This is a genomic window from Desulfobacula sp. (assembly GCF_014237455.1).
Lineage (GTDB): Bacteria > Desulfobacterota > Desulfobacteria > Desulfobacterales > Desulfobacteraceae > Desulfobacula.
In genome coordinates this window covers 56945-101722 of sequence record NZ_JABZFL010000074.1, presented here as the reverse complement: position 1 = coordinate 101722, position 44778 = coordinate 56945, and the positions used below count along the sequence as shown (strand labels likewise).

Genomic DNA, 44778 nt, shown 5'->3' with positions numbered 1-44778 from the left:
TACAGAATATTTTTGGCATGAAAAGTTAAATTCTGTTAAAATCGACCCCTGATTTTAAAAAAATCCCCCCGATTTTAGCTTGGAGCAGTATAAAAAAATTTAGGCGGTGGATTTGGGCCCAATCCCTTTATTGACTTCAAGCCCAGACAAAGATAAAGTGTGTTTTTTTATGATAAAAAATTTTTCAAGCGGATAAAATGAAAAATAATCAATCTATCAAACAGATAGCACTGACTGATCCGAAAACTGTCGTGGAAATAAAAAAACATCCCTCCATGGGATTTGTTTTTCTCAAAGCATTTTTGATTTCCCCCTTTCGCTCCAATACGATTAAAGATGACGCCATTGTCAATAAAACACAGATTATTTTAAAAAACTATTTACCGGATAAAAAACTGATTAAAAATTACAGAGCCGTCTGCGGCTTTTCAAAAGACCGGCCCGGCATCATTCCCATATCCTATTTGCAAACACTCTTTATTGGCCTTCTAGGCAGATTTATTACATCTTCTTTTTTCCCCATAAACCCCTTGGGACTGATCCAGATATTTCAGTCTTTTGAGCAGAAACGGTCTGTGAAAACCGATGAAACACTTGATCTTGCCTGCACACTTGACAGCATTAAAAAAACCGAGAAAGGGATTGAAACCGATTTTACTCTGGAGGTCATATCCGAAGGCAAACTTGTCTGGCAGGGGATCTCTACCTTTTTTACCCGAAGCCAGGTAAAAAAGGAAAAGACATCAAAAAAAAAAGACGACATATTTCTGGAAAAAAAAAAGACTATCCTTGTACCACCTGATACGGGCAGAAAATATGCAAGCGTGTCCGGTGATTATAACCCTCATCATCTTTACACGGTTCTGGCAAAGCTTTTCGGATTCAAAAGATCCATTGCCCACGGTATGTGGAGCCTTGCAAGGGTTATTGGAACCCTTGACAAGAAATTTGACCTTTACGATTCAGCCTTTATTGAAGCCTCTTTTAAACTGCCGATTTTCATGCCTGCCACAACGACGCTGGGGTATGAATGCCAAAATGATACAGAAAACCAACAGACCATTGTCATTTTTGAACTTCGTGATAAACAAAAAGAGTTTCCCCATCTAAAGGGAAGGGTTTTGAACAACCATCAAGGGTAATCACTATGCTGGGTTCCGTATTATCACTTTTGTCGGCCTTTTTCTGGGCCAGTGCTGTGATCCTGTTCAAAAAAAGCGGTGAAGTCTTTTCTCCTATTTCTCTGAATATCTATAAAAGTTTTGTGGCATTGATCCTGGTCTCCCTGACCATGGTAATTTTAAATATCCCGTTTTTCCCGGACAAGCCCATCAACGACTGGCTGCTGCTGGCAGCATCAGGGTTTATCGGGATTACGCTGGCAGATCTTTTCTTTTTCATCGCTTTAAACAGGCTGGGTGCAGGCCTTGTTGCCATTGTGGAATGCCTCTATCTTCCCAGTGTAATCTTTTTTTCTTTTATCCTGCTGGGAGAAAATTTAAGTGTCGGTGCCATTATCGGCGGTCTCCTGGTACTTACAGCCGTTTTTGTGGGCTCAATAAAAAGAAAAAAGGATCTGGATAAAACCTTGAAACAAAGACGGGAAAACAAAAATCCTTTGCCCGGCATTATTATTGGCTGCCTTTCCATGATTTTCCTGGCTGCCGGTATTGTGATGATAAAAAACTTGCTGGAACGAACCGATGTCTTCTGGGCAACCCTTGTCAGAGTAACGGCAGCAACAGTATCCCTGTTGGTCCTTATCTTATTCCACCCCAAACGGAAACAATACTTCAGGGAGCTCAAATTTTCAAAGGGCTGGCTTATTGCCCTTCCCGCCTCTTTTACGGGAAATTATCTGGCACTGCTCTGCTGGGTGGCAGGAATGAAATATACAACAGCATCCCGGGCCGCTATTTTGAACCAGATGTCCACCATATTTATCTTTATCCTGGCCGCTATTTTCCTGAAAGAAAAAATAACCGTGAACAAAAGCATTGCCATACTTCTGGCATTGACTGGCGCCTGTCTTGCAATTTTCATCTGACAGTTTCTATTATAATTGACAAAATAAAATTCCAAGAAATATAACCTCTTTTCAGGCATAACGTCATAAGAACATTAACCGGGTCTGTCAGTGTCCATCCTCACCAGGTTGAAATCCGACAGGATGGTATAAAGACAGGGTACCACCACCAGAACCAGCAGGGTGGACATCATCAGCCCAAACACAATGGAGCAGGCCAGGGGAATCAGGACCTGGGCCTGCATGGATTTTTCTGCCAGAAGGGGCAAAAGGCCTGCGATAGTGGTTACCGTGGTCAGCAGAACTGCCCGAAACCGCTCCCTTGAAGCCAGTTTTCCGGCATCGTCCACGGCCATACCCATTGCCGTGTGCTGCCTGACAAAACCGACCAGAAGAATGGAGTCATTCACCACAATGCCGGCCAGGGAAACAAATCCCAGGATACTGGGCATGGAGAGGTCAAGTCCCATAAGCAGATGACCCCAGACAACACCGATGAGTGCAAAGGGAATGGTCACCATAATCACAAAGGGTTCCCGATAGGCTCTAAACTGAAAACTCAAAAGACAGAACACACCAAAAATACCTATGCCAAGGGCCTTTAGCATACCCCCCATGGAAGTCTTCGTTTCTTTGGCCTGACCTTCCAGTCCGATGGAAATATCGGGAAATTGTTTTTTCAATTCCGGCATAAACCTGACTTTTATATCGGTGATAATATCCGCTGCATTGGCAACCCGGGTATCCACATCCCCGGTAACCGTGACGGTCCGTTGACCATCCACCCGTCTGATTCCGGTATATCCCCTGCTGTAGGTGATGGATGCCACGGTATTCAAAGGAATCCGCCCTCCTTTGCCGTTCATGAGATAAAAATTTTCAAGATCAAAAATGCTGCGCCTGTCAGAAGCAGCCATCCTGAGATTCACCTCATAGGATTCATCCCTGACAATTATCTCGCTGGCAGTACTGCCATAAAAGGCGGCTCTCAGCTGTTTTGAAACACTTCCGGCATCAAATCCCCTAGCTGTTGCCCCTTTTTTAAGTTTGACCAGAATTTCCGGCTTGCCCGGCCGCAAATCATCATAAAGGTCTGCCACTCCCTCATAGGTGTATAGCCAGTTGATCAGCTTTGTGGAGGCTGATTTTAAATCATCAAGGTTTTTCCCCTTAAGCCGGATTTCAATGGGAAGCCCGCCCGGGCCCATGGTGGGCTCTTTATAGGCAATGGCATCAGGGATATTCCCCTGCCAGGGATCTCCATTTATTGATGATATCATCCATGGACCCGGATCTGTTTTCAGCGTTTAAAAGGTCCAGGGAAACCGTGGCCACATGGGGACCGCTTTCTCCGGCATCTGCATTGGTGTTGTAAAGCACACTGATATGTTCCACCAGGTTCGCTTTACCCGGCTGTAAAGGAGATAAGGCAGTATTCATTTTGTCTGCCGCCTTTACAATTTTGTCCACGTAGTCTTCGGTTCTTTCCAGGGGAGTTCCCTGGGGGAATAGAATCCGGGCCTGGAGCACTTCTCCTTCCGTTTCAGGGAAAGCCCGAATTTTCAAATACCCACCGGCGATCATGGAGATGGAGGCAATAAAGGCAAAGATAACCAGCCCGACAAATAAATACCTGAAATTGACAGCCGCATCCACAAACCGGCCAAGGATCTGTTCCCGCATCCAGGCAAGGCCTGCCTCAGTTTTCTGGCGGAACCTGCCCTTACGTCTGCCTGAGGAATGCCCGGCCAGAGAATGGGACAGATGATTGGGAAGAATGAAAAAGGCTTCCACCAGACTCACGGAAAGGGTCAGGATCAGAATCACGGGAATCACGTAAAGTACTTTTCCGATATCCCCTTTCATGCTCAAGGCCAGTGCCCCAAAAATAAAAAAAGTGGTTAGAAATGAAGAAAACACGCCCGCTGCTACTTCGGATATGCCGTCTACAACAGCCTTGAAAGAATCTTTTCCCTTTTCAAGGTGGGCGGCAATATTTTCGGCAATCACAATGGCATCATCCATGAGCAGGCCAAGCCCGATCAAAAGACCGACCATGGACAGCATGTTCAGAGACAATCCCAGATGTTTCATAAAGAAAAAAGTCAGTAGAAAAGTAACCGGCAGGCCCATGGCCACCCAGAAGGAAAAGGAAAAAGGGAAAAACAGCAGCATGGCAAAAAACACCAGGACCAGCCCCTGTATCCCGTTCACGGCCAGCATTTGAAGCCGGTCCCGAACCACCTTGGACACATTCTGGGTAATGGTAAAGGAGATGCCTGAAGGGGCTCTTGTCTGCTCCTCTGCCAGAAAGGCTGTCACCGCATCCAGAACTCTCAAGGCATCCTCGGACTTGGTTTTACTGATCTGGAGCAGCCCGGCCCGTTTTCCGTCAAACAGGATTTTGTCTTCATCCTCCGTGAATCGGTCCGAAATTTTGGCAATATCCCCCAGCTGGATTTCTGCGCCCGTTTCCCCGGATATCACAATGAGGTCCTCCAAGGCATATAGGGTTTTTCTTTCTTCGGAAAACCGGATCAGAATGTCCGAATCCCTTGTTTCCAGGCTTCCGACTGGCAAATCCAGATTTTGAACCCCCACTGCCCCTTCGATATCAGACACGGAAAGGCCCAGGCGCATCATAGTGTAAAACGGAATCTCAATTAAAAATTCATGATCGGAAAACCCCAATATTTCCACTTGGGAAACCATACCCAGAGCCTTGAGCCTGTCTTTGAGATCCTCGCAGTAAAACTTTAAATGCACTGGACTCATGGGTCCTGTTACTGCTACAGACACTACCGGGTCGGTCCTGTTGATCCGTTTGACGATCACATCCTCCACCTGGGCCGGGAAATCATTAATGGCTTCCACCTCGGTTTTGATGTCATTGAAAAACTCGATGATATTACCTTCATCCACCATTTCCACTACAACCAAAGCCCTGTTTTCCATGGCCGTACTCCGGACCTCGGCGATATTGGTCACACTGTCAATGACGTCTTCGATACGCCGACACACAGATGATTCTATATCTTCGGCAGTGGCCCCAGGATACGTCACCGTGACTTCAACGGCATTGACAGAAAAATCGGGAAAGGTTTCCCGTTTCAGGCCGGTAACCGAAATCAGACCCAGGGTGATAAACAGTAGCATGAGAAGATTTGCAGCCGTGGGATGGGCACACATGAACGAAATCATCTTTTTAAATGAATTCATGCTACAATGCCTCCCCAGTGGCCTGACGCTTCAGTTGTTCTGCAATGTCGCTGTCCTGAAAGGGTTTCAGCAGCATCCCCTCCACGGCCGGCACAAGATCGGTTAACACCAGAGTCTCACCTTGTTCAAGCCCTGTGGATAGCACGGCCAAATTTTCCACCTGGAATTCAACTTTTACCGGCTTAATTACAAGCCGGTTTTCCGGGGAACAGATATAAATTTTTTCTTCATGCACGGAACTTCTGGGGATTACAAACCGATCCGGAACCGCTTTCCCCCGCAGTTCCACCTCCACATACATATTGGTAAGCAGAGGTGGCCGCTTTCCAGGAAGCATATTTATCCACTGTGATATAGATTGTAATAGCCCCTGTCTTAAGATCCATGGACTCACTGGTCCGGGAAAACCGACCATCCCATTCAATTTGATTCACCTCATCTAAGGGAAGTATCACCTTGGCAGTAATTCCAATTGCCTGGCGAAGAATCTCCATATTTGGTACTTCCGGAATCATGGGACCATCTTCCCTGGGCATGAGATTTAAAAAATTTTTGGGTGCCAACTGTATCGAAATCTCGGCACTCTCAATGCTTTCTGCTTTAACCAGCACGCTTCCGGCAGTCGCATACTGGTGAAGTTCAATATTCACTACAGACAGCCGGCAGTTAAAGGGGGCATAGATTTCTGTTTTGGCCACATCCAGGCGCCGTTCAGTCACTGTGGATTCCCCTGATTTTTTCTGAGCCAAAAGGGCTTTTTTCTGTGACGGGATCAGGGCTAAGGTATTTTGAAGATTATTCACTGTGGTCTGATGGGTCAAAAAAATTCTTTCTTCTCTTTCCAGATCGGAAGCAGAGATATAGCCTTTGTCAAACAATTCCCGCTTGCGCTTAAGCTCCTGAGCGGCACTGGTCAGGGATTTTTTTTCAATGGACAGGACACGCTGGGTATTTTTTTGGGACTGGGCAAGCTCCTTGAGCCGGGCATCAACATTCATAAGCTCTGCCACTCCCCGGGTTTCGGCAAGCCCGTATGGAGTGGTATCAATTTTGAACAAAAGCTCACCTTTGCGAATAAAATACCCTTTTCTCAAATTTTTATTCATGTAAACGATTTTACCACTGACCTCGGAAATAGCTTCCCAGGTACGTTCTGCCTCAACATATCCATAGCTGATGGCCCTGGGCACAACCCGGGTTTTTTCCAGAGAAATCACCCGGACGGTCTGAACCCGCTCTTTGTGGTCAAGACGGGCGGGCGGCTGTTTGGTGCTTTTCATCCAAACGAAGAGAACAATCCCGCAGATGACAGGAATAATGATCAATAATTTTTTTAAACTTTTCATATGCTTTCCTTCGGTTCCTTTCACACTGCTCTTTGCCATTATTTTGTCCCTCCGATGGTGATCATAAAATAAACCATTACCCTGGAACTATCCCCCAGGAAAAGAGTTCTTCCCTGGCAAGAATGCCGGAAGTCCTGGCTGCCCTTACGGTCTCATGGTTCAATATATCCAGCAGGGCATAATCCAGACCTGCCGCTGCCAGCATGGCAAGATAGCTTTGCTCCACAAGCCTCTTTTTGACTTTATCCCCTGCCCCTGTGGTCAAATTGGAAAGCCCTGCAATGGTCCTCACGGGAGAACCCAATAAATCCGGCAACGTCCTTATAACATCCAAAACCGCCCTTGCCTGGACAATCCCGTCTTCCCATGCCAGCGGTGGAACAACCGGATCAATAATGATCCGCTCTTTGGCAACACCCATCGCTTCAGCCTGTTCAAATAACTCAAGGGCAATCTCAAATCTTTCAGCCTTATCCTTTGGAATCCGACTGTCAGGATACAGCAGAAACCCGACAATATCCGCATCATACACTTCTGCAAGGGGTAAAATCTGCTCAAGCTTACGGGGTTCAAGGGAAAATCCGTTAATTATAGCCTTGTTATTTGCAGCTTCAAGCCCTGCCTTCATAGCAACGGGATTGGAGGTATCAATGAGTAATGGCAGGTCTGTCACACTCTGTATCGCCTCAATAAAAAATGCCATGCCCTTTTCAGAAGACCTGGTCAACGGCCCGGTATTTACATCAATGGCCCATGCCCCTTTTTCCACACACTGCTTCACAAGCTCCTGTATGGGTTTGGGGTCACAGGCCTTAAGCGCATTCTGAATATTTTTTTTTGTAATTCGAAGATTATCAGCGATCAGTTTCATATGAGTCAATGCTTGCCTTGTCTTCCGATGCCGACCGGATATGCACATCTCGCTGGGGGAATGGTATTTCAATGCCGTCCTGCCCAAAGCGTTTATAAACAGCAGTGTTAAGCAAATGCAGTAGTTTGCCTCGCAATACCGGTTTGTTTACCCAGCATAATAATTCATGATCAAGGCTTGAGTCTCCAAAGGTGCGAAATCGTATGCGCGGCTCAGGATTTTTACAGACATCCGGGAAGTTTGTTGCCACGTCAAGCAAAGCTTTATGAACCTTATCAATATCCGATCCATAAGCGACTCCCACCTTGACACGAATGCGAAATTTTTCATGCCTGCCGCCGGCTTCATTGGTAATCTTGGTATTTCCCATGATTGAATTGGGCACAGTAATTTCCACATCATCACGGGTTAAAAGACGTGTGCTGCGAATACCGATGTTCGTCACCGCTCCCCGCTCGCCTGAATCAAGAACAATGAAATCCCCGAGTTTATAGGGTGCGTCCGCCATGATAAATACACCTGAAAACAAATTGGCCAACGTGTCTTTTGCGGCAAAGGAAATTGCAAGACCTATTATCCCGGCAGAGGCTACCCAGGCTGTCAGATCAATATTCCAGACCAGAAAAATAATATAAATTGACAGGCCTGTTACCAGAATAATCAACAGATTGTTGAACAACGGCAGGGTCTGGTCCTGTATTAACTTGAACCGACTTTTGTCATGACTCACCAGTTTGATTAGAAGCTTAAGGAATCGTGCTGCAGCAGCTGCCCACAAAAATATGGCCACGGTTTTCAGCCCGCCCAGGGTTATGAAGTTTATGGTCTCTTTAAACTCCAGTCTTTCCGTAGCCAGGGCAAGACCAAAGAGTATGATGCTGAGAAAGACGGGCTTGTGAAAAATGTCAAGTACCTGATCGTCTATTTTGAGTCGGGTCTTTTCTATCCATCTTTTAATTACACGGGTGGTGATCACATCCATGAGCTTTGCCAGGCCAAAAAACAAAAGGACAATCAACACCGCCTGAAGATAACGGTTGGGCGCGATTTGCGCCAGCAACTCCAGTAATTGTTCTTTATTAATATTCATTCCGTTTCCTGTTGTAAATCACATTTGTATTTCTATTCTTAACTCTATAGTCTGGTACAAAGCTGTAGTCAACAAGTATCGAACCCAATCTGATCCGAAAAGGACCTCATCAAAGCCATTTTTTGTTGACTATTTCAATGTTTTTCTTCATTAATAAGCCATGACATTTAAAACCAATTGGAATTTAAAAAAATAAAGGAGACCCAATGTCAAAAGGAAAAGTTGTTCTTGCCTATTCAGGAGGACTTGATACCTCTGTTATCTTGAAATGGCTTTTGGAACAGGGGTATGAAGTATTCGCCTATATGGCCAATATCGGCCAGAAAGAAGACTTTCAGGCGGCAGAACAAAAGGCATTAAAAATCGGTGCGTCCAAAGTATTTATCGAAGACATGAAAAAAGAATTTGTCACCGATTATATCTTTCCCGTGTATAAGGCCAACACAATATATGAAGGGCGATACCTTTTAGGAACAGCCATTGCCCGCCCCATCATTGCAAAAAAACAGATAGAAATTGCAAGACAGCTTGGTGCCGAGTATGTCTCCCATGGTGCAACAGGCAAAGGCAACGATCAGGTCCGGTTTGAATTGTCATACTATGCCCTGAATCCCAAAATCAAAGTCATCGCACCCTGGAAAAACGCTGATTTTTTAAGCACCTTCAAGGGGAGAACAGATCTTCTTGAGTATGCTGAAAAACACGGTATCCCAACCAAACAGTCTGCATCCAAACCCTATAGTGAAGATGATAACCTTCTGCATATTTCCCATGAAGCCGGCATCCTTGAAGACCCTGCTCATGAATGTGAAGACAGCATTTATTCCCATACCGTGTCCCCGGAAGATGCACCGGACAAGCCCACAAAGATTAAAGTTGAATTCAAGGACGGCATCCCGGTTAAAGTCACCCATCTTGAAAATAATATAATTAAAACTGACCCGCTTGAACTGTTTGAATACCTCAATGAGCTGGGCAGAGAAAATGGGATTGGCCGGCTTGACATGGTTGAAAACCGGTTTGTGGGAATCAAATCAAGGGGTGTGTATGAAACCCCGGGCGGCACCATTCTCCACGAAGCCCACAAAGATATTGAAGGTGTGGCCATGGACCGGGAAGTGATGCGGCTCAGAGACATGCTGTCTGCCAAGTTTGCAGAACTGGTTTACAATGGATTCTGGTTCAGTCCTGAAATGGAATTTCTCATGGTGGCCATTGATAAGAGCCAGGAAGTCATTGACGGTGAAGTCACCTTAAAGCTCTATAAAGGCACAGCTTATCCCGTTGCCCGGACAAGTCCTTCTTCCCTTTATGATCAGGATTTGTCTTCCATGGATATTGAAGGCGGGTACAATCAGGAAGATGCTGAAGGTTTTATTAAAATCAATGCCATCCGGCTGATGGCCCACAGAAATATCATCAATAAAAAAAAATGATCAAATCGTCTGCCCGGGAGGTTGGTTTAGACTCCCGGCAGATTCTATTTAGTTCCCGGCAATAGGTTCAACAAATTGAGACTCTGAATCCCATGGAAAAAGAATTCAGGTGTCCTGGCTGACTTCCGTCACATAGGCATCCACCAGAGGTTTGCCGGCGGGTTTGGCATATACCGTTGCAAAATAGGCGTTCGGCAGCATTTTCCTGACAACCCTGGCTGTTGAGCCCGTGTCCACAAGATCATCAATAATCAAAAATCCTTCCCCTGAATCATCAATATTTTTCAGGACCTTTGCCTCTCCTTGATTCTTCCAGTCATAGGCGGTGATGCAGACCGTATCAATATAGTGTATCCCAAGTTCCCGCGCAATAACTGCGGCAGGAACCATGCCGCCCCGCGTGATTGCAACAATCCCTTTCCATGGTCTTTCTATGTCATGAAGTCTCCATGACAGGGCTTTTGCATCCCGGTGAAGCTGGTCCCAGGAAATAGGATAGCTTCGTTTGTATCTCTCCATATTTCTACCCATATATTCAAGACTCCTGTTTTCTGGTACTTATTATTTTTGACTTTTATTATATTTGGCAGTATTTTATCTGCAGAATATTAAAAAATAAAGGATAAAAATTTTGAACACCATAAAAGGAAACTGTTTAAACTGCGGCGGAAAGCTTTACATTAAACGAACCTGAAAAAAAGTCTATCTTTGCTGCAGGGCCTGCACAACAAATTACCCCGAAGATAAATATAAAATTCTCATGGATGAATACCTTGAGGAAAAACTGGCCAATGTTCCTGTAAACAGGTTGTGATGGATTAAATCCTTTTAAAACGGTGTTTCACCTGGATGAACCAGCTGTCTGGGGCCTCCGGCACCACCGGGTGCCCAGTTTTTTGTTTCACTTATCTTTTCATAATTATCAAGTTTACCCAGTTCTTTGAGACGTTCTACAATTAAATGCCATGCACAGTCAACATCCCGGCCCAAAGAAATACTGATCTCGCATTTCCCCTTTGATGACCCGCCGCAGGGACCGTTGAGAAGCCGTTTGGCACATCTGGCAATGGGGCATATGCCGCCGGTCAATCCCAGAAGACAATCACCACATCCCACACATTTTTCATTGAGAACACCAGGCTCATCCAATGCACCGACAAAAGTTGTATTCAACCCTGGTAAAACAGGAATGCCTTTAAATACATCCGCCATGGTTTGAACCCCGGCACCACATGCAAGGGACAAGATGGCCTCCACTCCTTCGGGAAGATCAAAAAACGGTTCAATCCAATCTTTTTCGCATTGTCTTTCTATCATACTGTTTTCAAAAAGATGAAGGGTTTTACTATCTTTAAACGCATGTGTTAGCGCTTCCGTCATCGATCTTGCAGCCCTGTCACCACCGGTCAAGCTTACTGCCACACAGGTTTGACACCCTACTACCAGAACATTATTATATTCTTTTATTGATTCAATAATCTCTTCAATTGGTTTATGTTCGCCGACTATCATACATTATCTCCTATTGGGAAGCTCTTTTGGAGGCAAGTTTTTTCCATACATTTATAGGTTCTGACCCTTTATGATCAGGGCACAGGGGCTCAATCGTCTGAGTATTATTTGAAACCGTATCACCAAGGCTTGCAGTGTAAATGGGTTCTCCACAAACCTTGCAATGAACCAGATCCAAGGTTGTTACCAGGTCAAATCTGCCCGTAAGCAAAACCTTGAATTCAATGGCATCCTGTGGGCAGATCCTCCAGCAGTGGCCACACCTGGCACAAAGAGACATATTATGCAGTATTTTCCGGCTGTCTTCCTGATCAAAATAATTCAATGCGCCTGCCGGGCAATTCTGTACACAGGCCAGACATCCATTGCAGTTCTCATTTACTTTAAAAAAGGACATGTTAATATCTCCTTGATTTCTTCTTCAATCACTTTAAGGTTTTGCCAGGCGTGCCAGCTTTCCTGCCACATGAACCATATTGGGTATTTTAAGCATTTCAAACGTCTGATATTCAATGGCCATTGGCTCACAGACTTTCACACATTCGGGATCACCGCCGCACAGATCACATTTATAGGATTTAGCCTTTAGTTTATCCAGTTTCATTGCACCAAAGGGGCAGGCAGATACACACATGCCGCATCCCACACATTTTCGACGGTCAATCAAGACCAGGGCAAGTTCATCATCACGACAAATCGCCTCTTTGGGACAGGTTGCCATGCAGGGCGGATTTTCACACTGCTTGCAGGCGATGGGGAAAAAGAAATCTTCATTGTCTTTCAGGATTCGAATACAGGACAGGCCGGGGCTACTTAAACTTGTACGGATATTAATGCATGCTGTTTCACAGTCCCCGCAATTATTGCATTTCTCCGGATGGATTATGAGCGTTTTAACATCCATTGCTAAAGATCTCCATTCTTATCATCTCCACCTTTTCCTAAAGTATTGAATCAATTTGCATTTAAAGCACAGCCGTTCAGCATCATGAACACAATGGTAGTTATGATACACGATGTAGCCAAACGGGTCAACTTCTTTTTACGGGCCAATAAATTATAGGTTAATCATGCCTGTCGGGGGTTTCGTCTAATCAAAAAAATAGTATATCATTAATACAATTTGTTCATCATGATGAACTGTAACTTAATTATTATCAGATCCTTCCTGCATACTTTTTCTTAATACCCCGAAACTGATCATAGGAAAGCCCAAGTCTTTTAGCTGCTTTTTTCTGGTTAAATTGACACTCTTTTAAAGCCCTTGATAACAGATACCACTCCAACTCACCCACCGCCTCCTTGAACGATTTTTTCAAAATCCCATCCATGATATCAACAGAGTCACCGGCTTTTGATTCATCTGGAATCAGCGAACCTGTATGGACTTTAACCGCCCTGTTTTCCAGAGTATTTCCATAGGGATTATTAAACGGGTTAAAGGAAACCTCTTTAATTTTACCGAACGAAGATTTATAGACCGCCCGTTCAACGACATTTTTTAATTCCCTGATATTTCCCGGCCAGGGATACGCCTCAAGCGACTTTAATGCCTGAGAAGAAATCCTGGGTATTTCATCCCAGCCAAGCTCAAACGCCATCCTCCCTGCAAAATGGTTTGATAGGACCAGGATATCCCCTTTTCTCTCTCTTAACGGCGGCACATAAATCACTTCGAACGAAAGCCGATCAAGAAGATCCTGCTTAAACTCACCGGACTGCGCCATCAAAGAAAGATCCACATTTGTTGCCGCCACAATCCGCACATCAACATGGATGGACTCGGAGGAACCGACCCGTTCAAAATTACCATACTCCACTACCCTTAAAATTTTTTCCTGAACCTCTGTGGGGATTGTTCCAACTTCATCTAGGAGAAGTGTGCCCTCGGACGCTTTCTCAAATCGGCCTGGCCGCCGGAAGCCGGCACCAGTGAACGCTCCTTTTTCATACCCGAACAACTCAGACCCTATCAGGGTTGGTGTCAGTGCCGAACAATTCAATGTCACCAAAGGCTTTTGCCACCGTTTTGATAAAAAATGAATCCTTGACGCTGCAAGCTCTTTACCCGTTCCGCGTTCCCCGAGAATAAGAACCGGGCGCTCAATGGATGCCACCTTTGATATTTGCTCCTGAAACTCAAGAAAAGTCTCTGACTGACCCAAAGCTTCCGGTATTGAAAAGTGCTTGCTGCTCCCTTGGCTCTGACCGGATAAAACCATCCCTCCCCCTTTCCCCCTGAAACAATCGGCGTGTATGGCAAAATAATTCTATTATTAGTCTATATTACCATTTATTGGTAAATATTACCACACATAATACATAATAGTCAATAACCATAACTCACTAAAATTAAAGCGTATTTAAAATAAAAACCTAGCCTGGCACGCAAAATGCTATTTGTATCTATGAATTTTAGAAAAAATAATTTTTACATACAAGGAGAAAACAAAATGGGAATTTTTACACGGTTTAAAGACATTGTCGCATCAAACATGAGTGCCATGCTGGATAAAGCAGAAGATCCGGAAAAATTAATCAAGCTGATGATCAGAGAAATGGAAGACACATTGATTGAAATCAAATCTTCCTGCGCGAATGCCATTGCAAATCAAAAAAAAGTTCAAAGATTTCTGGACAACATTCAGGAAAAAGAAGATTTCTGGGCTCATAAAGCTGAACTTGCCGTGAATAAAGAAAAAGATTCGCTGGCCAGACAGGCACTTCAGGAAAAAAGGCGGTATACACAGAAATCCGAGGCTGTTGAGGTAGAATTAATCGAGCTGAGTGTGATCATTGAACAATATCGCGATGACATCCAGGAACTTGAAAACAAACTCAAATCTGCCAGGGAAAAGCAACGAATGCTGGTACAAAGACACATCCGGGCAAAACGCAAAAAAAGAGCCCAGGAAGAAATCCGGCGTGCGGACAGTGCCGATGTAATGCTAAAATTTGAAGAACTTGAAAATCACATCGAAAGAATGGAAGCAGAGGCAGACCTTGTCAACTATGGCAGGCCTGCAACACTTGAAGAGGAGTTCGATGCCCTGGAGGCAGATGACGACATTGAAGCAGAACTCGATAAATTAAAATCCTCCCAATCTTCAAAAAATAATGATACGAATAATGCATAAACCTTCAGACACTAATCAAATCGGAGTAATAGTATGATGACTGGCGCACTTATCGTAGGACTCTGCATTGGCGGTGCAATACTCTTAATCGCCACCCTTGGATTGCTTATTATCGGCATCATCAGGGCCGCCAAAACAGGGGGGCTGTCCAAAAAAGAAAAACAAGCCCATGCTGAAGAGACTAAAATGATCCAGGATATTTATCATGGACTGTCAAAAATGGAAGAACGGGTTGAAGCGCTTGAAACCATACTGATTGAGCGCCAAAGAAAGGATTTTCACAAATGAGGCGACACTATGGACATAGACGAAACCATAAATTTAAACAATACAAAAGGCATTATAATGGTCTCAGAGACAGGCTTGAAGCTCTGACCTCGAGCCAGGGGATCTATCGATCCAGAAAAGGCATCTTCATGGGCGTCTGCCGGGGACTTGCCGAACACTTTAATCTCAGTGTTTTCTGGCTGAGGATAATTACCCTGGTCTTATTTCTTTTTACCGGCTTCTGGCCGATCGGCGTCATGTATATCGTTGCAGGCCTGCTGCTGAAAATGGAACCGGTTTCCCCTTTGCGTGATGAAAAAGACGAAGAATTCTATGACACCTATACCCGTTCAAGGCAATCGGCCATCCAGAGAATCAAAAGAAAATTTAAAAATATTGAACGCCGCATTCAGAGGATGGAACATACAGTCACTTCAAGGGAATTTGACTGGGAATAGACCTTCATCTTTTTTTCATTACGAACAACAATGGCTGCACAAATTATTATTGCAGCCGTTGTTGCTTCTATGGTTATAATATTCCCAGAAGACTGAACCCATCCTTAAAAAGAAAGACAGCAAGGGTGCACAAGGCAAAACCTAAAAATTTCATAGTATAAATATAGACACGGCCCTTTAAAAAAGCTTTGGACTCTCCAACCAGAATCGCCAGCACTATTTTTGTTCCGACCAATAACACATAAAAGCTGATGACAAACGCTGCTGCGGCAAAAACATGCTTATCATTTGCCCTGGTCATTGTGGGTGCTCCCACACTCAGCCAGAAAAGATAAGGATGAGGGCTTAACATATTGACCAGTATTCCTTTTGTCAGTGATCTTGGACTAGCCTTTTGAATATCAATTTCTACGCCTTTAGCTTTCATGCCCTGAATCCCCATAACCAGTACCAACATACCACCAACAAGGGAAATCACTCCCAATATGCCATGAAAGCCTGATAACCTGGACAGGATAAATACCGTCAACACAATAATGGGTAAATCTGTAACCAGAGGGGCCAGGGCTACTTTGATACCGGCCCTGATATCATGCAAAATGGTTTCTGAAATCACCAGCGCCAATAATGGTCCTGGTGCCAACCCGGCAGATAATCCCAAAATAGTTCCAATGGTTAAATAATGAATCACTTCACCCACTCTTCCAATATATTCATAGTGCGCAAAGGCCACCATACATTATTTAAACCCTCCTGACATCATGAATTTTACCATTAATGAATTTATTGTAATAATTGTATGAATACCCTATAAAGGGTCGGTTTTATGCTTTTTTTTAAAAACAGGAGAAAATTATTGGACACGACACCGGGATATTCTGTTATAGGCCACGGGCCTGTCGCTGTTTTACTTCACAGTTCAATGAGTTCAAAGGAACAGTGGAACCCATTAATCCAACTATTACGCCACAAGTTCAAAACCATTGCCATTGATTTGGCAGGCTATGGAGACAATGAACTGCCTCTTAGTCCTCAAACCTTCTCAACAGAGGATGAAATCAATCTCATCGAAGGTATTTTGGCAAAAGAAACAGAAACCAATGAACAATTTCATCTGATTGGCCACTCGTATGGAGGTGCGATAGCCTTGAAACTATTGCTTAAAATACTTAGCAGGGTCAAAACTCTGACCGTGTTTGAACCCGTTGCCTTTCACCTGCTGCCGACTGATGGAAGCGCCCGAAATGAGATTACAGCCATTGTCGACCAATTAACATCTGCACTTAAAAAAAACAGGACCTACGCCACACAATTATTTATTAATTACTGGTCCGGGAAAGGGACATTTGAAAAACTGGCACCAAATAATCAAACCATATTTATTCAATACATTGACAAGGTACTACTTGACTTTCAGGCCCTGTTTAACGAATCATTGACCCTTGAAGACTATTCAAAAATCAATATTCCCATTTGCATGATTAAAGGAGAACAAAGCCCTTTATCATCGCTTCAAATCTTCCAGATCCTGGCACAGACCATTCCAGACCGTTCCATTCATTCTGTTCCAGGCGGGCATATGTCTCCCATTACGCACTTTAAAAAAGTGAATAAAATCATAGAAAAAATTTTGACGCCGCAGGTTTTTGAATAAGGTGTTATAAAAAAAATCCTGCAAAAGTAATGACATGTTTTAAGAAATGTTAACAAATTTCCTTGATTTACCAGATAAAAGAATATCGGTCTTTAGAAAATTTATAAACGTTTTTTCCGTCAAGCTGGGCACCTTATCCTGAAGCTGGACCAGTGATATCTTATTGATCACATTCTTTTTGTCTGTTTTTATGGGGATGATTTTGCCCCTTTTAATGTCCCTGCTGACAATATGTGAAGCAATCACTCCCATACCCAATTGAGTTTTTATCCCGGTAATAACCGCTTGATGACTGTTAACCGTCAGAACCCGGTTTAATCCGGCTGAAAATTTATTAAAATGGTGTTTAAACCAATTTTTCAGAGTCAAGGAAGATTTCTGGTATGAAATAAACTCTTTTGAAACCAGGTTTTCAAAGGAATGATCTCCTTTTATTTCTTTTTCATAATACTTTTTTGAGCAGGCCATGATCACTTCTTCATCTATCAAAGGCTCAATACTGTAAACTCCGAAATCCTCAAACACCTGATCCCGGGTTAAAAAAATATCCACTAGACCAAAGTCAAGCTCACCGGCTTTAACCATTGGAAAAATTTCGGCAGGACCACCCAGTTTCATCGTAAATACAACTTTTGGATATTTTTTCCTGAAGGATGCAAACAGTCCCGGAAAATACGATTTACCAAATTCAATGGGAGAACCAATTCTGATCATACCCGAGGGAACCTGTTTTGCCTGCCTCATCTGTTTGATACCGGCTTCAAGATCACGGATAAAGGGTTTAAGGATTTCAAATAATTGATCCCCAGCAAAAGTTGGGACAAGTTTTTTGTGAAGTCGTGTGAACAAAGGAACGTTTATCTCGCACTCAAGTTTATTCAGGGCCTGGCTTACAGCGGAAGGCGTAACATTCAATTCCCTGGCTGCACCGGCCACACTCTTTTGTACAAAAATATAATAAAAAACTTTCAGTCTGTTAAAATCCGGAAGCATTAGCAATACTTAACCTAAGATTAAATTGTTTTAATTTTACTTAATAACAAAACCGTTTTATATTTTCAACATAAATAAAACATTTTGGGAACAGGCAATCGTCGTTACAATAAAATAACCAAAGGAGTGACACATGAAAGCATTACTCAAAAAAATTATGGGAGTGATAATATATTTTTTTACCCCTGAAGATTCTGCAACCCCAATTCATAACGGAATCATTTCTTTTAAAATTGAATCCGACATGGTGGGTATCGGGTCTGCAAAGGCATTATTCTGGGTCATGAATTCCATGATCTTCGTGTACCTGATTTCTTTTCTTTAATCTGATTTTTTAAATAAAGATAAAGAAATTTCATACTCCATCGAAAATTTTCTGGAACAAGTCAAATTATTTTGACTTTAATAGTAAACATTGTTATTAGACAGAAATGATTCGTTGAAGTGATCATTGTTATTCTTTGTTTAACACAATTTTCAAAGGGGGAGAAATGAAAAAAATAGGGATTTTTTTAACATTATTTATGTTTTTATTTTCCGGTTCGGTTCTTGCTGCTCCAAAAGCAGGCGGAACCTTTGTTTTCGGCCGTGGCGGTGACAGCGTAGGGCTTGATCCTGCATATGAAACCGACGGCAATTCGTTTATGGTCTGTGATAATATCTTTGAAGCACTGGTTTCATACAAGGACGAATCAACCGCTCTGGAACCCGGCCTGGCTGAATCCTGGGATATTGCTGCGGATGGTCTGACATATACATTCCATTTGAGGAAAGGTGTCAAATTTCATGACGGCACACCGTTTAATGCGAATGCAGTTGTTTTCTCCATCGGCAGGATGATGAAGGAGAAAAATGTCAAATTCGTTGGAAAAGGTTTTGATATTCCTAAACAGGATAGGACGCCTGAGTATTGGGTATCCATGGAAATGGACACCACCATCGGTTCCATTGAAGCAACCGGCGAATACACAGTCGTATTCAAGCTGAAAAGAGTAGAGGCACCTTTCCTTGCCAACATGGGAATGGATTTCGCCGATATTATCAGCCCGACAGCCTTTCTTTCCAACCCAAAAGAATTTTTAAGACAGCCGGTTGGTACCGGACCTTTTAAATTTGTCTCCTGGGTAAAGGATGATAAGATTGTCCTTGAAAAATTTAAAGAGTACTGGGATAAAACCGGTGGCCCTTATTTTGACAAAGTCATTTTCAGGGCAATTCCTGAAAACTCCGTAAGATTCCTTGAACTTAAAACCGGTTCCATCAATGTCTGCCAGTTCCCAAATCCGGCAGATATCCCTCTTGCCAAAAAAGATAAAAATCTCCAGCTTATTGCTCAGCCGGGCATGAACGTTGGTTACCTGTCTTTCAACCATACCAAGGAACCCTGGAAGAGCAATTTGCATTTAAGAAAAGCCATTGCACATGCTCTCAACAGGCAAGCCATTGTTGATAATATCTATCAGGGTATGGGCCAGATTGCAAAGAACCCGATTCCGCCAACCATGTGGGGATATAATAAAAGCATCCCGGGCTATGCCTTTGATGTGGAACTTGCCAAACAAGAACTTGAAAAAGCCGGATTTAAAGATGGAAAAGGCCTGGGCGAAATTACGCTTTGGTCAATGCCGGTTCCACGTCCCTACAACCCTGAAGGTCTTAAGGTCGGTGTAGCCATGATTTCAAACCTTGCAAAGATCGGTATCAAGGCAAGAATTGTCAGCTATGACTGGGGCACTTATCTTAAAAAACAACGTGAGCAGCCTGATGACATGGATCTATTCCAGCTTGGATGGACAGGTGACAATGGTGATCCTGATAATTTCCTTGCGGTTCTTTTTGACGGCCTTGCTTCCCCCTCCATCAGGACCCAGTGGCACAACCAGGAATATCATAATCTGATAGTCAAGGGCAAAACCACAATTGATCAGGCGGAACGTACTAAAATCTATGAAAAAGCCCTCCAGGTGATTTTTGATCAAGTGGGTACTATTCCCATTGCCCATTCAACTGTTATCTGGCCTACCACCAAAAATGTCATGAATTTCAAACTTCATCCAACCGGAAGTGTGAGATTGAAAAACGTGTCGTTTAAATAAACACCTAAAAAAAGGAAAAGAGCTTGAAAGAGCTCTTTTTCTTTTCAAACACATTATCATAACATTATGTTAGCTTATATTATTAGACGTATTTTTATTCTTGTTCCAACACTTTTAGGCGTGTCATTGATCGTCTTTTTTATGCTTCGTCTGACCCCGGGAGATCCAGCCGAACTTATGCTGGGGGAGAGGGCAACAGAAGAATCCCTTCATCAAGTCAGGGAACACTTAGGCTTAAATGAACCGCTTCATGTCCAGTACGGCATGTTCATGAAACGCCTGATGAAAGGAGATCTTGGCGAAACCATATTTACAAGGCAAAAGGTCTGGACTGAGATCAAACACAGATTTCCTGCAACCTTGGAATTGTCTGTGTGTGCCTTGTTTATTTCATGTTTTGTGGGGATCATATTGGGGATTATTTCCGCCACAAAGCAGTATTCCGTGTTTGACTACCTGAGCATGTTAGGTGCCTTGACAGGGGTCAGTATGCCCATATTCTGGCTGGGCCTTGTGCTGATGCTGATATTTTCCGTCAATCTCGGGTGGCTGCCCATTTCCGGCCGTTTGAGCGTTTTGATCGACCTGGAAGTCGTGACAAATTTTTATGTGCTTGATTCCATTATCACTAAAAACTGGGTGGCACTCAAAGATTCAATCTGGCATCTGATCATGCCTGCTGTGACTTTAAGTACTATTCCCACGGCAATTATTGCCAGAATGACCCGATCCAGCATGCTTGAGGTCTTAAAACAGGACTACATTAAAACCGCAATGGCCAAAGGGCTTTCCAAATTCAAAGTTGTTTACAAACATGCATTGAGGAATGCATTGATTCCGGTTGTCACGACCATAGGCCTTCAGTTCGGCGTACTTTTGTGCGGTGCTATCCTGACCGAGACCATTTTCGCCTGGCCCGGAGTCGGCAAATGGATGTATGATGCGGTCATGCAGAGGGACTACATGGTTATCCAGGGCGGGACATTGATTATTGCCACTATCTTTATCATGATTAACCTGTTTGTTGATCTTCTCTATGCAGTAATAAATCCTAAAATCAGTATCAAATAACCCAAAAGTAAAGTTTATGAGCAAGAAAAATACTAACAAAAAAACCCTGGACCGGCATCCCATGCTGGAACAGCTCAGTCAGTTGTGGCGGAATAAAACAGCCGTTGCAGGACTGATTATTATTGTCATTTTCATCATGGTTGCTATATTTGCCCCCTATATCAGTCCCCATGATCCGATCGAGACATCCCTATACGACCAACTCAAGCCCCCTGTCTGGTACGAAGGCGGCACTACCAAGAATCTGCTCGGTACGGATGACCTGGGGCGGGACATACTTTCCAGATTGATATACGGCGCCAGAATCTCACTGTTGGTATCTGTCATCAGCGTGAGTCTTGCATTCTTTTTCGGCACCCTGATCGGTGCTGTTTCAGGATACAAGAAAGGATGGATAGATAATATCACCATGAGAATTATGGATATTATTCTTTCTTTTCCCTATATTCTTCTGGCCATCGTGATTGTTGCCTATCTTGGACCCAGTCTGAAAAATGCCATGATTGCCATCGGAATAACCTATATTCCCAGATTTGCAAGAATTGTCCGGGGAAGTGTTCTTGAAGAATGTGAGAAAGACTATGTGACAGCTGCCAGGGCCATCGGGGCAAATGAATTCAGAATTATTTTTATTGCCATTCTTCCCAATTGCCTGGGCCCCCTCATTGTCCAGACAACATTAAATTTTGCCAGTGCCATTCTTGATGCGGCCGCCTTAAGCTTTCTGGGCCTGGGTGCTCAGCCACCCACACCCGAATGGGGTGCAATGATTGCCCAGAGCAGATCATTGATTTTAAGGGCTTCATGGGTTATGACCCTGCCGGGACTTGCTATTTTATTTGCTGTTTTAGGATTCAACCTGCTGGGTGATGGATTAAGGGATGCTCTTGATCCGCGAATGAGGGATTAAAATGGATAACGACAATCTACTTGATATAATAGAACTTAGAACACATTTTTTCGTCAGGGACTGGATTGCCAAGGCTGTTGATAATGTCAGCATCACCATCGCACCTGGCCAGACCTTAGGACTAGTGGGAGAATCTGGATGCGGAAAAAGTGTGACTGCACATTCCATCATGAGGCTGATTCCGGAGCCTCCCGGAAAAATTGTGAGCGGAAAAATCCTATTTGACGGAAAGGATCTGGTAAAAGCCACCGAGAAGCAGATGAGAAAAGTCAGGGGCAACAAGATCAGTATGATCTTTCAGGAACCCATGACTTCTTTGAACCCGGTTTTCACTGTGGGAGATCAGGTTTCGGAAGTCATTGAACTTCATAAGAATCTATCCAAAAAAGAATTGAAAAACCGGGTAATTGAAATGTTCAAACTGGTTGGAATTCCGGACCAGCAGACAAGGATTGACGAATATCCCCATCAAATGAGCGGGGGTATGCGCCAGAGAGTCATGATTGCCATGGCACTGGCATGCAACCCCAGACTGATGATTGCCGATGAACCCACCACAGCTTTGGATGTAACCATTCAAGCCCAGATCCTTGATCTGATGAACCGCTTGAAATCTGAAACAGGGGCCGCAATTTTATTTATCACCCATGACCTTGGGGTGATTGCGGAAATGGCCCAGATGGTGGCCGTCATGTATGCAGGGAAAATCGTTGAATACGCCGACGTCAAAACCCTGTTTGCCAACCCCAAGCATCCCTATACCATCGGATTGATGGAGTCCATACCTGTTCTGGGCAAAAATATGGACATGAACAGGCTGCAGACTATAAAAGGTTCGGTCCCGTCATTATTCGATCTTCCCCAAGGATGCTATTTTTCAAATCGTTGTCCGGATGTGTTCAAGGACTGCATGACCACAAGTCCTCAGATCTGTAATATAAGTAAAAATCATATGGTACGGTGTTTAAAATATGCTTAATCATTCCAAAACATTACTCAGAGTAGAAAACCTGGTTAAGTATTATCCCATCAAGGGTGGTATTTTAATGAAGGAGATTGCCTCGGTCAAAGCAGTAGATAACGTCAGCCTCACTATTCAACAAGGCGAGACCCTGGGGCTTGTAGGAGAATCCGGATGTGGTAAATCAACACTTGGAAGAACAATTTTAAGACTGGAAGAGCCTACCTCGGGCAAGGTGTTTTTCCAGGATCAGGGAATCGGAAATCTGGAACCTGAAGCAATGCGCCAGTTGAGAAAAAGAATGCAGATCATTTTCCAGGATCCTTTTTCCTCTCTTAACCCGAGAAAATCAATTTCCCAGATCATAGGAGAACCTCTCCTGGTCCATGGGATGCGCAGCAGGTCACAAAGGGACAGGGAAGTAGCTGAGATACTTGAAACAGTAGGACTTGGAAAAGAATACATGCGAAGGTATCCCCACCAGTTTTCCGGTGGACAGCGACAGAGAATCGGTATTGCCAGAGCGATTGCTCTGAAACCTGAATTCATTGTCTGTGATGAAGCCGTCTCAGCCCTTGATGTCTCCATCCAGGCCCAGGTGATCAACCTGTTGAAAGACCTTCAGGAAAAGTTCAATCTGACATACCTGTTTATTTCCCATGACCTGCATGTAGTGGAATATATTTCAGACAGAGTCGCTGTCATGTACCTTGGAAAAATCGTTGAATTTGCCGAATCAGGAGAGTTATATAAAAATTCTTTGCACCCTTATACCAAAGCCCTTTTATCGTCTTCACCCATGCCTGACCCCAATTACCAGAGGAAATCACTGCCATTGATGGGAGATGTGCCCAGCCCGATAAACCCACCGCCCGGTTGCAGGTTTCATACCCGATGTCCTAAACGGCAGGATATCTGTTCCCAAAAGGAACCTGAATTTATCGAACATGAAAAAGGGCATTTTGCAGCCTGCTTTTTTATTTAATAGAACAATCCCTGTTATCAGGATATTACCCTGTTTTCCTCCACTGCATGGCAGGCGACGCACGTGCCATTATCTAATGTCAATAATTCAGGAATCTGATTGACACATCTTTCATTTGCGTGGACACACCTGTCATGAAAAACACATCCCGACGGGAGATGAATCGGAGTGGGAACCTCACCTTTAAGCTTGATATGCTTTTCTGATGTTTCACCAATTTTGGGGATAGCACTTAAAAGCGCTTTTGTATAAGGATGACGGGGGTTTTCAAAAAGCGTTCCTGAGTCAGCGAGTTCACATAAGTTCCCCAGATACATAACGGCAACATTGGTGCTGATGTGCTGTACAACGGATAAGTCATGGGTAATAAAAAGATAGGTTAACCTTCGTTTTTTACCGGTTTCCATCAGCAGGTTCAAAATTTGAGCCTGTATGGATACATCCAGTGCTGAGACAGGTTCGTCTGCAACGATTAACTCAGGATCAAGTATTAACCCCCGTGCGATACTTATTCTCTGTCTCTGACCCCCTGAGAACTCATGGGGGAATCTTTTCGCCCATGCAGGGTCAACCCCGACCTGCTCCATGATCTCTTCAATTTTATCGTAAATTTTTTTTGAAGACATTTTAGGGTTATGGAATCTTAAAGGCTCTTCTAATGTCCTTTGTACTGTTTTTCTGGGGTTTAAGGAAGCATAAGGATCCTGAAAGATCATCTGCATTTTTTTTCTAAAGGGCAGCATCTCTTTATGGCTGAGGTTGTCAATTCTTTTGCCGCTATAAAGGATCTGTCCTGAATTTGGCGCATAGAGCCCCATAACAACCCTTGCAAGGGTTGATTTTCCACACCCGCTTTCTCCAACAACACTTAAGGTTTCTCCTTGGTTAATAGAAAGCGATACATTGTTGACCGCTTTAACCGTTGTCTTTTCCAGTTTGAATTTTCCATTTTTAAATCGGATTTGATCAAGAAATCCGCCTGTAATGTCAAAATGTTTAACAACGTTATCAATGGTCAGAATGGGGGTAGACATTTTTTTTAGTTTCCTTATATCAGATGACATGACGCCATCGTTCCAACATCGGTTTTTTTAGGCTCAGGAATATTGGTTTCGCAAATTCCTATTTTTTCTAAGCATCTTGGATTAAATGCACACCCGGGTGGAATTTTTGAAAGTGTCGGCATCATACCGGGAATCTGCTGAAGTTTTTCTCCAGGTTTTATTGATCCTGGGATGGAATTAATCAGTCCTTTGGTATAAGGATGTCGGGGATTGGATATGACTTCATTGGTGGCACCTGATTCAATAATCTTTCCAGCATACATTACAGCTATTTCTTCAGTAACCTGGGAAACAACGGCAAGGTCATGGGTAATTAAGATCAGGGACATATGATCTGTTTCACACAGCTCTTGTAAAAGATCCATGATTTCAGCCTGGATTGTGACGTCCAGGGCAGTTGTGGGTTCGTCTGCAATAATGATTTGAGGATCCGTAAGCAGTGCAATCGCTATAATGATTCTTTGACGCATGCCGCCTGATAATTCATGAGGATACTGGTCAAGCCGTGTTTCAGGTGACGGGATTTGTACTTTTTGAAGTTTTTCAAGCGCAATCTTTGTGGCTTCCGATTTTGAAATATTTTTATGGGCAAGCAGGGTTTCAATCATTTGGGTGCCAATGGTAAAAACTGGATTCAAGGTCATCATTGGATCCTGAAAAATCATACTTATTTTATTTCCCCTGATTTCACGCATCTTTTCATCGGAAAATGAACTTATCACTTCTCCATCAAAAATAATTTTGCCTTTTGAGATATATCCGGGCTTGCTGATAAGATTTATGATTGAGAACCCTGTAACAGATTTACCGGCGCCGCTTTCTCCAACCAATCCTAAAGTTTCCCCTTTGTCCAGAGTCAAATCCACACCATCAATGGCTATAATATCGCCTGTTCTCAATGCAAATTTTACTTCAAGATCATGAAGTTCTAATAGGTGAGACATTAAAAAAAATCCTATCCTTTATAAAGTTTCGGGTTAAGTACATCCCTTAGCCAGTCACCCAGCAGGTTAATCGAAAGTACAAATAAAATAAGCAGAACGCCGGGGAAAACCGTAATCCACCATGATCCTGAGAAAATATAGTCAAACCCGGACCTGATAAGAGAACCCAGGGAAGGCATTGTAACCGGCATGCCCAGGCCCAGAAAAGACAGGGCTGCTTCACTCATAACTGCATTTGCAATCTGTATGGTTGAAATAACCATCAGGGAGGTAAGGGAGTTGGGCAGGACATGTCTGACCATTATGACTGACTTTGATAACCCGATGACTTTTGCAGCTTCAACATATTCTTTATTTTTTTCTCTCATGACAGAAGCACGAATGGTTCTTGCGTACATTGGCCATTCCGCAAAACCAATGATCAGTATTAGAAGAGGGACTGCCAGTTGTTCGTATCGGCCGATGCCAAAAATAATCTGGAAAATTGCACCCACCAGTATTGCCAGCATAAGATACGGAAATGAAAATTGAATATCTGCTATCCGCATCAGTATGGCATCGGTTTTCCCCCCAAGATATCCTGCCGACAATCCCATGAAAATACCGATGAATGCCTGAAGTGACACAGCGCCTATGCCGATCATTATGGATGTTCTAAGACCATATAACATTGTGGAAAGCATATCTCTTCCCATGTTATCCGTGCCCAAAGGAAAACTTTTTTCCCCTCCTTCATTCCAGCTTGGAGGGATTTCAGAGTTCATAATATCGATATTGTTGGCATCATAGGGATCCATTGGCGCAATCCATGGCGCTGTGATTGCGAGGATGATAAATATGACAATTGCAATAAAGCTTGCCATGGCAACTTTATCCTGTTTGAAGCTGTATAGAAAATATGACTCTTTAAATTTTTGTAATGAACTTTTCATTTTGTTCCTGATATTCTGACTGTGGGATTAATAAATCCATAAAATATATCAACCACAGTATTGACTAAAACAAATACACTTGCCACGATAACCAGATATGCAATTAAAAGAGAAATATCAGCCCGTTCTATTGCTTCTAAAAACATAAACCCCATGCCCTGCCATTGAAAAACGGTTTCAGTAAGGATTGTAAAAGCAAACATAATACCAATTTGTAAACCAAAAACAGTGACAACGGGAAGCAACGTGTTTTTAAAGGCGTGAACAAGCCAGATGCGCATGGGCGCAAGGCCTTTTGCCCAGGCATATTTAATATATTCTGTTTCAAGAACCTCCATCATTTCAGACCGGATGAGGCGGATATATAAGGGCAGCATAATCGATGCAAGAGAGACACAGGGGAGAACCAGATGTTGCAATCCATCCAGGGTTAAAAAGCCAGAATTCCAGTAGCCATTATTAAAAATATCAACCGTTTCACCCCTGCCATAGGATGGCAGCCAGCCCAGAATCACAGAAAAGAGATAAATAAACATAATAGCGGTTAAAAAGACAGGGATTGAAACGCCTAATGTAGAAAACCCCATGAGAAACCGGGAAAACAGATGTTTGGGTTTTAAAGCTGCAAACACCCCCAATGGTAAAGAAATTAAAATAATGATTAAGGCGGCACCTAGAACAAGTTCAATGGTTGCAGGTGCATGTTTTAATATGACCTCAAGACAGGGTTTCCGATAGATTAAAGATGTTCCAAAGTCACCATGACAAACATTTTTTACAAATCGTGTATACTGTTTGAGAAAAGGATCATTTAGACCCAGTTGATCAGCGATTGCCGCTCTTTCTGCCGGTGTAACCCTTTCACCCACAAGGTCTCTGACCGGATCACCAATATTGCTTTTTATTGAAAATCCAATCAAACTGATGACCAGCATGACCATGATTGCCTGGAAAGCTCTTCTTATAATGAATGCAAACATAAATTTATCTTGTGTTGTGTTGATTTAGATGACCAGGGGTCTGTAAACAGACCCCTGGTGAATAGTAAGATAATTTAAAATTATCTAATCTTTTTATTCTACTACAAGGTCACTAAAATAAGGAAAGTTCAGTGCATTAACAATGGGTTCGATCTTAAAGTTTTTCTTTGCAGCATAGGAATGATTTTGCCAGTGAAATGGTAAAAAGGCAGCCTCATCAAAAAGAATCTGTTCCACTTCCTTAAGCATTGCCGCTCTTTTAGCCATATCCGTCTCTGACTGAGCACCAAGAACAAGTTCATCAATTTTTTTGTTGCAGTAAGCACCACTGTTATACTGGCCATATCCTGTGTCGGCATTGGTACACATGGTTAAAAATTCAGAGAAATTACCGGAATCTTCAGTATCTGAATGCCATCCAATCATCATCATATCAGCGGCTCTTTTATCAAATTCATCCCAGTACTGCGCCTTTGGCATGGTTTTAAGATTCACTTTAATACCAATTTTACCCAGCATCTGAGCGGTTGCTTCTGCAATTTTTGCATCATTAACATACCGATCATTTGGCGCCATCATCGTAATTTCAAACCCTTGAGCATAGCCTGCTTCTTTCATGAGGGCTTTGGCTTTATCAAGATCAAATCTTGGTTTAAGGCTTTCTTTGTATCCAACATAACCCACAGGGCTTTGCTGTGCAGCAACTGATGCCGTTCCCTTCATTATTTTTTCCACGATACCCGTATTGTTAACTGCATAACAGATGGCATTTCGAACTCTGGCATCTTTAAAGGCTGCAACTCTATCCTGATTCATCTGAAACGTAATGATACGTCCGCCGTTCAGTGTAACCAGATCAACTTTGGAATCGGAATTAATCCGTTTAAAATCTGTGGGAGGAACCGGAGAAATAAAATCAACATCACCGGATAAAAGCGCTGCAACCCGTGTTGCATTATTTTTAATGGGCGTCAGGACGACTTTGTCAACATTACCAGGAGATTTTGTATCCCAGTAGTCTTTAAACCGTTCCATTTCAAGCACAACACCCTGTTCAAATTTTTTAACAACAAAGGCACCCGTTCCGGATTCATTTCCATTTGCAAAGGTATGTGTAAATTTCACACAGGCATCTTTGGGTTGTCCGGTTGCATCGGTTCCTGTGTAAAATACACTATCCATTGGGAAAATATAGGTTGCCATGTTCAAAAGAAGGGGATAGGCTTTTTTTGTTTTTATATCCACTGTGTAATCATCAACAATGGTAACGCTTTCAAAGGGTTCAAAAAGACCTTTAAAGTCAACACTTTTCTGCAGACGTGCAAAAGACCATTTGACATCTTTTGCTGTAAATGGGTTGCCACTGTGAAATTTTACGCCTTTTAAAAGATAAAAACGAACGGTCAATTCATCCAGTCTTTCCCACTTTGAAGCAAGACGGGGGACAATCTGATGATCCTTATTCCACCTTACAAGCGGATCAAATACCCAGTGTGAGAGCTGAAGCATCCCACCTGAAAGCTGTACCTGAGGGTCAAGGGACACGGGGTCGGCATCAAGACCCACTTTTAAGGTCTTGGCACTGGCAGTACAGGTAAAAGATAAAACCATAAATAAACTTAAACCAATTAAAATTAATTTTTTCATCCTATCCTCCATTATAAAATTAAAACATATACCAAAATATATTTTTCAGGCATATTTTGGTGATAAAAAAAAATAGCTGTCACGAATAAATTTCACCTATCAAAAAATAGCCAAGGGGTCAAGGAATTTACAGCAATTCTCGATATCAAAATTTTGAAAAACACCGACACCTTAAAAATTGGTATGGGCTGTTCTAAGTATAATCTCTTCCTGCAAAGCCAAAGTAAGATCCACAAAATAATCGGAATATCCCGCCACTCTGACGATCAGATCTTGATGGTTTTCCGGATGCTTCTGGGCATCCCTTAACGTCTCTTCTGCCACCACGTTAAACTGTACATGGTGGCCATCCATTTTAAAATAGGAGCGGATTAAATGCACCAGAGCCTGAAGTTCCTTTTTCTCTTTAAAAAGATCGGGCAAAAATTTTTGATTTAAGAGTGTCCCACCTGTCTTTAAATGATCGATTTTGGCTACAGATTTCAATACGGCTGTGGGGCCACACCGGTCAGCCCCCTGTACCGGAGATATTCCTTCGGAAACCGGCACACCCTTTTTCCTCCCATCGGGCAACGCACCGGTGATTTCACCAAAGTAAACATGACAGGTAGTGGATAAAAGATTAATCCGAAAAACCCCTCCCTTAGCATTGGGTCTTTTGGTTACCAATCCATGGAAAACCTTAAACACTGTCTTTAATATCTCATCTGCATAATCATCATCATTGCCATACTTGGGCGTTTGATCCAGCCTGTGAATAAGGATATCGTTTCCCTCAAAGTCTTTTTCCAGCGCCTCCATCATGGTTTTCATGGAGATATGCTGCTTATCATATACATTATATTTCAGTGATGAAAAACAATCTGTAATAGTTCCCATGCCCACACCCTGGATATAGGAGGTATTGTATCTGGCACCCCCCTGGTTATAATCTTTTGCATTTTTTATACAATCTTCGGTAACAAGGGAAAGTAAGGGAACAGGCATGTACCTTGCGTTAATCTGTTCAATTATATTGTTACCCCTGATTTTGATATTAACAAAATGCTCCAATTGCTTTTTATAGGCATCAAAAAAATTGTCAAATATTTCAAAACTTATGGGGTCTCCTGTTTTAAGACCGATCTGCTTTTCTGTCCTTGGATCCCAGCCATTGTAAAGGGTGATTTCAAAAATTTTGGGAAGATTAAAATAGCCTGTCAGAATATAGCATTCCTTTCCAAAGACCCCTGCTTCTACGCAGCCCGAGGCACCAGCTTTTCTCGCATCTTCCACAGATTTGCCATGAAGAATCATCTCCTGGATAATAGCATCGGTATTAAACACTGATGGTTGACCAAATCCCGTGGCAATAATTTTCAAGGCCCGCCTGATAAACCGATCCGGATTTTTCCGTGATACCTGGATCATGGAGCTTGGCTGCAGGAGTCTCATCTCTTCAATCACATCAAGGGTGAGGTAGGTCAATTCATTAACGCCATCCTGATTATCCTTTGTGACTCCGCCAAGGTTGATCAGACAAAAATCCACATAAGTATTACTTTCCCTGGCAGTTACGCCCACCTTTGGAGGGGCCGGATGGTTATGAAATTTTATCCAGAAACAACAAAGCATTTCCTTTGCTTCTTCCCTTGTCAATATCCCGCTCTCAATATCCTTTTTATAAAAAGGATAAAGGTTCTGATCAAATCTTCCCGGGTTGTAGGCATCCCAGGGATTGAGTTCCGTGATGACCCCGACATGAAGGAACCAGTAATACTGCAAGGCCTCGTGAAAAGTTTCAGGTTTTCTGGCAGGCACTCTCCGGCAGACACAGGCCATATTCTCAAGCTCTGCTTTTCGTTTGGAATCTGTTTCATCTTTTGCCATGTGTTCCAGTTCATCTGCATGCCGTTCGGCAAAGGCGATCAGGGCATCTGCTGCAATATCAAAAGATTTTAAGATTTCCTGCTTTTCAAGGGCCTCTTTATCTTCAAAAAAATTAATGTTCCCAAGACAGTGCCCAATATCTGTTTTCAGATCATTGAATCCTTTTTGATAAATCAACTCACCGCCGGCAGTATGCCCCGGAGACCGCTGCTCCTGAAACTCGGTAAAAATTCCGGCATTAAAAGAATCAATCCACTGATCCTCCATGGCAGCAAAAATCTTTTCCCTTATGGTCTTACCTTTCCAGAACGGGATAATCTTTTCTTTATAGATTGCTTTTGTTTCCTCTGAAACCTTATAGGGCACCTTGGGTCTTGAGTTTAAAATCTCAAGATCTTCCAAAGAATGCAGGCAGATTTCAGGATATGTCGGAACCGCTTTGGGTTCGGGTCCCCGTTCTCCGACAATCAGTTCATTGTCATCGATAAATATTTTTTTATTTTCAAGCACATGTTTCAGACACAATGCTCTTTGAACCGGAATAGATTCATCCATACTGACATAGGTCTTGAAAAAAGCGGTAACAAGCTCAGCCCTTTCATGGGAGACGGTCACCTCTTTTTGTCTTGTTTTTTTTCTTAAGCTTTTTATTCTTGAATTCATTTTTATCCCCCGATTGCCACACCGAATCCCCTGGATTCAAATTGTTCTTTTACGTTTAAAACCCTTTCTTTGGATGGCGGTTGTATGTCTTCCATATGATTTTTCATATTCAAAAAATTATATTTCGCCTCACCTGCCTTATGAAGCGGCAGGATATGAATATCCCGGTAAATTGTATTTTCTTTTAAAAAAACCATAATCCTGCCAATGTTTTCGTCTGTATCCGTCATCTGCGGGATGAGGGGAAACCGTAACCTGATATTGGCCCTTTGGTTTGATAATTGTTTTAAATTATCCAGTACAAGGCAGCCGCTTTCCCCGGTATATTCTTGATGCGCCGTCTCATCTATCAATTTAATATCATAAAGAATCAAATCCACTTTTTCTGCCGCCTTCAAAAGAATCTTAACGTCAGTATATCCTGAAGTGTCGAGGCAGGTATGAATCTCTTTCTTTCGGCACAGATCCAATAGTTTGAATAATAATTTCGGTTGACACAACGGCTCCCCGCCTGAAAAAGTTACCCCGCCACCTGACTCATCATAGAAAATAAGATCTCTTTCAATTTCTTCCATTAAATCGGCAGCGACCCTGTCCATATCTTCTGCATCTGTTTGCAAGGACTTTTTCTGGCTTTCGGGGTTATGGCACCAGTGACAGGACAAAGGGCAGCCTTGAAAAAAAAGCGTGGTTCTTATTCCAGGGCCATCATGAATGGAATATCTCTGGATTTTAAAAACATATGGATTTTCAAGCATTCAAATTTTTCTCCATCAAATCAGTGTTAACGCAACACGACCTGAATCGGTTGTTCAATGGTCTAAAGACCGGCCAGGGGGTTTTCCCTGAGGGGATGGCCGAAACTCGCCCTTACAGCCTGTCATAATGGCATGTTTTCGGGTAAATGGATACTGTTGGCAGACCTCTGGTTTTATATCCTGAATCAGACAGCAAAAACTTTGTTCTTGCGGCTTTGGCTTCAGCCAGGGGCATGTCCGGGCAATGACACCAGTATCCTGATCCAGCCAGATCCTGTACTGAGTGTCTTTACCTTTTTCTTGAATAATCATAACCCGTTCCATAATATCCCTGCGGCCAAGGGCCTGCCACCTGAGGTAATCTTCTTTTGTGCAATCATTGCTATACCCGAGACTTCTGCAACAGTGCCCACACCGACAGCAGGTAAACCCATTCATATGGTTTTCAATCCAGAGACCATACTTGTCCTTTTCTACCGCCATTCCAGGGCAAACCCGGGTCTGAAAGACAATGGCGCAGATGCGGGCTATAATTTTCAACGGGTATTTTGTTGTCTCCAATATATGAGAAAAATAAAAGCCCAGATCTTTGTCATCAATCTTTTGTAGCGGATACTCCCGGCCGTGTTGAATCCATAGGCTGGTATCTTTTCCTTGTTGTACAATCCTGTACCGATTTTTCAGGATCAAAGGGGCGAGTTCCCTGAAAATCAGGGGCTGGGGGCCATATTGCTGGAAATCAATTGCAATGGCATCCAGAGCTTCATCTCTTGTCAAAAAAATCCAATTATTTTTCTCCATATTTTCCATGTTTCTTATTGAACCGGAATGAATTCTAAAAATAAGATTGCCCCCACCTTATTGGACAAGTCAAGACCGTTGAAATAAGGATGCCGGACGGACTTTCTTACAAATCCGACAACTCGGCGTGCCATGTCTTTGACGGGTTACTTTTTTACTATAAAAAACTTTATCGTTTATACCGGGTGTTGGCAAGATCAAAAATGGAAAATATTTTAGGTAGTGAGCCAATATGTCCCCTGAGATTAAATAAAATCCCAAATTAACACCTTTCAAAATCGACAAGGCAATTGGCAGATCCAGACGGCCAGTTGACGCATATATTGCTAATTTAAAGGCTTATCTATAATCTCGCGGTATCTGATCCAGTTCATTTTCTGAAAAAACCTTGATTCCGCTTTGTTTCAAAATCGCAGTGGTAACGCCAAAGCCTAGTATAAGATTAGAGTCAAAATGACCGTCATAGATATGGTGCACGCCGCAAGAAGGACTTTTTTCCTTTAATATTGCAATCTGAATATCATATTTTTCTGCAACACTGAGCGCATATTCAGCCCCTCTGATAAAAGGAAGTGTTACATCATTGCCCTCAATATCCACCACCTTTGCCTTCCCTTCTAAAACGTCCAGGCCGTTTCCATTCACGATTTGAGCTGGAAGCCTCGGGATTTTCAATCCACCCAAAACTTCAGGACAGACGCTTACAACCAATCCTTTCCGGCTCCATTTGCGCAACGATTCATCCGTTAAAGGCACATGTTTGCCGTCATATCTGACCAGATCTCCTACAAGGCAACCACTTATTAAAATTTTTCCCATACCAAAGCATATAAGATTATTCTAAATTTGTAAAAATAATCATTGACACATTTAAAATTAAATGCAATGAATTGGCATTCATTTTTTAATGGCAGGTGCTCAAGCGGAGTATTTTAAAATTCATGGCACATAATAAATTTTATAACTTTCTATTTTTATTAAGCAAAACATTTAATAAATACAATGCTTCCAATTATTTCGGAATAAATATTATCGGGTTCATTTCAGTGAGCATCAATTCATTATTTAGCAAACAAAATTTAAAATTTGTAACATAAAATAGCCGGAGGTGTTTAAAATGACACAAGTAATTACCGATCGCAGGGATATTGAATTTGTAATCCATGAACAACTTGAAGCTGAAAATCTTTCCCAACTTCATGAAAATTTTGCTGATTTTAATAAAAAAACCATCGACCTTGTCATCTCAGAAGCAAAAAACTTTGCGGTCAAAGAATTGCTTCCGACCAACAAGGAAGGGGACGAGCAGGGCTGCAAACTTGAGAACGGCAAGGTAACCACCCCGGATTCTTTTAAAAGACTCTATAAAATATTTAATGAAGGAGAATGGCTGGCAATAACCGAAGACCCGGAATGGGGCGGTCAGGGGATGCCAAAAACAGTTGCCTCTGGTGTTGCTGAATATTTCAATGGTGCAAATTATCCTTTCATGATGTATCCGGGATTGACCCAGGGGGCCGGCCACCTGTTGGAAAAATTCGGCACCCAAGAACAAAAAGACACCTATCTTAAAAATATGTTTACCGGCAAATGGACCGGCACCATGCTCCTGACCGAACCCGGTGCAGGCTCTGATGTCGGGGCTTTGACAACCAAAGCCGTCAAAAATGATGACGGTACTTTTTCAATCACCGGCGAAAAAATATTTATTTCAGGCGGTGATCATGATCTGGCAGAAAACATCATCCATCCTGTTCTTGCAAGGATAGAAGGCGCACCTGAGGGCACAAAAGGAATTTCTCTTTTTCTCGTCCCCAAGTATCTTGTAAACAAAGATGGGACACTGGGTGAATTTAATGATGTAATCTGTACAGGAATAGAACATAAAATGGGTATCCATGGCAACAGTACCTGTTCCCTTTCTCTTGGTTCCAAGGGTAATTGTATCGGGACCCTTCTGGGTGAAGAAAACAAAGGGATGAAAGCCATGTTCCTGATGATGAATGAAGCAAGATGTCTTGTTGGATTCCAGGGATTTGCGTGTGCTACAGCCGCTTATATGTATGCCCTTGATTATGCAAAAAACAGGATACAGGGAAAAGATCTGCTTGAATTCATGAACCCGGATGCCAAATCCGTCTCCATCATGAGACACCCGGATGTTAGAAGGCAGTTAATGATAATGAAGGTAATGGTCGAAGGCATGCGATCCCTGCTTTATTTTGTTATGTATTCTTCTGACATGGCCCATCACGCACCAACCCAGGAAGAAAAAGACAGATACCAGGGATTTGTTGAAGTATTGACCCCGATTGCGAAAGGATATGTAACCGACCGATCTTTTGAGATTTGCAGCCAGAGTATGCAGGTATATGGCGGATACGGTTTCATCGAAGAATATCCCGTAGCGCAGCTTCTCAGAGATTGCAGGATCACACTGATTTATGAAGGGACAAACGGTATTCAAGCCATGGATCTTCTGGGAAGAAAACTGGGCTTAAACAAGGGCAAGCCTATTATGGATCTGTTTGGTGAAATGCAGAAAGCTGTTGCTGCTGCCAAAGCCCTTCCCGAGCTTGAAAAACAGGCTGTCAAAGTCGAAGAAGCCATGAATAAATTTGCAGAGGTTGCCATCCATATGGGCCAGACAGCCATGTCTGAAAAAGCCTTGAATGCCTTTGCCAATGCCCATCCTTTTCAGGATGCAGCAGGAGATGTCACCATGGCGTGGATGCTGCTCTGGAGAGCCACCATTGCCGTCCAAAAACTTGAAAAAGCCAAAAAGAAAGATAAATCTTTTTATGAAGGAATAATCAAATCCCTGCAGTTTTACGTGGAAACTCAGATTCCTGTAACTCTTGGCAGATTCAATGCACTGATGAACACCAGCAGTGCTGCAGTAGATATTGATGATAACATGTTCCCCAAATAGACAACTATAAATTTAAGTTATCCGCCTACATAAAACGGATTGCCTCAGCTTTTAAGGCAATCCGTTTGCTATTCTCATTCATTTTCAAAGATGCTATAATCATTCATCCCATGTAATTAATGCCGGGATTTAAAACAACTTTGGATGGAAAATGAAAAATGAAAAATTTTAAGGCCAATGGACTGCCCCTGTTGATCGGAAGCCTTCCCATGGACAGTCATGAAGAAGCAACAAAACTGGTTCTTGATTACACACCTGACATTCCGCTCTGGGTACAGCTGCCTCTTTATAAAGAAGAAGGCATGATCAGCCAGTTTCTTCCCGGACTTCCCGGATTTACCGATGAGACCGACAAAAGCGTTATTGATACATCAAAGCCTGAATTTAATGAAGAATTTATTGCCTTTTTTGAGGAATATCTATCCGTAACTGAATCTGGTTCAGATGTCGGGGCTTCAAGATTTGCCCTGTCAGGCACAAGAGGAAAAGGCTTTTTTGAATTTTTAAACCAGGTGGATAAAAGAGACGCGCCATTTACTGCCCTGAAAGGTCAGGTGACAGGTCCCATCACTTTTGGGACTGCGGTAAAAGATGAAAATGATAAAGATATTTTTTACAATGACCAGTTAAAAGATGCGGCTATAAAAAAACTTGCCATGAATGCCAGGTGGCAGGCCAAAGAGTTCTCAAAAAGAGGGGCAGTTCCCATAATTTTTCTTGATGAACCGGCATTGGCCGGGTTTGGAACCTCCGCGTATATTACTATTACCAAAGAGGATGTCATTCAAAGCATTGAAGAAATCGTTCAGGAAATCCATGCTGAAAACGGTCTGGCAGGTGTCCATGTCTGTGCCAACACAGAATGGGATATGCTTTTAGACTCAAATATTGATATTATCAGCTTTGATGCCTATTCCTTTTTTGATAGATTTATCCTTTATCCTGAAATGATTAAAGCTTACTTAGGCCAAGGGAAATTTCTTGCCTGGGGGATTGTCCCAACCCACAAAGCAGAAGTAATTGAGGCACAAACCACCCAGGGTCTTGTTCAACTGCTCCATGACCAGATGGATGAATTGTCGAAAAAAATCCAGATGGATAAAGAGACTATCCTATCACAATCCTTTATTACACCCAGCTGCGGCACAGGCTCTCTTGATCTTGGGTCTGCCAAAAAGGTATTAAGACTGACCAAAGAGGTGTCAGCGGCATTCAGACGAGACTAATGCCATCAAAAATACTATTGATTCTCTTTTAGGGCTTCAGTTGAAAAATCCTTGGAGCGCCTTTCGAGATCTTCAAAATAAACAGGGTAGCATTTCATCATTTCAGCAAGCGCTTTATCCCATGGAAGATCTGCAAATGTCCCATGATCTTTAACGTATTCCATATGTTTGTTCCCTGATTTATCAAAAGGATGGAATATGGAATCCTTTGTTCCGCCAAACTCCAAAGGTTTTACATTAAAATTATTACAAAGTGTCAGGTTGAACGCAGGCGTTGCCTTCACCCATTTGTTAGTTAAAAACAATTCTGTGTATCCATGATAAACAAAAACATCTGTCCCCATCAATTCCTCTAACCGTTTGGTGTTCAGATGATTTTTAACATCAGCAAATCCAAGTCTTGCGGGAATTTTCTGACTCCTGGCACAGGCGGCCAGCAGCACCGCTTTGGCCACGCAATATCCATGTCCTTTATTCAAAACGGAACTTGCCTTCATGGATTCTTTTAAAGGCTCTATGCTGTATGGGTTGTATCTGATGCCATCCCTGACGGCATAATAAAGGCAAACCGCCTTTTGGATCTCAGTTTCACCGGATTTACTATTCCGGTTTGCAAACTCAATCACTGCTGGATGATCACTGTCAATAAAATACGTTGGTTGTAAATATTCTTCCATAATTTAGACCTGATCCTAATTCTTATTATAAGCAAGTGTCTTTTGTATAGCACCTTATTAAAAAAAGGAAGGTTTTATTGTATCTCGAAACAAAAATGTCCCATAATTTGAGACACAACCCCTACCGATTGTCTGCAACAGCCCTGAAATGTCTTCGCATCAACCGGTCTTCCAATATCTGGCATACTTTATGCTTTTTACTCTTAATAAGTTTTTAAGTAAGTTATTAAACTTTAAATAAAAAAAGGTGTCGCGTGGCAAAACCCTATGGAAGAAAAACAAAAAAAAAGGTGGGGAAAATTCTTCTGGAACCCCATCGGGAAACTGCCATGAAAATGTTAAGGCAAATTCCTGATGAGCAGCTGGTTGGGCATTTTTTTTCTCATTTTTATCATAAAAATGAACTGATAAAATTCCGGAGTATCGCAGCAATGGGAGCCCTTGGATCACGAATGGGACGAAAAAATATGGAAAAAGCCAGGATTGTTCTACGGCGAATCATGTGGAACCTGAATGACGAATCCGGCGGAATCGGATGGGGGTCGCCTGAAGCTATGGGAGAAATTCTTTCCCAAAGTCCGGAACTCGCCCTGGAATTTAAATCCATTCTTTTCTCATACCTTGATCCGGATGGCAATTATCTTGAACATGAAGCGCTTCAAAGGGGTGTTTTATGGGGAATCGGGACATATCTCGAATCAAATAATCCCCACGAGCTGAATGAAAAGACAAAAGGACTCCTTTGGGGATATTTATATTCTTTAGATCCTGTCAAACGAGGATATGCCGTAAGGGCCTTGATTAACAACAACTGTTTTAATTGCAGCCTTGTACCTGAAAACATTATGGCAGACACTCATCGGATTGATCTATTTAACGGCTGGGATTTTATAGCAACACGTATTTCAGATATGGCCCTGTCCTGTGAAAGTCAGGAAATATTTGCATAAATTATTTTGTGGCATGCTTATTGAATTAACCCTTAAAAACGAAGTTAGCCGGATATGTGTGAAACAAATAATAATAATGATGGACTTATGCTTAAAAAAAAATGTGACATAAATATTGCTCAAACCATTGACCTTGCGCAACAAATGATCAAACTTGCGCAAACGGGTTATGAGCAGCGGGAAGACCCGGGATGCGGCATCCTTTATGGAATTCTTCTGGATTCCGGGTACCGGCTTCTCGATCTGGCACAAAAAGAAAAGCACGCGCATGTCCAAAAAGGCTGGTGGGACAATTCAATAAAAAAGGAGACGATTTAATGAAGACGTATGTTTGTTCAGTATGCGGTTATTCCCATAAGGGTGACCAGGCCCCTGAAAAATGCCCTCAATGCGGCGCAGCAAAAGAAAAATTTTCCGTACAGGAAGGAGAACTGGTCTGGGCCGATGCCCATGTGATTGGTGTGGCAAAAGATGTTGATGCTGAAATCCTTCAGGGATTAAGGAACAATTTTATGGGCGAATGCACGGAAGTGGGCATGTACCTTGCCATGAGCCGCCAGGCAGACCGTGAAGGATACCCCGAAGTGGCAGAAGCCTATAAAAGAATCGCATTTGAAGAAGCTGACCATGCATCAAAATTTGCAGAACTTTTAGGTGAAGTGGTTGAAGCTGATACAAAGGCAAACCTGACAGCCAGGGTGCTTGCAGAATATGGTGCCTGTGCCGGGAAAAAAGAAATTGCTGTAAAAGCAAAAGAACTTGGGTATGATGCTATCCATGATACCGTACATGAAATGTGCAAGGATGAGGCCCGTCACGGTCTGGCATTTCAAGGACTGTTAAACCGGTTTTTCAAATAAACCAATTTTATAAATCATGGAAACATTGTTATCTATGAAAACACCTGTTGTTGAGTTGAGTAGCTGTATCCTCTGCGAAATCTGTGTTGAGCTGGCTCCCCACGCATTTGCCATCAATGATGCAGGCTTTGTTGAAGTACTTTACCTTGACGACTACTCAGACGAAGATATCCATGAAGCCATAAAAAATTGTCCCAAAGACTGTATCACCTGGGAATAAATTTTTAACCCGAAGATTTTTTAAATCTTCGGGTTTGGTTTCATCTCACCCGAACACACCCCTTTTTTACTCAAATTCTATGAGTATTTTATAAATCAATAAAAAAAACATTGCGCCTGATACACAAATGTGTCATTTACCAACCAAGCGACCCTAATAAATAATTATTTTTTTATATCTGGGAAATAACACAATGACCGACTTGATACAGCCCATACTTGACCATGACAATCTCAATCTTGTTCTGGACAGCTTAAAATTAGGAATTATTGTCCATACTCCTGAAAGAATTATTACGGTTTTTAATAAAGAAGCGGAAAAAATTACCGGATATCTAAAAAAAGAGGTTATTGGGAAAGATTGTCATACGGTTTTCCAGGCACCTTTCTGTGGAGAAAAATGTTCTTTTTGCGACGGTATACCGGATTTTTCTTTTGGTTCAAAAGAATATCCATTGAACATTGTTACAAAAGACGGTTCCGCCCGTCAGCTTGAAATGACTGTCTCCGCCATTATCAGCCACGATAATATATTTAAGGGAGTGCTTGCATCCTTCAGAGATATGACTGAATCCTTTAACCTGTCTTTAAAAGCTGAAACCCTTTCAAATTTTGCAGACATTATTGGCAAACACGAATCCATGCAGGATGTTTTCAGACAAATCAGGGATGTTGCCCTGTACAATTATCCGGTCAATGTATCCGGTGCCACCGGCACGGGAAAAGAGCGGGTGGCCTATGCCATTCATGATATCAGTTCCTATGGTAGCGGTGCTTTTGTGCCTGTAAATTGCGGTGCCCTTCCTGAAGGAATTGTGGAAAGTGAATTATTTGGTCATGTCAAAGGGGCCTTTTCAGGCGCTATCAAAGAGAGGAAAGGAAGGTTTGAACTGGCCCACAAGGGAACCCTCTTTCTGGATGAAGTGGCTGAACTGCCCTTAAAAACCCAGGTGAAATTGTTAAGATTTTTACAGGAAGGTTCTTTTGAAAAAGTCGGTGGTGAAAAAAAAATCTCTGTGGAGGTCAGGATCATCAGTGCCACCAATAAAAATCTTAAAGAAGAAGTCATGGCCGGCAGATTCAGAGAAGACCTTTTTTACAGGCTTAATGTGATTCCCATCCATCTACCGCCTTTAAGACAGCGCAAAAGTGATATCCCCCTTTTGGCTGCCCTTTTTTTAAAACAGGCTGAACAGGAAAGCCCAAATGCTGTTCCGCAACTTGCCGGTGAGACGCTTGATATGATGCTCGATTACCATTGGCCGGGAAATGTCAGGGAATTAAAAAATGTGATCCAGTTTTCCGTGGTGCGATCCCGGGGGGGCAAAATACTGCCATCGGATCTACCCATGGAAATCATCCGGGACAAAGATGTTAGCTTTCGGTTCTCAGACAGACCTGAGCCACAGGATATCATTCCTGCCAGGGGAAAACTTGACATTGAATCGGTTAAGGCTGCCATCAAAAAAACCGGCGGTAACAAATCCAAGGCTGCGAGACTCTTAGGTGTAGGAAGAGCAACGCTTTACAGATTCCTTACCCGGAATGAAGAAATAAAAAATTATGTGGATCAATTTTAGCCGTGTAATTTCAAACTTTTTCCATTTTCATCAAAACTGAACTCGATGATCTCATCCTGGCTGAATTCTCCTTTAAGGATCACCATAGACAAGGGATTTTCGATCTCCTGCTGAATAAGTCGTTTTAAAGGGCGTGCGCCAAAGGTCGGATCATATCCTTTTTTTGCCAGGTGCTCCATTGCAGAATCATCCAAATGGATCTTCAGGTTGCGGGATTTCAGCCGTTGATTAAGCTTTTCAATCTGAATGGCGGCAATCTGTTTTATATCCTCCATTGTCAAAGTATGAAACGTAATGATTTCATCAATCCGGTTTAAGAATTCCAGCCTGAACGCCTCTTTCAATGCATGGGCAATCCCCTGCTGAATATCGGCATCCTCAAGTCTGCTGTTTATCCCTGCCTCCTGCAAAAACCGGGAACCCACATTGGATGTCATAATGATAATGGTGTTTCGAAAATCCACAGTCCTGCCGTGCCCGTCTGTCATCCTTCCGTCATCCAGGACCTGTAGAAGAACATTGAATACATCCTGATGCGCTTTCTCAATCTCATCAAACAGAATCACCGAGTAAGGACGTCTTCTCACGGCCTCTGTCAAAAACCCTCCTTCATCATATCCCACATATCCCGGGGGTGCGCCAATGAGCCGGGCCACAGAATGCTTTTCCATATATTCTGACATGTCCACCCGGATCATATTCTCATCACTGTCAAAGATAAATTGGGCAAGGGATTTAGCAAGTTCAGTCTTCCCAACCCCTGTCGGCCCCATGAAAATAAAGGTGCCGATGGGGCGGTCTTCCGGCGCAAGTCCTGATCTGGCACGTCTTACTGCATTGGATACAGCATCAATGGCTTTTTGCTGACCAATCACCCTTTTTTTAATTGCATCTTCCATCCGGATCAGTTTTTCCTGCTCCCCCTTGAGCATTTTAGACACTGGAATCCCTGTCCAGGCTGAAACAACTTCTGCCACATCAGATGCTTCCACATCTTCTTTAAGCATTCTTTTGTCCTGCTGAAGATCATTTAAGGTCTGTTTTTTGACTTCAAGGTCTTTTTGTAATTGTTCGATAGTTCCGTATCTGATCTGGGCCACCCTTTCAAGATCTCCATTGCGCTCTGCCACATGAGCCTCCGTCTGAAATCGGTCAATATCCTCTCTGATACCACTGATCACCTGAATAAGCTGTTTTTCACTGTCCCAATGAAATTTTAACGGCTCAACCTCCTCTTTCATAGCCGCGATATCCATTTCAAGTTTTCCAAGCCGCTCTTTAGATGCCTTGTCTTTTTCCTTGAGCAGGGCCTGTTGTTCGATCTGGGCCTGGGTGATTTTTCTTAAGATCTCATCAATTGCCCTTGGCATGGAGTCAATCTCTATCCTCAGCCGGGACGCACATTCGTCAATCAGATCCACCGCCTTATCCGGGAGAAACCGGTCTGCAATATATCGGTTTGACAGGGTGGCAGCCGCTACAAGGGCAGAGTCTTTTATCCTTATCCCATGGTGAACCGCATATTTTTCTTTCAACCCTCTTAATATAGAGATGGTATCTTCTACAGTGGGCTCTTTTGCAAAAACCTGCTGAAAGCGCCTTTCAAGAGCAGCGTCCTTTTCAATATATTTTCGATATTCGTTCAGTGTGGTAGCGCCAACACATCTCAGGGTTCCACGGGCTAAGGCAGGCTTTAACATATTGGAGGCATCCACAGACCCCTCTGCTGCCCCGGCACCGACCACGGTATGCAGCTCATCGATAAAAAGCACCACTTCACCCTGGGCTGCTTCCACCTCTTTTAATACAGTTTTGAGCCGTTCTTCAAACTCACCCCGGAACTTGGCTCCGGCAAGCAGCGCCCCCATATCAAGGGCTATCACCCGCCTGTTTTTTAAGGTTTCAGATACGTCTCCTTCAACAATTCTCTGGGCCAGGCCTTCTACAATAGCAGTTTTCCCGACGCCGGGTTCACCTATGAGTACGGGATTGTTTTTCCGTCTTCTTGACAGGACCTGTACAATTCGCCGGATTTCTTCGTCCCTTCCAATGACCGGATCAAGCTTGCCTTCCCGGGCAAGCATCGTTAAATCTCGTCCGAATTTTTCAAGGGCCTGGTATTTTTCTTCGGGATTCTGGTCTGTCACGCTCTGGTTTCCCCGGATATCCTTTAACACGGTCAGAATTGCTTCCCGAGTGACACCATTTTGTTTCAGTATATTAAAGGCCTCTCCTTTCATTGTGGTAAGGGACAAAATGATATGCTCAAGGCTCACGTACTGATCCTTCATTTTTCCAGCTTCCAAAAACGAATGATCCAACACTTTTTTACTGTCCTGCGAGAGATAAATACTGGCGGTCCCCGACACCTTGACGAGTTTCTCAATAGATGTCTGGATATTTTTTTTCAGAACACCAACCTGGACACCGATCTTTTTTAATATGGACAGGACAATTCCCTGATCATCCTCTATCATGGCCTTTAAAAAATGGGTCGGCTCAATGGCCTGGTTGCCATTTTTCCGGGCCGTATCATGGGCTGCCTGCAAGAGCTCCTGGGATTTAAGCGTTAATTTATCGAGTTCCATAAAACACCTTTCATTATTTTTTATAATTTATTACATAAAGTAATGCAAAAAAAGAT

The 44778-nt window shown here is 42.8% G+C and carries 44 protein-coding genes and 1 pseudogene; 21 read left to right on the top strand and 24 right to left on the bottom strand.

Going from position 1 to position 44778, the window contains the following annotated elements; all coding sequences use genetic code 11:
• The first annotated feature begins 197 nt into the window (after window positions 1–197).
• Entirely contained in the window at window positions 198–1142 is a 945-nt protein-coding gene (locus tag HGJ91_RS11055; RefSeq protein WP_291347809.1) for a MaoC/PaaZ C-terminal domain-containing protein, read from the top strand.
• Window positions 1143–1147: 5 nt separating this feature from the next.
• Window positions 1148–2047, top strand: a complete 900-nt coding sequence (locus HGJ91_RS11050) for a DMT family transporter (RefSeq protein ID WP_291347808.1) — start codon at window positions 1148–1150, stop codon at window positions 2045–2047.
• A 74-nt stretch (window positions 2048–2121) separates the two neighbouring features.
• Here HGJ91_RS11050 and HGJ91_RS11045 read toward each other — a convergent pair whose 3' ends face one another.
• From HGJ91_RS11045 to HGJ91_RS11020, 6 genes are read right to left on the bottom strand one after another with little or no spacing between them, the layout of a single operon-like run.
• Window positions 2122–3306: an efflux RND transporter permease subunit gene (locus tag HGJ91_RS11045; RefSeq protein ID WP_291347807.1), complete on the bottom strand. Its 1185-nt coding sequence runs from the start codon at window positions 3304–3306 to the stop codon at window positions 2122–2124.
• Window positions 3260–5245, bottom strand: coding sequence for an efflux RND transporter permease subunit (locus HGJ91_RS11040; protein ID WP_291347806.1), 1986 nt, complete (start codon window positions 5243–5245; stop codon window positions 3260–3262). The genes HGJ91_RS11045 and HGJ91_RS11040 overlap by 47 nt, the downstream gene beginning before the upstream one ends.
• Window position 5246: 1 nt before the next feature.
• Window positions 5247–5480: a hypothetical protein gene (locus HGJ91_RS11035; protein ID WP_291347805.1), complete on the bottom strand. Its 234-nt coding sequence runs from the start codon at window positions 5478–5480 to the stop codon at window positions 5247–5249.
• The gene (locus HGJ91_RS11030; RefSeq protein WP_291347804.1) at window positions 5473–6630 is read right to left on the bottom strand and encodes a hypothetical protein; all 1158 of its coding nucleotides are present in this window, start codon (window positions 6628–6630) and stop codon (window positions 5473–5475) included. Before HGJ91_RS11030 ends, HGJ91_RS11035 begins: the two co-directional genes overlap by 8 nt.
• 37 nt (window positions 6631–6667) lie before the next feature.
• Window positions 6668–7462 (bottom strand): dihydropteroate synthase, encoded by a 795-nt coding sequence (locus HGJ91_RS11025; RefSeq protein WP_291347803.1) that lies wholly within the window; start codon window positions 7460–7462, stop codon window positions 6668–6670.
• Window positions 7446–8552: a mechanosensitive ion channel family protein gene (locus HGJ91_RS11020; protein ID WP_291347802.1), complete on the bottom strand. Its 1107-nt coding sequence runs from the start codon at window positions 8550–8552 to the stop codon at window positions 7446–7448. Before HGJ91_RS11020 ends, HGJ91_RS11025 begins: the two co-directional genes overlap by 17 nt.
• 206 nt (window positions 8553–8758) lie before the next feature.
• Here HGJ91_RS11020 and HGJ91_RS11015 point away from each other — a divergent pair, with 206 nt between their 5' ends.
• On the top strand, window positions 8759–9988 hold the full coding sequence (locus HGJ91_RS11015; RefSeq protein WP_291347801.1) for an argininosuccinate synthase: 1230 nt from the start codon (window positions 8759–8761) through the stop codon (window positions 9986–9988).
• Between the two features lie 105 nt (window positions 9989–10093).
• Here HGJ91_RS11015 and gpt read toward each other — a convergent pair whose 3' ends face one another.
• On the bottom strand, window positions 10094–10519 hold the full coding sequence (gene gpt, locus HGJ91_RS11010; RefSeq protein ID WP_291347800.1) for a xanthine phosphoribosyltransferase: 426 nt from the start codon (window positions 10517–10519) through the stop codon (window positions 10094–10096).
• A 178-nt stretch (window positions 10520–10697) separates the two neighbouring features.
• Between gpt and HGJ91_RS16530 the strand changes: the two are divergent.
• Window positions 10698–10802 (top strand): annotated as a pseudogene (locus HGJ91_RS16530) (dual CXXC motif small (seleno)protein); the annotation flags it as partial.
• Window positions 10803–10816: 14 nt separating this feature from the next.
• Here HGJ91_RS16530 and HGJ91_RS11005 read toward each other — a convergent pair.
• The 4 genes from HGJ91_RS11005 to pspF all read right to left on the bottom strand — a co-directional run bounded on the left by HGJ91_RS11005 (window position 10817) and on the right by pspF (window position 13722).
• Window positions 10817–11500, bottom strand: a complete 684-nt coding sequence (locus HGJ91_RS11005) for a methylenetetrahydrofolate reductase C-terminal domain-containing protein (protein ID WP_291347799.1) — start codon at window positions 11498–11500, stop codon at window positions 10817–10819.
• Window positions 11501–11510: 10 nt separating this feature from the next.
• Complete coding sequence (locus tag HGJ91_RS11000) at window positions 11511–11897, bottom strand: 4Fe-4S binding protein (RefSeq protein WP_291347798.1); 387 nt, start codon at window positions 11895–11897, stop codon at window positions 11511–11513.
• A gap of 33 nt (window positions 11898–11930) precedes the next feature.
• Window positions 11931–12404: a 4Fe-4S dicluster domain-containing protein gene (locus HGJ91_RS10995; protein WP_291347797.1), complete on the bottom strand. Its 474-nt coding sequence runs from the start codon at window positions 12402–12404 to the stop codon at window positions 11931–11933.
• A gap of 253 nt (window positions 12405–12657) precedes the next feature.
• Window positions 12658–13722 carry a phage shock protein operon transcriptional activator gene (pspF, locus tag HGJ91_RS10990; protein ID WP_291347796.1) on the bottom strand — a complete coding sequence of 355 codons (1065 nt, stop codon included), beginning with the start codon at window positions 13720–13722 and terminating at the stop codon, window positions 12658–12660.
• A 231-nt stretch (window positions 13723–13953) separates the two neighbouring features.
• Between pspF and HGJ91_RS10985 the strand changes: the two genes are divergently transcribed.
• Genes HGJ91_RS10985 through pspC form a run of 3 tightly spaced genes read left to right on the top strand, consistent with a single transcriptional unit; the run spans window position 13954 to window position 15362 of the window.
• Window positions 13954–14637 (top strand): PspA/IM30 family protein, encoded by a 684-nt coding sequence (locus tag HGJ91_RS10985; protein ID WP_291347795.1) that lies wholly within the window; start codon window positions 13954–13956, stop codon window positions 14635–14637.
• 33 nt (window positions 14638–14670) lie between these two features.
• Entirely contained in the window at window positions 14671–14925 is a 255-nt protein-coding gene (locus HGJ91_RS10980; protein WP_291347794.1) for a phage-shock protein, read from the top strand.
• Window positions 14922–15362: an envelope stress response membrane protein PspC gene (gene pspC / locus HGJ91_RS10975; RefSeq protein WP_291347793.1), complete on the top strand. Its 441-nt coding sequence runs from the start codon at window positions 14922–14924 to the stop codon at window positions 15360–15362. The genes HGJ91_RS10980 and pspC overlap by 4 nt, the downstream gene beginning before the upstream one ends.
• Window positions 15363–15435: 73 nt before the next feature.
• On the opposite strand, the gene HGJ91_RS10970 is transcribed toward pspC, so the two are convergent.
• Window positions 15436–16098, bottom strand: a complete 663-nt coding sequence (locus tag HGJ91_RS10970; RefSeq protein WP_291347792.1) for a LysE family transporter — start codon at window positions 16096–16098, stop codon at window positions 15436–15438.
• A gap of 120 nt (window positions 16099–16218) precedes the next feature.
• On the opposite strand from HGJ91_RS10970, the gene HGJ91_RS10965 reads away from it, so the two are divergent.
• On the top strand, window positions 16219–17016 hold the full coding sequence (locus HGJ91_RS10965) for an alpha/beta hydrolase (protein WP_291347791.1): 798 nt from the start codon (window positions 16219–16221) through the stop codon (window positions 17014–17016).
• 39 nt (window positions 17017–17055) lie between these two features.
• On the opposite strand, the gene HGJ91_RS10960 is transcribed toward HGJ91_RS10965, so the two are convergent.
• Window positions 17056–18009: a LysR family transcriptional regulator gene (locus tag HGJ91_RS10960; protein ID WP_291347790.1), complete on the bottom strand. Its 954-nt coding sequence runs from the start codon at window positions 18007–18009 to the stop codon at window positions 17056–17058.
• Between the two features lie 133 nt (window positions 18010–18142).
• Between HGJ91_RS10960 and HGJ91_RS10955 the strand changes: the two genes are divergently transcribed.
• The 6 genes from HGJ91_RS10955 to HGJ91_RS10930 all read left to right on the top strand — a co-directional run bounded on the left by HGJ91_RS10955 (window position 18143) and on the right by HGJ91_RS10930 (window position 24032).
• Window positions 18143–18334: a hypothetical protein gene (locus HGJ91_RS10955; protein WP_291347789.1), complete on the top strand. Its 192-nt coding sequence runs from the start codon at window positions 18143–18145 to the stop codon at window positions 18332–18334.
• A gap of 166 nt (window positions 18335–18500) precedes the next feature.
• Entirely contained in the window at window positions 18501–20105 is a 1605-nt protein-coding gene (locus tag HGJ91_RS10950) for an ABC transporter substrate-binding protein (RefSeq protein WP_291347788.1), read from the top strand.
• A 66-nt stretch (window positions 20106–20171) separates the two neighbouring features.
• Window positions 20172–21176, top strand: a complete 1005-nt coding sequence (locus tag HGJ91_RS10945; RefSeq protein WP_291347787.1) for an ABC transporter permease — start codon at window positions 20172–20174, stop codon at window positions 21174–21176.
• A 16-nt stretch (window positions 21177–21192) separates the two neighbouring features.
• Window positions 21193–22086 carry an ABC transporter permease gene (locus tag HGJ91_RS10940; protein WP_291347786.1) on the top strand — a complete coding sequence of 298 codons (894 nt, stop codon included), beginning with the start codon at window positions 21193–21195 and terminating at the stop codon, window positions 22084–22086.
• Window position 22087: 1 nt separating this feature from the next.
• Window positions 22088–23065, top strand: a complete 978-nt coding sequence (locus HGJ91_RS10935) for an ABC transporter ATP-binding protein (protein ID WP_291347785.1) — start codon at window positions 22088–22090, stop codon at window positions 23063–23065.
• Window positions 23058–24032: an ABC transporter ATP-binding protein gene (locus tag HGJ91_RS10930; RefSeq protein WP_291347784.1), complete on the top strand. Its 975-nt coding sequence runs from the start codon at window positions 23058–23060 to the stop codon at window positions 24030–24032. The genes HGJ91_RS10935 and HGJ91_RS10930 overlap by 8 nt, the downstream gene beginning before the upstream one ends.
• 17 nt (window positions 24033–24049) lie before the next feature.
• Here HGJ91_RS10930 and HGJ91_RS10925 read toward each other — a convergent pair whose 3' ends face one another.
• The 9 genes from HGJ91_RS10925 to HGJ91_RS10885 all read right to left on the bottom strand — a co-directional run bounded on the left by HGJ91_RS10925 (window position 24050) and on the right by HGJ91_RS10885 (window position 34509).
• Window positions 24050–25066, bottom strand: a complete 1017-nt coding sequence (locus HGJ91_RS10925) for an ABC transporter ATP-binding protein (RefSeq protein ID WP_291347783.1) — start codon at window positions 25064–25066, stop codon at window positions 24050–24052.
• 14 nt (window positions 25067–25080) lie between these two features.
• Window positions 25081–26040, bottom strand: a complete 960-nt coding sequence (locus HGJ91_RS10920) for an ABC transporter ATP-binding protein (RefSeq protein WP_291347782.1) — start codon at window positions 26038–26040, stop codon at window positions 25081–25083.
• Window positions 26041–26051: 11 nt separating this feature from the next.
• The gene (locus HGJ91_RS10915) at window positions 26052–26972 is read right to left on the bottom strand and encodes an ABC transporter permease (RefSeq protein WP_291347781.1); all 921 of its coding nucleotides are present in this window, start codon (window positions 26970–26972) and stop codon (window positions 26052–26054) included.
• Window positions 26969–27952: an ABC transporter permease gene (locus tag HGJ91_RS10910; protein WP_291347780.1), complete on the bottom strand. Its 984-nt coding sequence runs from the start codon at window positions 27950–27952 to the stop codon at window positions 26969–26971. The genes HGJ91_RS10915 and HGJ91_RS10910 overlap by 4 nt, the downstream gene beginning before the upstream one ends.
• A 93-nt stretch (window positions 27953–28045) precedes the next feature.
• Window positions 28046–29599 carry an ABC transporter substrate-binding protein gene (locus HGJ91_RS10905; protein WP_291347779.1) on the bottom strand — a complete coding sequence of 518 codons (1554 nt, stop codon included), beginning with the start codon at window positions 29597–29599 and terminating at the stop codon, window positions 28046–28048.
• 171 nt (window positions 29600–29770) lie between these two features.
• Window positions 29771–32131, bottom strand: coding sequence for a trans-4-hydroxy-L-proline dehydratase (hypD, locus tag HGJ91_RS10900; protein WP_291347778.1), 2361 nt, complete (start codon window positions 32129–32131; stop codon window positions 29771–29773).
• Between the two features lie 2 nt (window positions 32132–32133).
• A complete protein-coding gene (locus HGJ91_RS10895; RefSeq protein ID WP_291347777.1) occupies window positions 32134–32889 on the bottom strand; it encodes a glycyl-radical enzyme activating protein in 756 nt (251 codons plus the stop codon).
• A 54-nt stretch (window positions 32890–32943) separates the two neighbouring features.
• The gene (locus HGJ91_RS10890) at window positions 32944–33690 is read right to left on the bottom strand and encodes a hypothetical protein (protein ID WP_291347776.1); all 747 of its coding nucleotides are present in this window, start codon (window positions 33688–33690) and stop codon (window positions 32944–32946) included.
• Window positions 33691–34029: 339 nt separating this feature from the next.
• Complete coding sequence (locus tag HGJ91_RS10885) at window positions 34030–34509, bottom strand: DUF523 domain-containing protein (RefSeq protein ID WP_291347775.1); 480 nt, start codon at window positions 34507–34509, stop codon at window positions 34030–34032.
• 298 nt (window positions 34510–34807) lie between these two features.
• Here HGJ91_RS10885 and HGJ91_RS10880 point away from each other — a divergent pair, with 298 nt between their 5' ends.
• Together HGJ91_RS10880 and HGJ91_RS10875 are read left to right on the top strand one after the other, a co-directional pair.
• Window positions 34808–36622, top strand: coding sequence for an acyl-CoA dehydrogenase (locus tag HGJ91_RS10880; RefSeq protein ID WP_291347774.1), 1815 nt, complete (start codon window positions 34808–34810; stop codon window positions 36620–36622).
• 158 nt (window positions 36623–36780) lie between these two features.
• Complete coding sequence (locus tag HGJ91_RS10875) at window positions 36781–37848, top strand: hypothetical protein (RefSeq protein ID WP_291347773.1); 1068 nt, start codon at window positions 36781–36783, stop codon at window positions 37846–37848.
• Between the two features lie 14 nt (window positions 37849–37862).
• Here the strand turns inward: HGJ91_RS10875 and HGJ91_RS10870 are convergent, their stop codons facing one another.
• Window positions 37863–38525: a transglutaminase family protein gene (locus HGJ91_RS10870; RefSeq protein ID WP_291347772.1), complete on the bottom strand. Its 663-nt coding sequence runs from the start codon at window positions 38523–38525 to the stop codon at window positions 37863–37865.
• Between the two features lie 254 nt (window positions 38526–38779).
• Between HGJ91_RS10870 and HGJ91_RS10865 the strand changes: the two genes are divergently transcribed.
• From HGJ91_RS10865 to HGJ91_RS10845, 5 genes are all read left to right on the top strand, one after another.
• Complete coding sequence (locus HGJ91_RS10865; protein ID WP_291347771.1) at window positions 38780–39475, top strand: DVU0298 family protein; 696 nt, start codon at window positions 38780–38782, stop codon at window positions 39473–39475.
• Window positions 39476–39562: 87 nt separating this feature from the next.
• Window positions 39563–39793 carry a hypothetical protein gene (locus HGJ91_RS10860; RefSeq protein WP_291347770.1) on the top strand — a complete coding sequence of 77 codons (231 nt, stop codon included), beginning with the start codon at window positions 39563–39565 and terminating at the stop codon, window positions 39791–39793.
• Window positions 39793–40335, top strand: coding sequence for an NADH peroxidase (locus HGJ91_RS10855; protein WP_291347769.1), 543 nt, complete (start codon window positions 39793–39795; stop codon window positions 40333–40335). Before HGJ91_RS10860 ends, HGJ91_RS10855 begins: the two co-directional genes overlap by 1 nt.
• Window positions 40336–40369: 34 nt before the next feature.
• Window positions 40370–40555, top strand: a complete 186-nt coding sequence (locus HGJ91_RS10850) for a ferredoxin (RefSeq protein WP_291347768.1) — start codon at window positions 40370–40372, stop codon at window positions 40553–40555.
• A gap of 193 nt (window positions 40556–40748) precedes the next feature.
• Window positions 40749–42134: a sigma 54-interacting transcriptional regulator gene (locus HGJ91_RS10845; protein ID WP_291347767.1), complete on the top strand. Its 1386-nt coding sequence runs from the start codon at window positions 40749–40751 to the stop codon at window positions 42132–42134.
• Here the strand turns inward: HGJ91_RS10845 and clpB are convergent.
• Complete coding sequence (gene clpB / locus HGJ91_RS10840; RefSeq protein ID WP_291347766.1) at window positions 42131–44722, bottom strand: ATP-dependent chaperone ClpB; 2592 nt, start codon at window positions 44720–44722, stop codon at window positions 42131–42133. The two genes, HGJ91_RS10845 and clpB, sit on opposite strands and share 4 nt — an antisense overlap.
• Window positions 44723–44778 lie beyond the last annotated feature (56 nt).

Bases quoted from the DNA above. Each gene is read 5' to 3' on its own strand.
- HGJ91_RS11055 (WP_291347809.1), top strand. From the start codon at position 198: ATGAAAAATAATCAATCTATCAAACAGATAGCACTGACTGATCCGAAA.
- HGJ91_RS11050 (WP_291347808.1), top strand. From the start codon at position 1,148: ATGCTGGGTTCCGTATTATCACTTTTGTCGGCCTTTTTCTGGGCCAGT.
- HGJ91_RS11045 (WP_291347807.1), bottom strand. From the start codon at position 3,306: ATGATATCATCAATAAATGGAGATCCCTGGCAGGGGAATATCCCTGAT.
- HGJ91_RS11040 (WP_291347806.1), bottom strand. From the start codon at position 5,245: ATGAATTCATTTAAAAAGATGATTTCGTTCATGTGTGCCCATCCCACG.
- HGJ91_RS11030 (WP_291347804.1), bottom strand. From the start codon at position 6,630: ATGGCAAAGAGCAGTGTGAAAGGAACCGAAGGAAAGCATATGAAAAGT.
- HGJ91_RS11025 (WP_291347803.1), bottom strand. From the start codon at position 7,462: ATGAAACTGATCGCTGATAATCTTCGAATTACAAAAAAAAATATTCAG.
- HGJ91_RS11020 (WP_291347802.1), bottom strand. From the start codon at position 8,552: ATGAATATTAATAAAGAACAATTACTGGAGTTGCTGGCGCAAATCGCG.
- HGJ91_RS11015 (WP_291347801.1), top strand. From the start codon at position 8,759: ATGTCAAAAGGAAAAGTTGTTCTTGCCTATTCAGGAGGACTTGATACC.
- gpt (WP_291347800.1), bottom strand. From the start codon at position 10,519: ATGGGTAGAAATATGGAGAGATACAAACGAAGCTATCCTATTTCCTGG.
- HGJ91_RS11005 (WP_291347799.1), bottom strand. From the start codon at position 11,500: ATGATAGTCGGCGAACATAAACCAATTGAAGAGATTATTGAATCAATA.
- HGJ91_RS11000 (WP_291347798.1), bottom strand. From the start codon at position 11,897: ATGTCCTTTTTTAAAGTAAATGAGAACTGCAATGGATGTCTGGCCTGT.
- HGJ91_RS10995 (WP_291347797.1), bottom strand. From the start codon at position 12,404: ATGGATGTTAAAACGCTCATAATCCATCCGGAGAAATGCAATAATTGC.
- pspF (WP_291347796.1), bottom strand. From the start codon at position 13,722: ATGGTTTTATCCGGTCAGAGCCAAGGGAGCAGCAAGCACTTTTCAATA.
- HGJ91_RS10985 (WP_291347795.1), top strand. From the start codon at position 13,954: ATGGGAATTTTTACACGGTTTAAAGACATTGTCGCATCAAACATGAGT.
- HGJ91_RS10980 (WP_291347794.1), top strand. From the start codon at position 14,671: ATGATGACTGGCGCACTTATCGTAGGACTCTGCATTGGCGGTGCAATA.
- pspC (WP_291347793.1), top strand. From the start codon at position 14,922: ATGAGGCGACACTATGGACATAGACGAAACCATAAATTTAAACAATAC.
- HGJ91_RS10970 (WP_291347792.1), bottom strand. From the start codon at position 16,098: ATGGTGGCCTTTGCGCACTATGAATATATTGGAAGAGTGGGTGAAGTG.
- HGJ91_RS10960 (WP_291347790.1), bottom strand. From the start codon at position 18,009: ATGCTTCCGGATTTTAACAGACTGAAAGTTTTTTATTATATTTTTGTA.
- HGJ91_RS10955 (WP_291347789.1), top strand. From the start codon at position 18,143: ATGAAAGCATTACTCAAAAAAATTATGGGAGTGATAATATATTTTTTT.
- HGJ91_RS10950 (WP_291347788.1), top strand. From the start codon at position 18,501: ATGAAAAAAATAGGGATTTTTTTAACATTATTTATGTTTTTATTTTCC.
- HGJ91_RS10945 (WP_291347787.1), top strand. From the start codon at position 20,172: ATGTTAGCTTATATTATTAGACGTATTTTTATTCTTGTTCCAACACTT.
- HGJ91_RS10940 (WP_291347786.1), top strand. From the start codon at position 21,193: ATGAGCAAGAAAAATACTAACAAAAAAACCCTGGACCGGCATCCCATG.
- HGJ91_RS10935 (WP_291347785.1), top strand. From the start codon at position 22,088: ATGGATAACGACAATCTACTTGATATAATAGAACTTAGAACACATTTT.
- HGJ91_RS10930 (WP_291347784.1), top strand. From the start codon at position 23,058: ATGCTTAATCATTCCAAAACATTACTCAGAGTAGAAAACCTGGTTAAG.
- HGJ91_RS10925 (WP_291347783.1), bottom strand. From the start codon at position 25,066: ATGTCTACCCCCATTCTGACCATTGATAACGTTGTTAAACATTTTGAC.
- HGJ91_RS10920 (WP_291347782.1), bottom strand. From the start codon at position 26,040: ATGTCTCACCTATTAGAACTTCATGATCTTGAAGTAAAATTTGCATTG.
- HGJ91_RS10915 (WP_291347781.1), bottom strand. From the start codon at position 26,972: ATGAAAAGTTCATTACAAAAATTTAAAGAGTCATATTTTCTATACAGC.
- HGJ91_RS10910 (WP_291347780.1), bottom strand. From the start codon at position 27,952: ATGTTTGCATTCATTATAAGAAGAGCTTTCCAGGCAATCATGGTCATG.
- HGJ91_RS10905 (WP_291347779.1), bottom strand. From the start codon at position 29,599: ATGAAAAAATTAATTTTAATTGGTTTAAGTTTATTTATGGTTTTATCT.
- hypD (WP_291347778.1), bottom strand. From the start codon at position 32,131: ATGAATTCAAGAATAAAAAGCTTAAGAAAAAAAACAAGACAAAAAGAG.
- HGJ91_RS10895 (WP_291347777.1), bottom strand. From the start codon at position 32,889: ATGCTTGAAAATCCATATGTTTTTAAAATCCAGAGATATTCCATTCAT.
- HGJ91_RS10890 (WP_291347776.1), bottom strand. From the start codon at position 33,690: ATGGAGAAAAATAATTGGATTTTTTTGACAAGAGATGAAGCTCTGGAT.
- HGJ91_RS10885 (WP_291347775.1), bottom strand. From the start codon at position 34,509: ATGGGAAAAATTTTAATAAGTGGTTGCCTTGTAGGAGATCTGGTCAGA.
- HGJ91_RS10880 (WP_291347774.1), top strand. From the start codon at position 34,808: ATGACACAAGTAATTACCGATCGCAGGGATATTGAATTTGTAATCCAT.
- HGJ91_RS10875 (WP_291347773.1), top strand. From the start codon at position 36,781: ATGAAAAATTTTAAGGCCAATGGACTGCCCCTGTTGATCGGAAGCCTT.
- HGJ91_RS10870 (WP_291347772.1), bottom strand. From the start codon at position 38,525: ATGGAAGAATATTTACAACCAACGTATTTTATTGACAGTGATCATCCA.
- HGJ91_RS10860 (WP_291347770.1), top strand. From the start codon at position 39,563: ATGCTTAAAAAAAAATGTGACATAAATATTGCTCAAACCATTGACCTT.
- HGJ91_RS10855 (WP_291347769.1), top strand. From the start codon at position 39,793: ATGAAGACGTATGTTTGTTCAGTATGCGGTTATTCCCATAAGGGTGAC.
- HGJ91_RS10850 (WP_291347768.1), top strand. From the start codon at position 40,370: ATGAAAACACCTGTTGTTGAGTTGAGTAGCTGTATCCTCTGCGAAATC.
- HGJ91_RS10845 (WP_291347767.1), top strand. From the start codon at position 40,749: ATGACCGACTTGATACAGCCCATACTTGACCATGACAATCTCAATCTT.
- clpB (WP_291347766.1), bottom strand. From the start codon at position 44,722: ATGGAACTCGATAAATTAACGCTTAAATCCCAGGAGCTCTTGCAGGCA.